General features: G+C 43.6%; 51 protein-coding genes (1 of these 51 running past the window's edge). 20 read left to right on the top strand and 31 right to left on the bottom strand.

Going from position 1 to position 57,671, the window contains the following annotated elements:
• Positions 1-53: the end of a hypothetical protein gene (locus B3763_RS03810; RefSeq protein WP_286743850.1), read on the top strand. It extends 988 nt beyond the left edge of the window; only the last 53 of its 1,041 coding nucleotides appear in the window; its start codon lies beyond the left edge, outside the window; the stop codon is at positions 51-53.
• Here the strand turns inward: B3763_RS03810 and B3763_RS19030 are convergent.
• Positions 30-251, bottom strand: a complete 222-nt coding sequence (locus tag B3763_RS19030; protein ID WP_353884908.1) for an integrase core domain-containing protein — start codon at positions 249-251, stop codon at positions 30-32. The two genes, B3763_RS03810 and B3763_RS19030, sit on opposite strands and share 24 nt — an antisense overlap.
• Positions 252-276: 25 nt before the next feature.
• A complete protein-coding gene (locus B3763_RS03805; RefSeq protein WP_286743848.1) occupies positions 277-630 on the bottom strand; it encodes a hypothetical protein in 354 nt (117 codons plus the stop codon).
• Positions 631-1,521: 891 nt separating this feature from the next.
• On the opposite strand from B3763_RS03805, the gene B3763_RS03800 reads away from it, so the two are divergent.
• The 5 genes from B3763_RS03800 (at position 1,522) to crtD (ending at position 7,697) form a co-directional block, all read left to right on the top strand.
• Entirely contained in the window at positions 1,522-2,580 is a 1,059-nt protein-coding gene (locus B3763_RS03800) for a DUF4221 family protein (RefSeq protein WP_348655135.1), read from the top strand.
• 84 nt (positions 2,581-2,664) lie between these two features.
• On the top strand, positions 2,665-3,579 hold the full coding sequence (locus B3763_RS03795; protein ID WP_286743843.1) for a dihydrodipicolinate synthase family protein: 915 nt from the start codon (positions 2,665-2,667) through the stop codon (positions 3,577-3,579).
• Between the two features lie 251 nt (positions 3,580-3,830).
• Positions 3,831-4,829, top strand: coding sequence for a 4-hydroxyproline epimerase (locus B3763_RS03790; RefSeq protein ID WP_189629114.1), 999 nt, complete (start codon positions 3,831-3,833; stop codon positions 4,827-4,829).
• Positions 4,830-6,083, top strand: coding sequence for an NAD(P)/FAD-dependent oxidoreductase (locus B3763_RS03785; protein ID WP_189629113.1), 1,254 nt, complete (start codon positions 4,830-4,832; stop codon positions 6,081-6,083).
• A 147-nt stretch (positions 6,084-6,230) separates the two neighbouring features.
• Positions 6,231-7,697 carry a 1-hydroxycarotenoid 3,4-desaturase CrtD gene (gene crtD, locus B3763_RS03780; RefSeq protein WP_286743837.1) on the top strand — a complete coding sequence of 489 codons (1,467 nt, stop codon included), beginning with the start codon at positions 6,231-6,233 and terminating at the stop codon, positions 7,695-7,697.
• Here the strand turns inward: crtD and B3763_RS03775 are convergent.
• The 6 genes from B3763_RS03775 to B3763_RS03750 all read right to left on the bottom strand — a co-directional run bounded on the left by B3763_RS03775 (position 7,683) and on the right by B3763_RS03750 (position 18,383).
• The gene (locus tag B3763_RS03775; RefSeq protein ID WP_189629111.1) at positions 7,683-9,077 is read right to left on the bottom strand and encodes a transglycosylase SLT domain-containing protein; all 1,395 of its coding nucleotides are present in this window, start codon (positions 9,075-9,077) and stop codon (positions 7,683-7,685) included. The two genes, crtD and B3763_RS03775, sit on opposite strands and share 15 nt — an antisense overlap.
• Positions 9,078-9,272: 195 nt before the next feature.
• Positions 9,273-10,577 carry a TolC family protein gene (locus tag B3763_RS03770; RefSeq protein ID WP_286743832.1) on the bottom strand — a complete coding sequence of 435 codons (1,305 nt, stop codon included), beginning with the start codon at positions 10,575-10,577 and terminating at the stop codon, positions 9,273-9,275.
• Positions 10,578-10,579: 2 nt separating this feature from the next.
• The gene (locus B3763_RS03765; RefSeq protein ID WP_286743830.1) at positions 10,580-13,651 is read right to left on the bottom strand and encodes an efflux RND transporter permease subunit; all 3,072 of its coding nucleotides are present in this window, start codon (positions 13,649-13,651) and stop codon (positions 10,580-10,582) included.
• 1 nt (position 13,652) lies between these two features.
• The gene (locus B3763_RS03760; RefSeq protein ID WP_286743828.1) at positions 13,653-14,729 is read right to left on the bottom strand and encodes an efflux RND transporter periplasmic adaptor subunit; all 1,077 of its coding nucleotides are present in this window, start codon (positions 14,727-14,729) and stop codon (positions 13,653-13,655) included.
• Positions 14,729-15,529, bottom strand: a complete 801-nt coding sequence (locus B3763_RS03755; protein WP_189629107.1) for an alpha/beta fold hydrolase — start codon at positions 15,527-15,529, stop codon at positions 14,729-14,731. Before B3763_RS03755 ends, B3763_RS03760 begins: the two co-directional genes overlap by 1 nt.
• 127 nt (positions 15,530-15,656) lie before the next feature.
• The gene (locus tag B3763_RS03750; protein ID WP_189629106.1) at positions 15,657-18,383 is read right to left on the bottom strand and encodes a TonB-dependent receptor; all 2,727 of its coding nucleotides are present in this window, start codon (positions 18,381-18,383) and stop codon (positions 15,657-15,659) included.
• A gap of 356 nt (positions 18,384-18,739) precedes the next feature.
• On the opposite strand from B3763_RS03750, the gene B3763_RS03745 reads away from it, so the two are divergent.
• Both B3763_RS03745 and B3763_RS03740 read left to right on the top strand, forming a co-directional pair.
• Positions 18,740-21,301 (top strand): M14 metallopeptidase family protein, encoded by a 2,562-nt coding sequence (locus tag B3763_RS03745; RefSeq protein WP_286743822.1) that lies wholly within the window; start codon positions 18,740-18,742, stop codon positions 21,299-21,301.
• Positions 21,302-21,360: 59 nt separating this feature from the next.
• A complete protein-coding gene (locus B3763_RS03740) occupies positions 21,361-21,870 on the top strand; it encodes a hypothetical protein (protein WP_286743821.1) in 510 nt (169 codons plus the stop codon).
• On the opposite strand, the gene B3763_RS03735 is transcribed toward B3763_RS03740, so the two are convergent.
• Genes B3763_RS03735 through B3763_RS03725 form a run of 3 tightly spaced genes read right to left on the bottom strand, consistent with a single transcriptional unit; the run spans position 21,867 to position 23,995 of the window.
• Positions 21,867-22,136 carry an acylphosphatase gene (locus B3763_RS03735; protein ID WP_229838527.1) on the bottom strand — a complete coding sequence of 90 codons (270 nt, stop codon included), beginning with the start codon at positions 22,134-22,136 and terminating at the stop codon, positions 21,867-21,869. The genes B3763_RS03740 and B3763_RS03735 overlap by 4 nt on opposite strands.
• Positions 22,126-22,785, bottom strand: coding sequence for a deoxyribose-phosphate aldolase (deoC, locus tag B3763_RS03730; RefSeq protein WP_286743819.1), 660 nt, complete (start codon positions 22,783-22,785; stop codon positions 22,126-22,128). The genes B3763_RS03735 and deoC overlap by 11 nt, the downstream gene beginning before the upstream one ends.
• Complete coding sequence (locus B3763_RS03725) at positions 22,775-23,995, bottom strand: NAD(P)-dependent oxidoreductase (RefSeq protein ID WP_286743817.1); 1,221 nt, start codon at positions 23,993-23,995, stop codon at positions 22,775-22,777. Before B3763_RS03725 ends, deoC begins: the two co-directional genes overlap by 11 nt.
• A gap of 68 nt (positions 23,996-24,063) precedes the next feature.
• Between B3763_RS03725 and B3763_RS03720 the strand changes: the two genes are divergently transcribed.
• Positions 24,064-26,310 (top strand): CRTAC1 family protein, encoded by a 2,247-nt coding sequence (locus B3763_RS03720; protein ID WP_286743815.1) that lies wholly within the window; start codon positions 24,064-24,066, stop codon positions 26,308-26,310.
• Here B3763_RS03720 and B3763_RS03715 read toward each other — a convergent pair.
• The 5 genes from B3763_RS03715 to B3763_RS03695 form a co-directional block, all read right to left on the bottom strand.
• Positions 26,307-27,428 carry a glycerate kinase gene (locus B3763_RS03715; protein WP_286743813.1) on the bottom strand — a complete coding sequence of 374 codons (1,122 nt, stop codon included), beginning with the start codon at positions 27,426-27,428 and terminating at the stop codon, positions 26,307-26,309. The two genes, B3763_RS03720 and B3763_RS03715, sit on opposite strands and share 4 nt — an antisense overlap.
• 57 nt (positions 27,429-27,485) lie before the next feature.
• Positions 27,486-28,037, bottom strand: coding sequence for a dihydrofolate reductase family protein (locus B3763_RS03710; protein WP_286743811.1), 552 nt, complete (start codon positions 28,035-28,037; stop codon positions 27,486-27,488).
• On the bottom strand, positions 28,034-28,642 hold the full coding sequence (locus B3763_RS03705) for a GyrI-like domain-containing protein (RefSeq protein WP_286743809.1): 609 nt from the start codon (positions 28,640-28,642) through the stop codon (positions 28,034-28,036). Before B3763_RS03705 ends, B3763_RS03710 begins: the two co-directional genes overlap by 4 nt.
• Positions 28,642-28,953 (bottom strand): antibiotic biosynthesis monooxygenase family protein, encoded by a 312-nt coding sequence (locus B3763_RS03700; protein WP_189629096.1) that lies wholly within the window; start codon positions 28,951-28,953, stop codon positions 28,642-28,644. The genes B3763_RS03705 and B3763_RS03700 overlap by 1 nt, the downstream gene beginning before the upstream one ends.
• A gap of 93 nt (positions 28,954-29,046) precedes the next feature.
• Positions 29,047-29,994, bottom strand: a complete 948-nt coding sequence (locus B3763_RS03695) for a helix-turn-helix transcriptional regulator (RefSeq protein ID WP_286743807.1) — start codon at positions 29,992-29,994, stop codon at positions 29,047-29,049.
• A 43-nt stretch (positions 29,995-30,037) separates the two neighbouring features.
• Here B3763_RS03695 and B3763_RS03690 point away from each other — a divergent pair, with 43 nt between their 5' ends.
• Both B3763_RS03690 and B3763_RS03685 read left to right on the top strand, forming a co-directional pair.
• Complete coding sequence (locus B3763_RS03690) at positions 30,038-30,607, top strand: methyltransferase family protein (RefSeq protein ID WP_286743805.1); 570 nt, start codon at positions 30,038-30,040, stop codon at positions 30,605-30,607.
• Positions 30,608-30,884: 277 nt separating this feature from the next.
• Positions 30,885-34,148, top strand: a complete 3,264-nt coding sequence (locus B3763_RS03685) for an FG-GAP-like repeat-containing protein (RefSeq protein WP_286743803.1) — start codon at positions 30,885-30,887, stop codon at positions 34,146-34,148.
• 18 nt (positions 34,149-34,166) lie between these two features.
• Here the strand turns inward: B3763_RS03685 and B3763_RS03680 are convergent, their stop codons facing one another.
• Genes B3763_RS03680 through B3763_RS03670 form a run of 3 tightly spaced genes read right to left on the bottom strand, consistent with a single transcriptional unit; the run spans position 34,167 to position 36,333 of the window.
• Positions 34,167-34,373 (bottom strand): hypothetical protein, encoded by a 207-nt coding sequence (locus B3763_RS03680; protein WP_189629091.1) that lies wholly within the window; start codon positions 34,371-34,373, stop codon positions 34,167-34,169.
• A 10-nt stretch (positions 34,374-34,383) separates the two neighbouring features.
• Positions 34,384-35,889, bottom strand: a complete 1,506-nt coding sequence (gene gltX, locus B3763_RS03675) for a glutamate--tRNA ligase (RefSeq protein ID WP_286743800.1) — start codon at positions 35,887-35,889, stop codon at positions 34,384-34,386.
• Between the two features lie 60 nt (positions 35,890-35,949).
• On the bottom strand, positions 35,950-36,333 hold the full coding sequence (locus B3763_RS03670; protein WP_189629089.1) for a RidA family protein: 384 nt from the start codon (positions 36,331-36,333) through the stop codon (positions 35,950-35,952).
• A gap of 49 nt (positions 36,334-36,382) precedes the next feature.
• Between B3763_RS03670 and B3763_RS03665 the strand changes: the two genes are divergently transcribed.
• The gene (locus tag B3763_RS03665) at positions 36,383-37,036 is read left to right on the top strand and encodes a 3-hydroxyacyl-CoA dehydrogenase family protein (protein WP_189629088.1); all 654 of its coding nucleotides are present in this window, start codon (positions 36,383-36,385) and stop codon (positions 37,034-37,036) included.
• Here B3763_RS03665 and glmS read toward each other — a convergent pair whose 3' ends face one another.
• The 3 genes from glmS to B3763_RS03650 are packed head-to-tail and all read right to left on the bottom strand — an operon-like array spanning position 37,037 to position 41,005.
• Positions 37,037-38,872, bottom strand: coding sequence for a glutamine--fructose-6-phosphate transaminase (isomerizing) (gene glmS / locus B3763_RS03660; protein ID WP_286743797.1), 1,836 nt, complete (start codon positions 38,870-38,872; stop codon positions 37,037-37,039).
• 35 nt (positions 38,873-38,907) lie between these two features.
• The gene (locus B3763_RS03655; RefSeq protein WP_286743795.1) at positions 38,908-40,200 is read right to left on the bottom strand and encodes a DUF4270 family protein; all 1,293 of its coding nucleotides are present in this window, start codon (positions 40,198-40,200) and stop codon (positions 38,908-38,910) included.
• Complete coding sequence (locus B3763_RS03650; RefSeq protein ID WP_189629085.1) at positions 40,193-41,005, bottom strand: glycogen/starch synthase; 813 nt, start codon at positions 41,003-41,005, stop codon at positions 40,193-40,195. Before B3763_RS03650 ends, B3763_RS03655 begins: the two co-directional genes overlap by 8 nt.
• Positions 41,006-41,141: 136 nt before the next feature.
• Here B3763_RS03650 and panC point away from each other — a divergent pair, with 136 nt between their 5' ends.
• The 7 genes from panC (at position 41,142) to B3763_RS03615 (ending at position 46,787) form a co-directional block, all read left to right on the top strand.
• A complete protein-coding gene (gene panC / locus B3763_RS03645; RefSeq protein WP_286743792.1) occupies positions 41,142-41,987 on the top strand; it encodes a pantoate--beta-alanine ligase in 846 nt (281 codons plus the stop codon).
• A 27-nt stretch (positions 41,988-42,014) separates the two neighbouring features.
• Positions 42,015-42,362 carry an aspartate 1-decarboxylase gene (gene panD / locus B3763_RS03640; protein ID WP_189629083.1) on the top strand — a complete coding sequence of 116 codons (348 nt, stop codon included), beginning with the start codon at positions 42,015-42,017 and terminating at the stop codon, positions 42,360-42,362.
• 5 nt (positions 42,363-42,367) lie between these two features.
• A complete protein-coding gene (locus B3763_RS03635; RefSeq protein WP_286743790.1) occupies positions 42,368-43,360 on the top strand; it encodes a lysylphosphatidylglycerol synthase transmembrane domain-containing protein in 993 nt (330 codons plus the stop codon).
• 32 nt (positions 43,361-43,392) lie between these two features.
• Complete coding sequence (gene rfaE2 / locus B3763_RS03630; RefSeq protein WP_189629081.1) at positions 43,393-43,836, top strand: D-glycero-beta-D-manno-heptose 1-phosphate adenylyltransferase; 444 nt, start codon at positions 43,393-43,395, stop codon at positions 43,834-43,836.
• 1 nt (position 43,837) lies between these two features.
• Positions 43,838-44,533, top strand: coding sequence for a zinc metallopeptidase (locus tag B3763_RS03625; protein ID WP_286743787.1), 696 nt, complete (start codon positions 43,838-43,840; stop codon positions 44,531-44,533).
• 56 nt (positions 44,534-44,589) lie between these two features.
• Complete coding sequence (locus B3763_RS03620; protein ID WP_189629079.1) at positions 44,590-45,729, top strand: acyl-CoA dehydrogenase; 1,140 nt, start codon at positions 44,590-44,592, stop codon at positions 45,727-45,729.
• 134 nt (positions 45,730-45,863) lie between these two features.
• Entirely contained in the window at positions 45,864-46,787 is a 924-nt protein-coding gene (locus B3763_RS03615; RefSeq protein ID WP_189629078.1) for a helix-turn-helix domain-containing protein, read from the top strand.
• On the opposite strand, the gene B3763_RS03610 is transcribed toward B3763_RS03615, so the two are convergent.
• From B3763_RS03610 to B3763_RS03595, 4 genes are read right to left on the bottom strand one after another with little or no spacing between them, the layout of a single operon-like run.
• A complete protein-coding gene (locus tag B3763_RS03610; protein ID WP_308440958.1) occupies positions 46,773-47,540 on the bottom strand; it encodes a geranylgeranylglyceryl/heptaprenylglyceryl phosphate synthase in 768 nt (255 codons plus the stop codon). The two genes, B3763_RS03615 and B3763_RS03610, sit on opposite strands and share 15 nt — an antisense overlap.
• Complete coding sequence (locus B3763_RS03605) at positions 47,518-47,907, bottom strand: hypothetical protein (RefSeq protein WP_286743783.1); 390 nt, start codon at positions 47,905-47,907, stop codon at positions 47,518-47,520. The genes B3763_RS03610 and B3763_RS03605 overlap by 23 nt, the downstream gene beginning before the upstream one ends.
• Positions 47,897-48,253, bottom strand: coding sequence for a phage holin family protein (locus tag B3763_RS03600; protein WP_286743781.1), 357 nt, complete (start codon positions 48,251-48,253; stop codon positions 47,897-47,899). The genes B3763_RS03605 and B3763_RS03600 overlap by 11 nt, the downstream gene beginning before the upstream one ends.
• A 40-nt stretch (positions 48,254-48,293) precedes the next feature.
• Positions 48,294-49,865 carry a Na/Pi symporter gene (locus B3763_RS03595; protein WP_286743779.1) on the bottom strand — a complete coding sequence of 524 codons (1,572 nt, stop codon included), beginning with the start codon at positions 49,863-49,865 and terminating at the stop codon, positions 48,294-48,296.
• 289 nt (positions 49,866-50,154) lie between these two features.
• On the opposite strand from B3763_RS03595, the gene B3763_RS03590 reads away from it, so the two are divergent.
• The gene (locus B3763_RS03590; protein ID WP_189629073.1) at positions 50,155-51,156 is read left to right on the top strand and encodes a hypothetical protein; all 1,002 of its coding nucleotides are present in this window, start codon (positions 50,155-50,157) and stop codon (positions 51,154-51,156) included.
• Here the strand turns inward: B3763_RS03590 and B3763_RS03585 are convergent.
• The 5 genes from B3763_RS03585 to rplS all read right to left on the bottom strand — a co-directional run bounded on the left by B3763_RS03585 (position 51,139) and on the right by rplS (position 57,529).
• Positions 51,139-52,335, bottom strand: coding sequence for a M20 metallopeptidase family protein (locus B3763_RS03585; protein WP_286743776.1), 1,197 nt, complete (start codon positions 52,333-52,335; stop codon positions 51,139-51,141). The two genes, B3763_RS03590 and B3763_RS03585, sit on opposite strands and share 18 nt — an antisense overlap.
• Positions 52,328-52,852: a hypothetical protein gene (locus tag B3763_RS03580; protein WP_286743774.1), complete on the bottom strand. Its 525-nt coding sequence runs from the start codon at positions 52,850-52,852 to the stop codon at positions 52,328-52,330. The genes B3763_RS03585 and B3763_RS03580 overlap by 8 nt, the downstream gene beginning before the upstream one ends.
• Positions 52,845-56,195 (bottom strand): preprotein translocase subunit SecA, encoded by a 3,351-nt coding sequence (gene secA / locus B3763_RS03575; RefSeq protein WP_286743772.1) that lies wholly within the window; start codon positions 56,193-56,195, stop codon positions 52,845-52,847. Before secA ends, B3763_RS03580 begins: the two co-directional genes overlap by 8 nt.
• A gap of 64 nt (positions 56,196-56,259) precedes the next feature.
• A complete protein-coding gene (dapF, locus tag B3763_RS03570; RefSeq protein ID WP_189629069.1) occupies positions 56,260-57,033 on the bottom strand; it encodes a diaminopimelate epimerase in 774 nt (257 codons plus the stop codon).
• 142 nt (positions 57,034-57,175) lie between these two features.
• Positions 57,176-57,529, bottom strand: coding sequence for a 50S ribosomal protein L19 (gene rplS / locus B3763_RS03565; protein WP_189629068.1), 354 nt, complete (start codon positions 57,527-57,529; stop codon positions 57,176-57,178).
• Positions 57,530-57,671 lie beyond the last annotated feature (142 nt).

Here is a 57,671-nt window from a genome sequence, read left to right as displayed (position 1 = left end):
TCAACGAATCTCAGCAAGGAATCTACAAGTCAGCTTTTCAAAAGTGGGAATAGTTTCACCGCTATCGGATGTAAGCTTCCCTTTGGTTCGGTCCATTCAAAATTGGAGTTTTGATTAATTAAGGCAGCATACTCATTAGGTGTTTTATATCCGAGAGATTTGTGTGGTCTGTTTTGGTCGTAATCCAACATCCAATCATGAACGGTTTTACTCGCTTCATCTAAGTTGAAAAAACCATATACATTGAGTATAGAAACAAGTCAGTAAGTCAGGTGGTTAATTTTTTGCATAATCCATACTAATGAAACCCATTTTTGGCATAATTCTGAAAACAATGAGCATATATATTTTATGCTCATTGTTTTCGTTTTCACTGGTTAGTCTATTGGATTTTTTAGAAGAAAGCGCAAGAATTTTAGGATTAATAACCGCACCTTTAACCTTTGCTCTTCTGGCTTTTTTAACACAGAGGTATACAACGAATAAATTTTTGATCTGTTTAAATTTAACAATAGTGCTTCTTCTCCTAAAAAGTGAGCTGCTCATATTATATTTCGAAGCATGCGATATATCTAACAAGCACAACTTCCTTACCGGAACCATATCATTTTCTTGTGTGGCAGCTAGCATTTACTTAATCTTTCGGGTTTTCAAAAGTAAATTATCAAAGATAGATATTGGGCTAGTTGTTACTTCGATACTGTTTTTTGAATTTGCATCTAGGGTAGAATATTTGAGTTTGTTATCCCTTCTTTATTCTCTCTAAATTCAGGCATAAGTACAAAACGGATTTTTAAAATAAATGGGGCTAGCCCTATTTGTTTTATACCATAATATATACTTGTCTTATGTGAAATAATACAAACAGTCAAACCCTGCTCAATGATATCCAATTGAATCATTATCAAAAGCTGAATTCTCCAAGGCATTATTGCCTGTCTTATAGGTGTCCGCAGGGGTGCGACCTGTCGCAAACCTAGAAGGAACACCTACAAGAGGGCGAACAGTCGGTCAATACAGAGGAATACGGATAAAGGGTGATGGCGGAGGCTCTGGCTATTGTAGCCCAGGAAAGGATGGAAGAGGAAAGCAGTGCTTGTCAATTCCTCCGGGTTACGGTTGCACTGGAAATGAGTTCATTTAGGAAATTGAGGCGGAATAAACTTGAACGGATCACCTTATTGGAGCAATTCTATTGCTCCAATAATTATTTTTAAATTATAGAGCTACTCATTGAGCACTATACCCATGGAATGTAAAACACTTACTAACAAGCCATGTCATTGGTTAAACATCCAAAAATGGTTATAAGCTAAGCAAAAAAGGGTTTTCAAATAGGATCTCCTGAGTCTTGCCACTTAATTAAGCAACCCTACCAAACTAATGAAGTTATATTGTCTTTTTATTCTAATAATCTTTTTGATTTTGTTTTCTTGTTCAAAAGAAAACAAAATCAATTCAACAGATTGGAACCATAAAAAAACCAGCACATTAGCACCATCTAGCTCAATTATTCTAACGTTGGATTCCACTCAAGGACTATTTAACAATAACCTCAACCAGTTCGAGTATAAAGGAAAAACATTCTTCACCTTTTTTAATCAACTAACTGGTAACCTGCACTACTATGACGCTGACAGCGGCAAGTCGTTTAAGGTTGTATCATTTCAAAGTGAGGGACCTGATGGTATCGGGAATCGCAAAGACCTTATTGCCCATCTACCCATTGGCATGGACTCGGTATTTATCTACAACGGCTGGGAACTCAGGGCCTTTCTATTTAATGAAAGGGGTGAAAAACTGAGAACATACAACTTTGGTGAATCTGACCTTTTCCGCTCCAATGGTCCATTCAATATTGCGATAACCAACGACAACCGATTATATAGACATGGGAAAAAGATTTACATAAACGCTCAGGGATTACCCGACACCAACTTTGGCAACAAACCCGTTCTACTTGAGTTAAACCTGGCCACTGAAAATTTAACAGGCCTCATTTTCCCTCCTCAATCATACGCAACACACTGCTGGGGCATTAATTACTCCACCAATACCTTCAGCTGCTACGCTGAAAAAAGAAAGGAATTCATTATCAGTTATGGAATAGAACCTCATATATACACTTACTCCCAAGATGGACAGTTGAATAAAAAGCTCACTCTAGGTTCAGAATACTTCAACAACATTAAGCCCTACTCTTCTAACCTCTCCGACTATATGGACATGTCTACTTATGAAGAAAGGAGTAACATCAGCCAAATGAACCCCAAGTATTATAAAATACTCTACTTTCCAAATGCTAAGGAAGAGTACTTTATCCGCGAAACTTTTCTTCCAAGGAGTAAGGAGGAAATTCAATCGGGAGCATCCCACTTAAGAAAAACATTTATCATTGCCGACAGACACCTACAAAAGATTGGTGAGTATAAAGTACCCAAGCAGTATACCACTTCGGTTTTCTTTACCTCTAAGGAAGGAATATACATTGCCGATTTTGAGCATTACATGGAGAATGAGGGAGTAATTAAGTTCGATTTACTCATCCCACAACGAGTGAGCGAAGCGAAGCAGAAATGATTATGCAAATATTTCATCACTATTGATCAATTTCTAAGAAGCAGAGCTCTATTAGCTACAGTAGCTTTGAGAAAAATTTAAGCTATGAAAGTGAATTGGGAAGGGGTGTACCCGGCTGTTACCACCAAATTTACGGCAGACGACCGCCTTGATCATGAAATGTTTGCTAAAAACATCGAAGCCCAGCTAAGCGCAGGAGTTGACGGAATAATACTTGGAGGCACTCTTGGAGAGGCCAGCTCATTGATGGAAGACGAGAAAGATGAACTTGTAAAGTACACTGCAGAGCTGGCTAAAGGTAAGGTGCCGGTAGTAATGAATATTGCCGAGCAAACCACCAAAGGAGCCATAAAAGCAGCAGAAAAGGCCAAAGCCAATGGAGCCAATGGCTTGATGATGTTGCCTCCTATGCGTTATAAAGCCGATGATCACGAAACGGTAACTTACTTTAAAGCAGTGGCCCAATCCACCGACTTGCCCATAATGATCTACAACAATCCGATAGACTATAAGATTGAGGTAACCCTGGATATGTTCGAGTCGCTAATGGAGTGTGAAAATATACAGGCCGTTAAAGAGTCAACCCGAGACATCTCTAACGTTACCCGAATGAGAAACCGCTTTGGCGACCGGTTCAAAATACTTTCAGGAGTAGACACTCTTGCTTTGGAGAGCATGCTCATGGGTGCCGATGGATGGGTTGCGGGGCTGGTATGTGCCTTTCCTGCCGAAACCGTTGCCATATATCGATTGCAAAAAGCGGGGAAAATCAAGGAAGCCAGAGACATATACCGCTGGTTTTTACCGCTTCTTGAACTGGACATTAATTCCAAACTTGTTCAAAACATTAAACTGGCCGAAGTGGCAATCGGTATAGGTACAGAAAATGTGAGAGCACCCAGACTCCCCCTACATGGAGAGGAAAGAAAAAAAGTGCTTCAAATTATTGATGAGGGTTTGAAAAACCGACCGGTTCTGCCAGATTATCTCAATATTTAGAGAAGCTAAGTCAGGATCGTCACCTTGTCCCGAGACTTCGGGATCAGGGTCTTCTCAGAATTAGGTTACAATTTCCTTACGATTCTGAAACAAACTTGCTTGTGGGCAGACCCGTTCGGAATGACATCGGGTTAGAACAGAGGTAAATTAAAGTTTTATCTTTTGACCTCCACCATTCTGAAGGGACAATCCTAAACTTTGAAAGCGAACCTGACGGACAAAAAAATATAAATTAAACTAACCATACGCCCTTGAAAAAGAGGTTCTTTTGTATCGATGCCCATACCTGTGGCAACCCCGTGAGACTCGTTGCCGGTGGGGGGCCTCCTTTGGAAGGCGCAACCATGCGCGAAAAAAGATTGCACTTCATGGAGAAGTATGACTGGATTCGCAGAGGACTCATGTTTGAACCTCGCGGGCACGACATGATGTCCGGATCCATACTTTACCCACCTTCCGACCCACAAAACGATATCGGTGTGTTGTATATCGAAACCAGTGGTTGCCTACCCATGTGCGGGCATGGTACCATCGGCACCGTTACCATAATGCTGGAAGAAGGACTGGTTAGTCCAAAGACACCCGGCATATTGCGCTTAGAGACACCTGCGGGGCTGGTAGTGGCCGAATATGTTCAGGAGGGTTATGAAGTTAAGTCTGTAAAAATCACCAACATTGCCTCCTATTTACACCAAAGCAAAATAGAGGTTGACTGCCCCCAGTTGGGTCGGCTACAGGTAGACGTGGCCTATGGTGGTAACTTCTATGCCATTGTAGAAACACAAGAAAACTATAGCGATTTGGCCGACTATTCGGCTCTCGAACTTGTGCGTTGGAGTCGAGCCATTCGAGCCAGACTCAATGAACAGCACAAATTTATTCATCCCATCGATGAAAAAATTCAGGGTCTTTCTCATGTAATGTGGACCGGCCAACCCACGCAGCCTGGGTCTGACGCCCGCAATGCTGTCTTCTATGGCGAAAAAGCCATAGACCGTTCGCCTTGTGGCACAGGCACTTCTGCACGTATGGCGCAGCTAGCTGCCCATGGAAAACTCAAAAAAGGTGATAAATTCGTTCATGAAAGCATAATCGGGAGTCAGTTTGTGGGTAGGGTAGAAGAACAAACCCAGTGTGGCGATCGGCCAGCCATTATTCCAAGTATTGAAGGCTGGGCCAAAATAACCGGCTACAACACCATATTGATTGACGACTCCGACCCTTATGCTTATGGGTTTAGCGTAATATAAATGAGTACACAACGGGTTTTAGTAGTAGGCGCAGGCATTGTAGGGCTTAGCACCGCGTATTATCTACAAAAGCGAGGGCTACAGGTAGAAATTATTGATGCCGGAGATGGCAATAATAACTGTTCATTTGGCAACGCGGGCTACGTTTCTCCGAGCCATCTTATTCCTTTGGCTTCACCCGGTATCATTAGCCAGGGGCTGCGCTGGATGCTGAATCCGGAAAGCCCATTTTATATTAAACCCAGACTCAACAGCGATCTGCTGCGCTGGGGCTGGTTGTTTAAGAAAGCAGCTACCCATGGCAAAGTACAGGCGGCAGCTCCGGTACTGCGCGACCTGATGGTAAAATCACAGCAGCTTTATGAGCAAATCATTCATGAAGAGCAAATTGATGCAGGCTACAAAAAGCCCGGCTTGCTGATGATCTGTAAAACGGAGCAAACCTTAAAGCATGAAGTAGAACTGGTAGAAATGGCCCAGAAGATGGGACTGGAAGCAGAAGTACTCACACGCGAGGAAACGGAACGCCTGGAACCTGCCGTGAAATACGACATGCATGGGTCTGTCTATTTTGCCTGCGATGCCTGGATGACCCCACACCAGTTTATGAAGTTGTTTCAGCAAAAGGTAGCAGCACTAGGCGTCAAAATTCATTATGGGCAAACACTAACAAAGTTGGTGCGCGACAATGGAAGAATAACCCGCGTAACTACACAAGACAACAGCTTTGAAGCCGATCATGTGGTGATAACAGCCGGCTCCTGGTCTCCCCTTCTGGCCAAGCAAGTGGGGTTGAACATTCCTCTCCAGCCGGGAAAAGGCTATAGCTTTATGCTCAACAATCCACCCAAAATGACTTCGTTGCCGGCCATTTTAGTAGAAGGCAGGTTAGCTACTACGCCCATGCAGGACGGCTTACGTTTTGCAGGAACCATGGAACTTTCCGGTCACAATCATGACATTCGACAAAACCGTATCAACGGAATTGTAAAGAGCATTAAAGAGTTTATGCCCGACTTCCGCGATGTAGACTTCAGCACCGTTAAACCCTGGGCGGGGCTGCGCCCTTGCACGCCTGACGGATTGCCATACATAGGAGGCACCAAAAAAGCCAATAACCTGTACATTGGCACCGGCCACGCCATGTTGGGCTGGACCCTTGGCCCAGTAACCGGACACCTTTTGGCCGAACAAATAACAGAGAAAAAGATGTCTATTCAATCTCCCCTAATTGGGGTAGACCGCTATGCTTAAAATATTTTAGTATTTTGCTCTCAATTAAAGAGCGAATTAGTCCTCTGGTAAACAAAAAAACCCTTCTTTGGTTTTTATCCTTTGGATTCAATTGAATTCGTTCGGATTTTAGGAAGCCTCAACCTCCAATTTTCAGACTACTAATCCATGGCCAAAACTGCTATTGTTATTGGTTCAGGGATAGCCGGTATTGCCGCTGCTATTCGCCTGGCCAAAAGAGGTTATACGGTTTCTGTATTCGAAGCCAACAACTACCCCGGAGGTAAGCTTTCCGAAATCCGGCTTGGAGCTTATCGCTTTGATGCCGGCCCCTCTCTGTTTACCCTTCCTGCTTTGGTAGATGAGCTTTTTGAACTTTGTGGCATGAATCCGGCCGACTCATTTGTTTATGAGCAACTGGATGAAACTTGCCGCTACTTCTTCCCGGATGGCATCAAGCTTACAGCCTGGGCCGACAGAGAAAAGCTAAAACAAGAGTTTCTTGAAAAACTTAACGAGCCCAAAGAAAATGTAGAAGCCGCCTTAAACCAAAGCCAGTGGTTATACAGTCAACTGGCTCCACTCTTTATAGAAAAAAGCCTTCACAAGCCCGGTACATGGTTGAGTACAAAGGCCTTTGCGGCCTACTCCCGGTTACATAAATTCGATTTTAACCGAACCATGCACGAAGCCAATTCCAAGCGGTTCGAAAACGAAAAAACCACACAACTTTTCAACCGATATGCCACATACAATGGTTCTGACCCATACCAAACACCAGCCACACTTAACATCATTCCTCATCTGGAATTTGGTATTGGTGCCTATTTCCCCAAGGGGGGTATGCACAGCATTACCCAGACTTTGTATGAATTAGCAGAAAAGGTTGGCGTTCGGTTTTACTTCAATACTACCGTACAAAAAATTGTGGTGCACAACGGCACGGCTAAGGGAATAGACACCCACATGGGCTTTCATAAGGCCGACAGAATTGTGTGTAATATGGATATGGTTGCGGCTTATAGAACATTGCTGAAAGATCAACATCAACCTAAAAAGTTATTGAACCAACCCAAGTCCAGCTCTGCCCTTATTTTCTACTGGGGCATAAAAAAAAGCTTTCCTCAATTAGGCTTACACAACATCTTCTTTACTTCTGACTACAAGCGCGAATTCGAACATATATTCGATAAAGGCAGCCTTTTTAAAGACCCAACTGTTTATGTGAACATAACTTCCGTTATGAATCCGTCCGATGCTCCAAGCGGTTGCCAGAATTGGTTTACCATGATTAATGTACCCAACAACCAGGGGCAAGATTGGGACTACCTGATACAATATGCCCGAAAGGCTATCATTAATAAGCTTTCTGAAAACCTCGGCACCAACATAGAATCTTTTATTGAAGAGGAGTCGGTGTTAGACCCCAGACTTATTGAGTTAAAAACAAGTAGCGTAGCTGGTGCTCTCTACGGAAATAGCTCTAACAACAAGTTTGCTGCTTTTCTAAGGCATCCCAATTTTTCTTCCAAAATCAGGCATCTCTATTTTTGCGGAGGCAGTGTACACCCTGGCGGAGGGATACCTCTTTGTCTTTCGTCAGCAAAACTGGTGGATGAACTAATGAATCAGTGATGCCTCTACTATCTGTGTACTATCGGCCTCTTGGTTAGAGTAGAAGGCTCTGTACTGAGTGTACCGATGCATAATTTGCTTTACATAGTTTACCGGCTCCGAACCACGACAATAGCCAAACTGAACCACAGGGTCGGTATAATATTCAGACGTTGATTTCTTAATTAAATACTTAGCTACAACCTCCCAACTGGTTGGGTCTTCACCAAATTTCTCGGCCAGCTTCATGGCATCTCTTACGTGTCCCTGCCCTACATTATAGGCTCCCAAGCTAAAGCGCAGTCGCTCTTCTTCGTCTTCGATCTCATTTTCCCAATACGTCATAAGCCACTTCAAATGGTTTACTCCGGCTTCAATGTTTTCTTCCGGATTGTACACATCTTCAACCTCATACTCATCAATTACCTGAGAGGTAAGTTGCATTAACCCCTTAGCCCCAGCCCATGATTCTACCCTGGGATTGAACTTGGATTCCTGATATATTACCGAGGCCAAAAGCAACCAATCTATACCTAAACCGCTGGCGGCATCCATAATTATTTCATCGTAAGGAGATATTTTACCCTGGCTGATAGAAGAGTAATCGCTGGTAGCCCGTATTCTCTGGTTTTTGCTACTTCTAAAATACTTGTCGTAAATCACGTAAAAATCGGGCTCTCGCTTCATGGCCTGAAGCCATTGGTCTGCGGCCTCTTTGAGTTGCAGGCTGTTTTTGCGCAAGGCCCAGGCAATCTGTTGGGGAAAACTCAGTTCGGTGGAAACGTCCAGAATCGGGTTATAACTCACATTAATGAGAGCCACATCCTCATCGGCCACCGTATAGTCTATTTCTCCGGTAGCCACCTGCTTAATGAGTGACTCGGTGTCTACATCGCCTTCAATTTCCACTATATGAATATCTGCTCCTATTTCGTCTGAAAGGTTCTCAAGGCGCTCGGCAAATGAGGAGCCTTTTCTCACATGCACAGTTTCTCCAGCCAAGTCTAAGGGATTACGAATAAGCGAGGCATCAATCTGATGTTGCTTTAACTGGCGCCAGTTGTCCGGTTTCTTTTGCACCAACACTTGCCTTACCGTATTGTGCGGCTCTGTAAAGGCCACTCGCTCTGCTCGTTCACGAGTAATGGCCAGGTGATAGGCCATCAGGTCGGCTTCACCATTGTTCAACATTTCAAAAGCCTTCTCCAAGTTGGGAGTAAGTACAATCTGAAGCTCTACCTTAAGCGATTTAGCAAAACGTGTTAGTAGCTCATATTCATAGCCCATTGGACGGCCCCTGTATATAAAGTAGCTGGTTGTGCTGTTGTCTACTACCGCAATGAGGCTACCCCGCTGTTTGATCTGCTCCAGATCAAAGAAAACGGGCTCTTCTTTAGCCACTTGCTGGCCCCCTTTGCCACCTTGACCATTCGAGCAGGCCAACAAAAAAGAGGAAACTAACAAGCTGAATATCAATGAACTATTCTTGATTCTGAAAAGCATCATGTCCTTCAATAAAACCCGAAAAACCGCAATTGGTTTATTTTCAGGTTGAAAGAAGATAATGAGAACGGCTCAGAAATTCAAACGAATACCCTATTGAAGGTTGTTACCAGCCAGTCTGTTAAGTTCTATTTCCTGTACTTTTACACTAAAAGAAGCCTGGATTTTGCGCAACTCGGCCTGAACGAAGTTAATCTGGGCTTCACGAATTTCAAGCGGTGTAGCATTGCCCAGTTTGTATCGTTCCAAAGCAATATCATAGTTCTCCTCAGCAATGGAAAAGTTCTGCTCTTCCAATGCCCTAAGGGATATGCTGTTTTGGTAATTAATGAAGGCCTTTCTTAAATCCGACTCTAATTGAAGCTTCATGTTTTCAATTTCCAACTCACGGGTTTCAATTTGAATTTGAGCATTCTGCATACGCCTCTTCACATCGAAACCGTTCAGAATATTCCATGAGGCAGTTATCCCATAATTAATCCCTTTTGAGGTATTGCTAATGAGGAAACCGGCATCGGAGTTACGATCGTTAAAGTTGTAACCGAAATTGAGGGATAACTGAGGAAATCTTTCTGCTCCAATTTCTTTGCTCTGCAAATAGGCAATTTCCCGGTTGCGTTGAGCTCTCAAAAGACCGGGGTTATTGAGTTGTGCGCTTGCCAACAGGCTCTCAATTTGCAGGCTTTCATTGGCTGAAAAGTTAGCATCTGTTTCGTATTGTGCATCCAGTCCGGTGCCCATTAGCCTATTCAGATCTACCTGCGCATTAAAGACCACTTCTTTCTGGTTGAGTACGTTAGACTGATCGGCATTATAGTCTACCTGTGCCTGCAGATAGTCCAGCTTAGAGGTTTTTCCTACTTCATATCGGGTTTTGGCCAGTTCTACCCGGTCGGCCGAAAGCTTTAAAGCCTCTTCCAATACCCGAAGTCTCTCTTTTTCTAATACCAGGCGGTAGTAGGCCGTAGAAATTTGCGCTATGGTATTTTCAATCTGAATCTTCAGATCATCTTCGGCCAGGCCCATGGTTTCGGCTATACGGTCTCGGGTATGAAACATCCCCAGGCCATTGAAAATAGTCCACCTCAAATTGGGACTCACATCTAGTGTATTCGATTTGGCCCCATTGATTTCTCTCGGGGAGTCATCATTCACAAACTGCTGTCTCACATTGGTGTTCGAAAAGCTTTTGCCGGCAGTAATGCTCACTTGTGGCAAAAAGGCACCAACACTTTTCTCGTAGTCGTTTGTGGTTTGTTCCACAGCCTTCTCCGAAATTTTAATGTTAAGATTCTTTTCTAGTCCAATGCTCACTGCCTGCTGCAGACTCAGCTTTTCCTGTGCATGCAGCATGGTAGAAACTAAAACTAAGAGGATATAGCTAATAACTTTCTTCATAACTAAACGGTAGTTCTGGCCAATCTACTTTTCTTGCTGGTGAAATAAGAATACATGGCCGGGATCACATAAAGTGTAAGAATGGTAGAAAACACCAACCCACCTATGATGGCCACTCCCATAGACACCCTGCTTTCTGCCCCCGCACCCAAAGCCAGGGCTAAGGGCAAAATGCCAAGGATGGTCGAAAAAGAGGTCATAAGAATTGGGCGGAAGCGAGATTTTGAAGCATCGAGAATTGCCTCAGTTACACTGAGCCCCTGGGCCTTTCGCTGATTGGCGAACTCTACTATCAGTATTCCGTTTTTGGAAACCAAGCCAACCAGCATTATAATACCTATTTGGCTAAAAATGTTGAGTGACTCTTCGTATCTCCACAGCACCAGCAGGGCTCCTGCCAAAGCCAGTGGAACGGTGAACATAATGATAAGCGGGTCGACAAAACTTTCGAACTGAGCCGAGAGCACGAGGTAGATAAGTACGAGAGCAAAGCCAAAAGCAAAATATAAGCTGTTGGTGCTTTCTCTAAACTCACGAGACTGGCCAGCCAGGTCAGTCTGGAAAGACTCATCGAGCACCTCTTCGGCCACACGATCCATAGCCTCTATACCCTGACCTGTAGTTACTTTTGGGGCCAAACTAGCCGAAACGGTAGCTGAAGCAAAACGATTGAACCGGTAAAGTTGTGGGGGAGAGCTACTCTCTGTGAGCGTAACAAGGTTATCTAACTGAATAAGATTACCCTGGCTATTTCTCACATATAGCGTTTTAAGGTCTAGCGGATCGTTTCTGTTTTCTCTATCTACCTGACCAATAATCTGGTATTGCTTTCCGTCTAAAATGAAGAAGCCAAAACGCTGGCCGGAAAGACCCAGTTGCAGTGTTTGTGCAATATCGCGCACCGAGAGTCCAAGCGATCGCGCTTTCTCCCGATCGATTTCTATTTTTATCTCAGGCTTGTTGAATTTGAGGTCGAGGTTTACAAAAGTGAACTCAGGAGCCTGCTGAGCCTTTAGCATAAACTCCGGCAACACTTCTTTTAGCTTTTCCAGATTGGGTGCCTGAATAACGTATTGTATAGGAAAGCCCGAACCTCTCCGGTCACCAATGGTAGCAGGCTGCGAAAGAAAAGCCCGTGCTTCTGTATACTTATTGATTTTAGGGGTAAAATCGTCTACTATTTCCTGTTGCGATCGCTCTCTTTCATCCGGGTCTTTAAGAATTATGAAGAAACGGGCAGAGTTTACGGCACTGTTTCCAAAGCCGGGAGAGGTCACAGTGATGATGGCGCTCTTTTCCGGAACTTCCTTTTCTATGGCCGTAATCACACTGTCAACATAGCGATCCATGTATTCGAAAGTGGCCCCTTCAGGGCCGGTAGCAAAACCCCTGATACTGGAACGATCTTCCAAAGGGGCTATCTCTTCAGGAATTCTGTTGCCTGTCAAAAAGAGGGCAATCATTCCTCCTGATAGAAGCACAACTACAAAGGCCATCCAGCGCACTTTCATAAAAGACTCCAACGAGTTGGCATATAGCTTATTGAGGCTTACGAAGAATGGCTCGGTAACATTGTAGAACCAGTTGTGTGTTTCTCTTTTCTTAAGAATTCGGGTACTCATCATAGGTGTGAGCGTAAGGGCTACGAACGATGAAATAACTACTGCTCCAGCCACCACCACTCCGAATTCGCGGAAAAGCCTACCGGTAAGGCCTTGTAAAAAGATTACCGGCATAAACACAGCTACCAACGCCACTGTAGTGGAAATTACAGCAAAGAATATTTCGCTGGCGCCTTTCACTCCCGCCTCTTGCGGCTCTAGCCCATCTTCTATTTTTGAGTATATGTTTTCCAATACTACAATGGTATCGTCAACCACCAAACCAATGGCTAACACTATACCCAGCAGGGTAAGTACATTGATGGAAAAACCGGAAACATACATGATAAAGAATGCTCCGATTAGCGAAATAGGGATGGTGGCTATAGGAATAACGGTCGTGCGCCAGTCTCTCAGAAAGAGAAAAATAATAACAACCACCAGCGCAAAAGCTACAATAATGGTTTGCTGAACCTCTGTAATGGACTCTCGGATATAGGTTGTATTATCGAATCCAATACCCACCTCAATGTCGGCCGGAAGATCCTTTTTTATTTGCTCTATTCGCTCGTAAAAAGCATCGGCAATTTCTATGTTGTTCGACCCGGGCTGAGTAACAACGGCTATACCCACCATGGGTACTCCATTACGTTTTAGAATGGTTCTCTCATTTTCAGGCGCCAACACAGCCCTTCCAATGTCTCTAAACCTCACAATGACATCTCCCTGCTCTTTCACAATGAGGTTGTTGTACTCTTCGGGAGTATTAATTCGCCCGATGGTTCTCACGGTAAGCTCCGTTTCGGCCCCTTCTACTCTGCCCGAAGGTAGTTCTACATTGTCTCGGTTTACAGCATTAAGAACATCCAGCGGAGTAAGCTCGTAAGCGGCAAGTTTATCAGGATCCATCCACAAACGCATAGAATAACGTTTTGATCCCCAAACCTGCACCGAGCTTACTCCTTGGATGGTTTGCACACGCTCTTTGAATATATTTTCTGCCAGAAGAGTAAGCTCCAGCAGGTCTCTTTCACTACTAAAAATGTTGAGAAAAATAATTGGTCCTGAATCCGCATCAGCCTTCGAAACATTCGGAGGCTCCACATCGGGAGGCAGTCTGCGTACCACACCGGCAACCTTATCGCGCACGTCATTTGCCGCGGCCTCCAGGTCTACTCCCAAATCGAACTCGGCACTTATACTACTCCCACCATCTCTACTTATGGAGGTGAGGGTTTTTATACCGGCTATGCTGTTAAGGGCTTCTTCCAGAGGTTCTGTAATCTGAGACTCAATAATTTCGGCATTAGCCCCGGTGTAGGAGGTAGAAACCGATATAACCGGAGGGTCTACGCTAGGGAATTCTCTTACGCCCAAAAAGAGAAACCCAATGATACCGAAGATAACGATAACAATGTTCATTACCAGTGCTAACACTGGCCTCTTGATGCTTATAGTAGATAAACTGGCCATACTAGTTTTTCACTGAATTGATTTGAATAGCTGCTCCGGGTCTTATTTGCAACAGTCCTGAAGTAATGACAGAGTCTCGGGGTTCAATACCGCTTATGATCTGAACTTCTTCATCAGTTCGGATACCTATCTCTACATTGTTGATCACTGCCTTTCCGCCTTTGGCCAGGTAAATTCTATGGCCATTAAGCTCAGGAATTACTGAGACCGCAGGAACCATGAGCGCATTGTCTATACTTTCCATCACCAACTCTATTTTGGCAAACTGGCCAGGCATTAGCTGGTTGTCTTTGTTATCGGCAAGAGCTCTCAACTTGAGCGTTCGTGTAGTTTCGTCTATTCGTGGTTCTATGGCGTATACTTCACCTTCGAAAATCTTGTTGGAGGCATCGGTTGTAAAGTTGATTTTATCACCTTTCTGAACCTTACCGGCATATTTACCGGGAATAGCAAAGTCCACCTTCATTGGGTTAAGGTTGTAGAGGTTGGTTATTACCGTACCGTTGGTTATATAAGCTCCTTCGCTTATCTGACGAAGCCCCAGCACACCATCAAAAGGTGCACGTATGGATAGTTTTTCCAGCTGGGCTTCTACCAGCTTAATATCTGCAGAGGTTGTGTTCAGGTTGGTTAATGCAATATCATACTCTTCTTGACTTATGGCCTCTTTCTGGAGGAGCTTTTGCTGGCGAGCTTCTGTTTCGCGCGCCAACTGGTTGCTATAACGCAGCTTTTCCAGTTGGGCTCTCAGTTCATCGTCTTTCAGGCTTATGAGCAGATCTCCTTTTTTTACTCGTTGCCCTTCCTGAAAATGAATTTTCATTACCAATCCGGAAACTTCACTCTTCAGTTCAATGGATTCATTCGGTAAAATACTTCCGGTAATCTTTATTTTATTTTCGATGTACTTTGGTTTGGCCACACTAATATTTACGGGTAGTGCGCCACCACCACGAGCGGCTACCGGAGCGACTTGACTTTCAGAACCGGTTATCTCATCCAATCGCGGATATACGGCCCAGGCAGCCACCGCCAGAATAATCACTAGTATGACAGCGATTCTCGATACTTTACTCATTAGTTTAAGGTCGTTTTAAAAGAATTTGAATCGATAAACTCCATCGCCATCCGATTAAATACGTCTGGCTGTTCTACGTTGCACACATGTCCACAGTCGGGGATTACGCGCAGGTAGGCGTTGGAATGTTTTGTTACCAAGTCCATTACCTGGGGCAAAAACATATAGTCTTCATTGCCCATTAAGTAAAGGGTTGGTAATCGGGTATCGTTCTCGTTGAAGTATTTGAGTAGCGGGTTCAGTTTATAGGTGAGTTTGAACCAGCGAATGAATTCTTTCTGACAAAGCTTTTTGGCTTGATTGGCAAAGAGTATGCGCGACTCCTGATTTCGTTTGCGAGGCATAATAATCCAGGCGAAAAGCTTGTAGAGCCACATGTAGGGTATAATTCTTTTGGTAGCATTGCCCACACCTACCAACACTTTGGAGCGAATATTTAGGCGGGTAACGGCTCCTCCCATAACCAGGGAGCTTACTCGTTGGGGGGCAATTTCGCAAAGCGTGCGCATAAGAATTGTTCCCAGCGATATACCTACAAAGTGGGACTTTTTAATTTTAAGATGGTCGAGTACCTCAAGTATGTCTTTGGCTATGTTTTCAAAATTATACTCGTTGGTAAAGTAGCGCCTGAATATTTCCTGCGATTTTCCATGCCCTCTTAAATCGAGTAGCAACACGTTGTAGTGTTTCTTAAATGATTTTATCTGTTTGAACCAGATAGAGGAGCTGCCTCCGGCACCGTGCACAAAGGTGACCCACTCTGCCGAGGTAGAATGTTCGTATGTTTTATAATATAACATAGCCGCTAGATGCAAACTTAACGTCTGGTCTAAGATTTAGTTCGACCGTTCAAAGAACACTTGGTTTAATTTGATGGCAAAAAAAAACCCGGCTTGAGGCCGGGCTTTTAATTCTATAGCTAATGAATTAGAAGTTAATTCTCAAAGTAGCATTCCAAGTAGTTCCGAAACCAAACCAAACTGAGTTTCTGTAGTCGATACCTTTCCAGGCAGGAGCAGACTCATCAACTCTGTGGATGTTAGTTTCAGACTCAGCAATGTAAATGGTGTTGAACAGGTTGTTCACGTTCACTCTGAAAGAAGAAGTGTTACCCATCAAATCGAAACGTACTGTACCACCAAGATCTACAAGACCGTAAGAAGGTAGTTTCAAAGCACCTTGGTTGTCTTCCTGGAAGAAGTCTGAATCTTCGATTGAGTAATCAGCATACAAACCATCAACGAATCTGTAACCAAGATCGAACACGAACTTACCAATTTTGTACTCACCCTCAATGAATGATGTAAACTGAGCGGCATCACCAACCTTAGCATCTTTAACATAAAGAATTTCGTTGGCTCTACCCGGTACAGGCTGGTTGTTATCATCAAATACTGCACCTTCAAAGTTGTCAGTGTATCTCCAGTCACCGGCAGAAACCATACCTCTTACTCTGAACTTGCTGTTGTAACGGTAGTCTACTTCAAGTTCAACTCCCATGTGACGAACATCGATATCATCGAACTGTGCGGTACCTGTTGCACCACCTGTCAAAGGCACGCTTCTGGTCTGGAATCTGTTACCCCAAACGGTGTTGTAAGCGTTAATATTTACTTTCAGGTTGTTGCTTACGAAACCATAACCCAACTCAACTGAAACAATCTCTTCGTTTTGAAGATTTTCGTTGATGTCGTTGGCAAAGCCAGGGAACACCGCATCGAAAAGTGGTTGTCTTGAAATGTAACCAGCGTTGAAGAACACGTTTGAACGAGCATCAAGATTGTAGTTAGCACCACCTTTTAAATATCCACCAGTAATGCTCTTCTTCTCAGAGATAGGGTTATTAGGCTGATCGAAGAAGTCTTCTCTTTTGAACGACTGGTTTGAAATACCTGCCTGAAGAACAGCTGTGAAGCTAGTCTCGTTGTTGTACTCAACAAGACCGTTAAGTCCTTGCCAGCCTACAATACCTGTGTTGAAGTAATCGATCTTTTCTCTTTCAAGACCAGTATTTCTGAATGGAGAAGCATTGATGGTTGTGTTCTGGATTTGACCGGCAGAGTTGCTGTTACCAGTAGAGTAGTAACCGTCAAGACCCATAAGGTTTTCCAAAGATCTGTAGTGGAATCCAGTGTAGCTTCTCAAGTCGATACCAATAGAGTATCTCCAATCTCCTTTGTCAAAATCAAGAGTAGAAATAGCACCTACCCAGTTGTGAGAGTTCATTGAAGCTCTTCTCACCAATACTGCTCTGTTTACACCGTCATTTCTAAAGCCGTTAGAACCGATCAATTGACCTTGGAAGCCTGAAATAGAACCGGTGTAAGGAGATGTTGTAGCTCTGTTTACTGCTACTACATTATCGAAGTTGATTGAACCATCTGCATTTCTTGAAGCAGCACCAAGGTTTCTCTCTAGCAAGTGCTCGGTAAGGTCTCTTCTGAACGGATAAAGATCAATATCAGAGTTACGGAAGTTGTTACCTCTTGGACCTGTTCCTCCACCTCTACCGGCAGAACCGTAAAGAGAAGTAGCCAATTTCACACTCTCGTTAATTTTCCAATCCCAGTTGAATGTAGCCAATGGCTTATTGTAGAAGTTTCTTCTCATATTGAATTCTTCTCCACCAAGTTCACCGGCATCAGTGTTCCATCTTCTGTCCACACCAGACTCACCAAAGTTGATGTAGTCACGGATAGAAACCCATGTGCTTCTTTGGTGATGCCACTGACCTGCGCCCAATAGGGTAAGGTTAAAGTTGTGGGCAGAACCTTCAGGAGCATAACCCAAAGCTGCAAAGTATGTCCAGCCTTCACCGCTGGTACCATTCACATATCCGTTTCCAGACCATCTGCTCAACAAGGCAGAGAAAGCCCATCCTTTGTCGTTTTTACCAGTGTTGTAAGAGAATCCTGTTTTCACGTAACCATCGTTACCAATTCCCTGAGTAAAAGTACCGCCTCTTTCTATTTCGGCAGCTTTAGTGAAAATAGAAACTGTACCACCTACTGATGGAACAGCCAAACGTGAGGCACCAAGACCTCTCTGAATCTGAATACCTGAAGCAACATCGGTAAGACCTTGCCAGTTACTCCAATATACCCAGCCATTTTCCATATCGTTTACAGGCTGTCCGTTGATTAGGAATGAGGTGTTTCTCTGATCGAAACCTCTAAGCGAGATTCTTGAATCACCGTATCCACCACCTTGTTTAGTAGCATACACACCAGGAGTTCTGTTCATAATTTCAGGAAACTCCATGTTACCTACTTTCAAAGAGATTTCAGCCGGGGTAATCGTAGAAATGGCTACCGGAGTCTCTCGCTCCTTGGCAACATCAATCACACTTGAAGAAATCACAATCTCACCAAGCAAATTGGTTTTAGGAACTAGTTCAACTACCATTCCTGCTTTAGCTGCTACTTCTACAGTTTCAAAACCAATGAATGAAACCTGAAGAGTTTGACCTTCCGTTGCATTGAGACGGAAAGAACCATCGAATCCTGTAATTTCTCCTGTTTGAGTTCCTTTCAGAACAACAGTAGCCCCAGGAAGGGGATCTTTTGTTTCTGCGTCAATTACCTTTCCGGTAATCTGAGCCAGTGATACTTGAGATGCTGCTAAGAACATCAGACAAAGTAAAAATTGCTTCATAGTTGTTAATTTAGATAGTATTTCTACATTCAGTTGGCGCAAAATTAAAAAGGTATGCAGTCATGGTTGGTTGACAAATGTTATGATTTCGCTACGAATCAGCCCCTCCTTTAACCTATTCTTAACATTCGAAATTTTTTAGACTCAACATTTCTATTTTGCTGTATATCAGAACTTTTTCTTTCGGTTGGTTTACACTAATCCGGCTTGCACACCGGCTCTCAAAAAATATGTCTTACCAAACCATTAGTAAATTACGTCAATTCTGTATGTAAACCATACTTTACCTGAAGAAACCTAAGAATCTTTCATTAAGTAAAGGTTATCAGTATATTGCTTTTGAGAACAACTATACCATGGGAAAATTCTTTGTAAGGGGGCTGTTCCTGACCCTTTTTTACCTGACAATCTGCACTGCTTTTTCGCAATCATTAGATTACTATCTGCCTCAAAATGTGTCGTTTAACCCCAATATACCAACTCCCGCATCGGTCATCGGGCATGAGGTGGGCGAGTGGCACGTAACCCACGACAAGCTGGTGTACTATATGAAAGAATTGGCCCGGTCTTCAGACCGCGTAACGATTGAAGAAATTGGCAAGACTCACGAAGGCAGACCACAGCTATTGCTTACTATTACTCACCCTTCTAACCATGCAGGGATCGATAAGATTAGAAGTGACCATGTATGGCTTACTTACCCCAACGAGGCCGACAAGTTCGATATCAAAAAAATGCCGGTTGTTACCTATATGGGTTTTAGCATTCATGGCAATGAGCCGAGCGGCTCTAACGCCTCTATGCTAGTGGCATACTATCTGGCAGCAGCACAGGGATCAGAAATAGAGCAAATGCTCAGGAACTCCGTGGTCTTGCTAGACCCAAGCTTTAATCCGGATGGCCTAAACCGATTTGCTACATGGGCCAACATGCACAAAAGCAAAAAAATCAACCCCGACCCTGCCGACAGGGAATATAGTGAAGCCTGGCCGGGGGGAAGAACCAATCATTACTGGTTCGACCTGAACAGGGATTGGCTGCCGGTACAACAACCCGAGTCTAAAAACCGCATAGCTAAGTATCATTTATGGAAACCCAACGTGCTCACCGATCATCATGAAATGGGCACCAACTCTACTTTCTTCTTTCAACCGGGCGTACCCGAACGCACCCACCCTCTTACCCCCGAACTTAATCAGGAGCTAACCGCAAAGATTAGTGAGTTTCATGCTGCTGCCTTAGACAGCTTGGGTTCGCTGTACTTCACTGAAGAAGGCTACGATGACTTCTATTATGGCAAAGGCTCTACTTTTCCTGATATTAATGGAGGCATAGGAATTCTTTTTGAGCAAGCCAGCTCAAGAGGCCATGCTCAGGAAAGCGCCAATGGTATTTTGCGCTTCCCGTTTACGATAAAAAACCAGTTCAACACTGCTCTTTCTACCTGGAAAGCCTCAGTGGCCATGCGCGAGGAGCTTTTGGCCTACCAACGCGATTTTTATAAGCAAGTGCTTAAAGATGCTGACAATGACAACACCAAGGCTTATGTGTTTAAGGCAGAAAAGGACCCTGTGAGAGCCTACCATTTGGCCGAGATACTGAATGCTCAGGAAGTAGATTTTTATCGCCCTTCGCGCAACATAAAAATGGGTGAAGAAACCTATACCCCTGAAAACAGCTACATCATACCACTAAAACAAAGAAACTATAAACTGGTAAAAGCCATGTTCGAACAGCGCACAACATTCAAAGACAGCCTGTTCTACGATATTTCCGGCTGGACCTACCCCATGGCCTTTAACCTGGAATACCACGAGATGAGCAGCCGAGACTACAGCCGTAATCAACTGGGAGAAAAAATAGATAAGCTTAGTTTTCCTGAGGGTAAAGTTTTAGGCGGACAAAGTGCTTATGCCTACCTTTTTGAATGGCACGGATATTATGCCCCAAGAGCTGCCAACAGGCTTTTGGAAAAAGGAGTGCGGATAAAAGTGGCTACCAGCCAGTTTACAGGCCCCGGAGAAAAGCTGTTCGACAGGGGGACAATACTTGTGCCTGTGGTAGGGCAGAGGCTTTCAGAAAGCGATCTCTTTTATGAAATGCAGCGCATAGCGCGTGAAGACGGGCTGGATGTGCATGCCATGAAATCGGGGTTGACCGATGGAGTAGCCCTGGGTAGCAATAGCTTTGTAGCTCTGGAAAAACCAGAAGTAGCTCTGGTTGTAGAGGCTGGTAGTTCTTACGATGCAGGAGAGGTATGGCACCTGCTGGACATACGAATGAACATGCTTGTTACCAAATTACCAGCCGACAGAGTAGGATCTTCGGCCATTGACCGGTACAACACTATAATACTTACCGGTGGACTGAACTTGTCGGAAGGCGAGCTGCAAAACCTGAGAAGCTGGGTAAGCAAAGGGGGAACACTCGTTGGTATGGGCTCGGCCGTTACCTGGATGGCACGAAACAAGTTGACCAACCTGAAAACCGTTGAGGTAGAGTACCCCAAAACGGATAAGGTACCTTACGATAAGATAGATAACTACAGCAGATCCCTCTATATCCCTGGTGGAGTATACATGTCCGAACTTGAATTGTCGCACCCTATGACCTTTGGCTATTACCGAAAAATGTTGCCCACCTTTAAACGAGGCACCATTCTTATTGAGCCTTCAGAAAGTCTATATGCCAACGCTGGCAGGTATACGGAAGAACCGCTTGTTTCCGGGTGGATCAGCCAGGCTAATCTGGAAGCCCTAAAAGGTACTTCTACCATACGAGTTTCTGCACTGGGCAGAGGCCGGGTAGTTTCGCTGGTAGACAATCCTAACTTCAGAGCTTTCTGGTATGGCACCAACAAACTAATGATGAATGCCATATTCTTTGGACGAATTGTTGATGGCTTCGCAGCCAGGTAATTGAGTTATTTAACCCGGTAAAAAAGTTTTTTACCTACTTTTGTCTAAACGACTTTACGGTGAGCAACCGACTATTTTTACTAGATAAGAATTACATTTTAAAGCAAGCGCAAAAAGACCAGCGAGCCTCTTTGCAGCTCCGCCTTATGGAGATCGTTAAAGAAGGCTATTTTCTGGTGTACAATCCGCTGCGCTTACCCGATACCACCAGTGAGCAAGTTAGACTGTTCCAGACCACAGAACTAAACGTGTTTGACGAGTTATATGATATTCTGGCCGGTATTTACCGTTACCAGATTGGCGATAACCAACTGGAATTACTTTTTGATGGCAGCAGCCACTACGACAAATACGTAACCGACTGGACAGAAGCTTTTTGCGCTTATACTCAGGAGCTGTGTACCAAAAAGAACTTTATATTAGCCGCCCTTGAGCTTACCGTTTTCAGGAGTCCTGAAAAACGAATTGAACTCGCTCAGAACAGAATGAAGGTGGCCATTTTTGAGCATTTCGAACTCAAGGTATACAAGCACAAAGGAATTCAGGCCTACAAGAGCAAAAGCGCTTAAGCCCTTCTTATTTCAAAAGTAGAAAAACCCTCTGCTTCTACTTTATGGGTAAAAGTGGCCTCCACCCGTGCTTGTTCCGGCCCATTCTTACACCAGTCTACAAATTGGTTTAATGCCTGGTCACTTCCTTCTGCATGAATTTCAACATCGCCATTGGGCAAATTTCTGCACCAGCCCGTTACACCCAAGGCCTGAGCTTTTTTCTGACAGGAGGCTCTGTAAAAAACTCCCTGCACCTTCCCTTTTACAGTTATACTAATCGCCATTTCCATATTCCTTCGTGATTTTTACACCCGAAGAAGTTCCTATTCTATCTGCACCCGCCTCTATCATACGAAGGGCATCAGCATAGCTTCTAATGCCCCCTGAAGCTTTAACCCCTACATGTGCCGGAGCTGTTTTACGCATAAGGCTTACATGGGCTACCTTTGCCCCGGCCGAAGCAAAGCCCGTAGAAGTTTTTACATAATCGGTCCCGGCATCGGCACAGAGTTTAGTTGCTTTTATAATTTCATCGTCAGAAAGTAAGGCCGTTTCCAGTATGACCTTTAAAACTGCCCCGGCCTGGTGGGCCTGATGGGCACATTTAGCCAACTCTATCTTTGTCCAGGGCATTCCTGTTTTAAAAGCCGAAATATTCATCACCACATCCAGCTCGTTGGCCCCTTGTTCCAGAGCCACCTCCATTTCTCTCAGCTTAGTTTCTGTTTGCTGGTATCCTAGCGGAAACCCAACAACGGTGACTAAACCAATGGAGGTTTCCCGAAGCTCTCGGGCTACTTTTTTCACCCAGAAAGGCGGCACACAAATCCCCGCAAAATTATGTTCAAGGGCCTCTTCGATCAAGCCATCCACCTGTCGGGCGGTCAGTTCGGGGCTTAACAAAGTATGTTCTATGTACCGGTTAATTTCCATCGACATAGTCTTGTAAATAGCTAAACCGATCAGTTAACGATCCCTCATTGGCAATGGTTGCCCGTTCAATGATACCATCTACGTCTTCTCCCACCAAATTGGGCATTATATGAGCAAGAAATTCCTTTCCGAAGTCTTCTGAAGCATTTCTTGGCAACTCGCACGGCAGGTTATCCACGGCCATCACGGTAATATTACCCTCATCTGTAAAGGCCTCTTCCACCCTGTCGTTGCTTGGATTATAGTCATACACCGGGTCTTCAATGGTACTTGGCTTTTTGGTAGAAGGTATAGACCCCTCAATATCACAGGTAATATCGGCTATTACTTTCACCTTAAAATCCTTGGCAGAAATATCTTCTTTGTTGAATAGCACCGGGGCTCTCGGATCCCAGTAAGCTCCGGCTATCAACAAATCGGCCTTTTTAGCATAGGGTAAAAAAGAGGACCTGTAACGATCGGGGTGAGCATAGAATTCATCTCGATCGAAGATTCCTCCGGCAATTCTCTCATTGTAGTCGCGGGAGTTGAGTTGAGTATAAACCGGTTCGTTAAAATGCTCTTCCAGAAATTCAGCCGGACTTACTTTTCTTATTTTCATGCCATCGAGCACCTCCATCGCTCCTTTAGAAACCCTTCCTCCTCCGGTTAAAATAATCTTGATTTTAGGTAAATCTACTTTCCTGAACTCAGTCTTCAGGTCTTCAAGATCGAAACAGGTATGGGCGGGCCTTAGGTGAAAGAGGTTGAACCGCTTTCCATAGGTAAGAATGCCGTTGTAAGCCCCTACGATTCCCGCATAGCGGCCAAAGGCAATTAGACGTTTGCCATTTTTATTGGTAAGACATTCCCAGTCGATCAATCTGATTTGTTTTTCAAGAATGGTCTGGAGCAACTTTCGGTTATACTCCTGCTTTTTAATGGTATGCGAAAAAAAGAAATGGGTTTTACCATTTGCCAGCATAGACAAAGGCACTTCTTTTACTCCCAAAATAATATCGCAGTCCGAAACATCATCGACCAAAAGAGCACCCGCCTGCTCATATTCCTCATCGGAGAAGCACCGAATATCGCTTCTTTGACATTTGACAACAACTTCCGGATAAGTTTCCAACAAGGTCTTAACTTGTTGTGGAATAAGTGGAACCCTCCTATCAATTGGAATTTTACCCTCTTTAATAATGCCCAGTTGCAATGATTGCTTCGCCATACGTGTTGCTCAGTTTTGTGCTTCGATTATTCTGTTTGCCAAATTAATATTTCTCTATCTTTAAGACTATGAGGAGTCTGACCTTATTATTTTCTTTTTCGTTTTGGTTGCTCTTGGCCTGTGATTCCAACCCTACGGAAACAGCCACAGAAAACCAGTACATGCTGGACTTGTTGGAAGAACGCCATGCCGAGGTGAGGGCACTCGATATTACCTACTACTACAATGCCAAGCGGGCAGCAGCCTATGATTCGCTAAGACAACGTTTTAAAAGAAGTTTCGATGATTATGTCTCTTACAGCTATTGGTATGTGCGTGAGACAATGAACAGTGGCAATACGGAAAAAGCCATTCTGGAAATTGAAAAGTTTAGGAACGAGCTGGCTTCAGAAAGTAAAGCACTAACTCCTCAGTGGGATTATTTCTTCAAACGGCTCGAGGCAGTGGCCTATATTCGGTTGGGTGAACAAACCAATTGCCTGATTAACCATACGGCTGCCTCTTGTATTCTGCCCGTAGCCGGTGATGGCGTTCATATCGACCCTTCCGGCTCTCAACGGGCCATAGAAATTATAGAGCCCCTGTTAAAAGATTATCCCGAAGACCTTGAGCTTGTGTGGCTACTCAATTTGTGTTATCAAACCATAGGAGCCTACCCCCATGAAGTACCTAAGTCTTATTTGATTCCTGAAAAAGCATTTGCTTCTAAATCACTCATTGATCGCTTTGAGGATTATGCACCACAATTGAATGTAGCTGTATCGGGCATAGCCGGAGGCTCAATAATGGAAGACTTCACGGGCGATGGCTATCTGGATTTGGTAGTAACCTCAAGCGGGTTTACTCCGGAAGATCAAATGCGCTTTTTTGTGAACGATGGCAAGGGTGGTTTTATAGACAGAACCAAAGAAGCAGGACTTACAGGACTGGTAGGTGGGCTAAACTGCCAACAAACCGACTATAACAACGATGGCTTAATAGACATATTTGTGCTGCGAGGCGGCTGGTTTGGCCCCTGGGGAAAACACCCCAATTCCTTGCTCAGAAACAACGGAGACGGCACCTTTACCGATGTAACCCAGGAGGCAGGGCTGCTTTCTTTCAACCCTACGCAAACCGCGGCCTGGGCCGATTTCAACAAAGACGGCTGGCTCGATGTATTTATTGGCAACGAATCGTTTATTCCTCCGGGCATGCCTAAAACAGCCGACCCCAAAAGGGTACACAGAGCTGAGTTCTATCTGAATCAGGGCGATGGAACTTTCAAAAACGTTGCGGCCGACCTGGGGCTGGACTTTATAGAAATGATTAAAGGTGTTGTGGCTTTTGATGCCAACAACGATCAATTGACTGACTTGTACCTTTCGGTAAATCAGGGAGAAAACATATTTCTGATGAACCGAGGGAACTTAAAGTTTGAAAATGTGGCCAAACCTCTGGGCATGTTAGAGCCCATTGAGAGTTTTCCTGTAGCCGCTTTTGACTACAACAATGATGGGTTTGAAGATTTACTGGTTTGTGGATATACCTCTACCGGCAAGCCCCTTCCTCATGAGTTTCTGACAGAAATGTTGGGCAATGAACCCGTTGCCGCCTTGCCTCGGCTCTATGAAAACAATGGTGACGGTACTTTTACTGATGTGACGGCTCTGCGAAAAATGAAGCACACCATTTACGGCATGGGATTTAACTATGGCGACCTAAACAATGATGGCTATCTGGACATCTATTTTGGAACAGGAGACCCCAACTTTGAAAGCATTATTCCCAACCGCATGTTTCTGAATATGGGCGGGAAATACTTTGAAGAGGTAACCTACGAAGGCGGATTCTCAAATATTCAAAAAGGACATGGGGTAAGCTGGGGAGACATTGATAACGATGGCGATGAGGATGTGTATATAACCATGGGCGGTGCACATGAGGGCGATGTGTATCAAAATCAGCTGCTCATTAATCCTCTAAAAAACACAAATTGGATAAACATTAGTCTGGAAGGAAAAACCTCTAACAAAGTAGCTATAGGTACCAGGGTGCAAATCACCACCTCAACAGGCCAGCAGATTTTTAGGGTGGTATCTAGCGGAGCCAGCTTTGGAGCGAACAGTTACAGACTGGAGGTGGGGCTTGGTACTGCCACAAGTATTAGCGAGCTGAAAGTGACATGGCCTGCCACAGGAGAACAACAGTTATTTAAGAATGTGGGAGTAAATCAGTTCGTGAAAATTATTGAAGGTAAGGCTGAGTTGCAGCCCATAACCATAACTCCGGTACAATGGCCGGGAGCCCTCCCAAATCATTCGGCAAAACATTAATTATCAGCTCCGGAGCGCCATTCTTTAGCAATTTGAGCGGCTGCTTGTTGCACATATCTGGCCGCGTTGGTCATAGAATCCCGAAAACCGCTGGCTTGATCTCTTAGTTGAACCACCCAGTCTGCTCTCAATTCCCTCTTAATTTCCGGCAAGTTTTCGCACATTCCACATATTATACCAATTGGTATATTTCTATTTCCTACTGCCTCTACCACTCCTGCAACCACCTTCCCCGACATGGTCTGGTGATCTAACTTTCCCTCACCCGTCAATATGAGGTTTGCAGAATCGAGTTGCTCCGAAAAATTGAGCATATGCAGGAGTGTATTTACTCCTGATCGAATCTCGGCCCCAAGAAAACTCATTAGGCCATAGCCCAGGCCACCGGCCGCTCCAGCCCCCGGCTGATCTTCCAGGCCATTGCCAAGACAAGCGGCCAGGTTTAGGAATCCTTTCTCCAGATGCTCCATCTCAGCCACACCGGCTCCTTTTTGTGGAGCAAACACATGTGTAGCCCCATTTGGCCCTGTTAATGGATTGCGCACATCTGAAAGCACAACAAAGGTAATGTCCTTATAAGCACTTAATGCCGTGGTATCTATTTGTTTAATGCGTGCAAGATCTTTCCCCCTGATGGCCGTCAGATTCCTTCCTCCATGGCTCAAAAAACGCACTCCGAGAGCCTCAGCCATCCCGCAGCCACCATCGTTGGTAGCACTACCGCCAATGAGCACAAACACCTCCTTGGCTCCTCGGCCAATGGCATGGGCAATAAGTTCGCCCGTGCCATAGGTAGAAGTGTTCATGGCGGAGCGCTCGAAAGTTTTGAGCAGTGGCAGGCCGGAGGCTTCGGCCATTTCTATATAGGCCCTGTTGCCTTTTAGCAGGTAGTGGGCTAATACAGGTCTAAACAGCGGGCCCGACACTTCAACACAGATTCGCTCAGCGTTGAGGTTGGACTCCAAGACACTTAACGTTCCCTCTCCACCATCGGCCAAAGGCATACGCACTATTTCTGCCTGGGGAACAACGGTGCAAACGCCCTTTGCCATGGCCGAGCAAACCTCTTCAGCAGTGAGGGAGCTTTTGAACTTATCGGGACAGAGAATTACCTTCATCTTCAGTTTTCTGAATGCTCAATCTACTGAAGCGGGCAGGCAAAACCTATATGAACTTTAAGATTCCGGGGCTAATTGTGAGCTCACGGTATAGCGCAACTCTACTACACCCGACTGATAACTTTTCGTTTCCTTAAGTTCCAACAGGCGCATATGGCGCTCATCGGAAAACAACGACACACCTTTTCCAACCACAACAGGCATAACAAATACAATAAGCTCATCTAACAACCCAGACTCCAGGCACAAGCTATTTACCTGCCCCCCTCCAATTAACCAAATGTTGTTCCCCGGTTGCGCCTTTATTTGACCTATAGCTGCTACCGGATCTTCATAAATAAAGGTTACGTTTTCATCTCTCTCTTGAGAGCGATCTCTGGTTAGTACATAGTTGGTCTTGCTGGCATAGGGAAATGGCTGCCCAAACCCCAACACCTGTCTGTATGTGCTATTTCCCATGATGGTGGTTTCAATGCCTGCAAAAAAATCAGCATATCCATAGTCTGTATGCTCGGGGTTGGGTACCTGATCAAGCCACTCTACCCCAAAGTCTGAGTCGGCAATTTTACCATCCAGGCTAATGGCTATGTAAGCAACTATTTTTCTCATTGTATTGCGTATCTAATAATGGTTCTCAATTTACTCTCCTCTGTTTTTCTGGGGTCTGAGAGGTATATCTCATGGTGTTTTCCAACCACATCGAACCCCTCCCTTTTAGCAAACTGTATCAGCTTCTCTACCGTTGCCTTTTCGTTTTCATAAGAGCCTGTATGCAGCATCTGTACACAGAGCCCTTCGTGTATTTCCTCCCACAGCAATCGATGATTTTCCGGAATCTTCTGATCGTTGATCAGCATGGCCATGGCCTCTTTTACATCGGAACCACCCACAAAATCGGGCATACGCAGCAACAACTTCCAATGCCATTGGCTCCTTGGTGTATTTTCATAGGAGGTGTGGCCTTCTACCCACCAAACCCCCTCCAATTTGGGCACCACAAAATCCAGATCTTGTTCTTTGCAGATTGACTTGACCCGATAGGCTAGGCTGTATAACTGTCCCATTGCATCTAAAAATATTGGGGACTCGGGGGCCGATTGCCCCTGAATACTGAGATAATGGTATGGTTCTAAGTTGACAATTTTGGGCTTTTGATTGGCCGTATAATACTCAGGATAGGTTTTGGCCAAATTGATTTTCTCTGAAACTAACATTAATGGATGATTTTAAAGTGATTGAAAAATTCGGTTTTCTCGTAGGTATCGATCATGTTCGGAGCCTCTCCCGCCTTCATTTTTGCATCCATTTGTTTGGCGGCTTCTTCTGCATAGTGTAAAGACTCCCACTCCACCACATCGATGAACAACTCAGGTTGTCCAACACATTGGTGGGTTGTGTGGCTAACCATTCCCGTAAAGCCCTTGGCTATTTGCCTAAGCTCGGGCAGGCCTTTCTCCATAAAATCTTTTGATCTTTGGGGCTTAATGCGATAGATGACTATCTCCTTGATGTGTTCTTTGCTCATTTTGTGTTTTTTGAGCAAGTAAGTCCGCACCAGTGACAGCCTTATGTCAGTAGGGTTAAGAAAAATATAAAATCAGAAAGAATTTACTTCGGTTTAGGCAGAGTAGTTGGCCTGTAGCTCTCTTGCTCTTTCTTGCATAATGAGCAATAGCTTATTTGGGCTAATGATACGCACGGCATCGCCCAACGAGACCAACCACCGGGAAAAGAAATCGAGCGATGGTACCAAAAATTTCATTTCAAGCCAGTCTCCTTTGTCCTCTTCGCTCACAAAGCCTTGATAGAATTTTTGGTTGACAATGTACCTGGCTATCTTTCTCTGAACCTGAATGACTACTTCATCCAACTCTGTACCATGCATGAGTTGATTGAGAAACTCGCTGAGTGGAGCTCTCGGTTCAAAACTATCGGGCAGGACTTCAAGTTTCACCAACCGATCGACCCGAAAATCTCTGGGGGCTTCTCTTATTCTGCAATAGGCCAAAAGGTGCCAGCTGTTACCGTAAAACACAAGCCCCATAGGCTCTACCTCGCGTTCGCTCATGGCTCCATTGTAATTGGAATAGTACTTAAATCTGAGCAACTGTTTTCTGGTGAGGGCTTTTTGAATTGTAGCCATGAAGTTGTTAGGAAACGATTCATCGGTTATGGAAGGACTCTGGTTGACCCTAATCTGTTCTTCCAGCCGGGTAAGTTCTTCCTTCTGACCACTTTTCAACACCGATTTTATTTTGAGCATAGCTTCTGAAAAGTGCTGCTTTATAGACAAATCGGTTTGACCTTCGATTAATTTTGCTCCCAAAACCAGAGCATTGGCTTCTTCTGTAGAAAACATAACGGGAGGCAAGTGATAGCCATCCATAATAAAATAGCCTTTGCCTGCCTCTGCCCCAATAGGCACACCGGCCTCTTCTAAGGCCCGCACATCTCTGTAAACCGTGCGCAGGCTAATCTCGAACCTATCGGCTATTTCTTGTGCCGTAATGAGCTTCTTGCTCTGCAACTGTATGAGAATAGCCGTTAGTCTGTCAATCCTATTCATTCCGCATAAACATAAAAAATATACTTATCATTGCCCCATGTGGATGGAGCACCTGACATTATTGCTACTTTGGCTTGGGTATTATGGAATGCACAGTGCCCTGGCCTCTAAGCGGGTAAAGCAGCTTACAAAATTAGGCAACAGAACCTACCGGCTTCTTTACACTTTTATCAGTACGGTTCTTTTTATCATACTGTTGTTCATAAGTGCCATGATTTATACAATGCTCATGTTTGCCCCCGGTGCAGTAAGCAACTACTTGGGTCTGATGCTCGCAGCAACCGGACTCTTTATTATAAAAAGAGCTTTTAGAGCATATAGTTTTCGTGAATTTATTGGCCTTAAAAAAAGTGAGTATTCGCAGCTGGTAACAACAGGCATACAAAGCAAAGTACGCCACCCACTCTATCTGGGGAGCCTCCTAATAGCTATTGGCTATGTCTTGTTCAATCCTTTGTTCAGTAGTTTGGTTGTTCTGGTGGCACTTATTATTTACCTTCCTTTCGGAATTCGGTGGGAAGAAAAAAAGCTGACCGAAGCTTATGGCCACCAATATGAACAATACAAGGAAAAGGTTCCGGCCCTCTTTCCTCGTATAATCAATCCATTTTGAAGCAAAAACTATTTACGTACGTAGCCTTCAGCGGCCTCTTCATTGTTCTTTTAGGAATAGTAAGCAGGCACCTCTCACCGGTGGCTTCCAATTACAGGTCGGGCATGTTTATCGTTGGCTTTTCCCTAATGCTTTTAGGCACAATTTGGCGAGTGGTTACTGAAATGAACGAAAAAGACCACTAGGTTTAACCCTTGGCCAACCACTGATTTAATTACTCTTGGCAATATTGAACCAATTTAGAACCTTTGTTTAATCTACTGCTAAATAGGTATTTATGAGACTGCATTTTTTGAAATGTAACGCACCCATTCTGCTCCTTATATTGCTGGTTTCTTGTGGCCGGCAGTTCGAAAAAGAGCAACCCACATTGTTTGAGCTTTTACCCGCGAATGAAACAGGCATCAACTTCAACAATGTAATGCAGGAGTCCAAAGAGATAAACCTGATGAACTTTGCCCCGATTTATAATGGAGGGGGTGTGGCCGTTGGCGATTTCAACAATGACGGTTTGGAAGATCTGTTCTTTACTGGCAACATGGTTTCGAGCAAGTTGTATCTCAATAAGGGTAATTTTGAGTTTGAAGATATAACGGAAGCCGCGGGACTGACAACCAATGTATGGTGCAATGGAGTTTCGGTGGTAGACATCAACGAAGATGGCTTTCAAGACCTGTATATTGCTGTCTCCGGACCGAACAAGTCCAAGCGCAAAAACCTCCTCTACATAAATCAGGGAGACCTAACCTTTGTAGAAAAAGCCGAAGAGTATGGGCTAGCAGACGATGGTTATTCTACTCACAGCGCCTTCTTCGACTATGATCTGGATGGTGATTTGGACATGTATCTTCTCACTTATGGCAACAATGAAGGCACCGATCTAAAGCTGGTAAACAAAAAAATTGTTGATGGCAGCTCACTTTCTAATGATAAGTTGTTTCGCAACGATGGCAACGGCCGGTTTACAGACGTAACACTGGAGGCCGGAATACTGGTTGAAGGTTATGGCCTGGGATTAGCCATCAATGATTTTAACAATGACCTTTACCCTGATATCTATGTGAGTAATGACTTTTTGTTCGATGACATAGTGTACATTAACAATGGTGACGGCACCTTTACTGACCGTGCCAAAGACTATCTGAAACACACTAGCCAGTTTGGAATGGGGGTCGATGTACAAGACTTTAACAATGACCTGCTACCCGATATAGTTCAGGTGGACATGATGCCCGAAGACAATTACCGGCAGAAGAAGATTCTTGGCCCTATGGCCTTCGATTTTTTTAACCTTTCCATTAAAGAGGGCTATACTCCTCAGTTTATGCGCAATACACTCCAACTTAACAAAGCAGAAACGGGCTTTGCCGAAATTGGTCAGTTTGCCGGAATTCATGAAACCGACTGGAGCTGGGCTCCGGTGTTTGCCGACTATGATGCCAACGGACAGAAGGATCTGATTATAACCAATGGTTTTAGAAGAAATGTAACTGATTTTGATTTCAGGAACTATGTTCGAGAACAACTGGAGTTGGCCAAGGAAAAAGGCAACGACCCGGACGAAGTAGCTCTAGCCATTGTGCAAAAAACCAACGACATAAAGCTGCCCAATTATGCCTATGCTTATAACGGAGACCTCACCTTTACCAAAGCTACCGATACATGGGGGCTGAGCGCACCAACCTGGTCCAATGGTATGATCTATGCCGACCTGGACAATGATGGAGACCTTGACTTAGCTATATCTAACATAGATGACGTGGCTCACATCTATAAGAACACCTTAAATGATACCCCGGAAAAACCAAACTACGTGAAGGTAAAACTGGAAGGCACAGAGAAAAACCCTGAGGGCATTGGTGCCAAAATAGTGATTCGGCAAAGCAATGTGCAACAATCTCATTATCAGTCTAAAACAAGAGGTTACCTTTCTACTCTAAGCCCAATCATTCATTTTGGTCTTGGAAAAAACACAGCTCCAGTTACTATAGAAGTAACGTGGCCCAATGGGCTTAAAGAAAGCCGAGAAGTAGAAACAAACAGCACTGCAACGTTCGATATTACCCAAGCCAAAGCTGGTGACGTCCCAAAGGCAATACAGCTAACAACAGGCAACCAGGCTTTGGAGTTTGGACTTGGACATATAGCCAAAGAAAATGACTATGTAGACTTTTACTATGAACCCCTACTACCCCATAGGCTCTCTCAGCAAGGGCCTGCCATGGCTGTGGGCGATGTAAATGGAGATGGACTGGATGATCTGTTTATTGGTGGCTCGTCTAATCTCCCCAACTATTTGTTCATCCAAAACAATGGCCGATTCGTAACAAAAGAACTTGCCCTTGGCCAACCGTCTGAAGATACGGACGCCCTGTTTTTTGATGCCGATGGCGATGGAGATTTGGACTTATATGTTTGCTCCGGAAGCAATGAATTCAATAAAAATAGCCCTGTATACCAAGACCGGCTCTACCTCAATGATGGCAAAGGTAACTTTAGTTTATCCAACAATTTACCATCTATGCTTACGAGCTCGTCTGTGGTCAGAGCTGCGGACTTTGACAATGATGGAGATCTTGATCTGTTTGTGGGTGGAGCCCTCAGCCCAAGGGAATACCCGCTTCCCGGAACCTCATACCTGCTTAGAAATGAAAAAGGAAGGTTTTTTGATGTAACCGATAGCCTGGCTCCCGAGCTCAGAAACATTGGCATGGTAAGAGATGCTCAATGGGCCGATATTGACGGAAACGGGACGCATGATTTAGTCCTGGTAGGCGAGTTTATGCCTGTGACTATTTTTGAGCAAGAAAACGGAGAGTTCTCCAACAAAACCAGTACATACGGATTAGAAAAATCCACCGGTTGGTGGAATACCGTTTGGGTAGATGATGTTGATGGTAATGGCTACCCTGACATACTAGCCGGAAATCTGGGGCTTAACACTAAATATCAGGTATCGCCCAACGAACCCTTGAGTGTCTATGCCAAAGACTACGATCGCAATGGAATGATTGACGCTATTATGAGTTGCTACATTAACGGTGAGCAGCATCTCTTGCACTCCAAAAGTACGCTGGAGGCTCAGGTGGTTTCCTTTAAAAAGCGCTTCCTTAAACATGAACCTTTTGCTCAGGCCAATTTCAATGAGATTGTACCTGAAAATCTGCGATCTGACGCCTACACGCGTCATGTATATACTTTTAAGCACACTGCTTTTATGGGCAATGGCAAGGGTTTCCGCTCCGTAGAGCTTCCTTTGGCCACTCAAATAGCTCCACTTCAAAAAATAATCAAGAAGGATAATCGATACTATTTGAGTGGAAACAATTACTCCACTGAAGTAACAGTAGGGCAATACGATGCCAGTAGAGGTTTCGAAATACGATATAATGATAACCTAAAGGAATTCGAGCTAGTCAGCAACAGTGAATACCGGGCATTAGGCGACATTAAGAATGCTGTGCTCTTGGAAATTGGCGACAGAAAGGTAGTTGTTCATGGAGTAAACAATGACACCCTTTATGTTAGAGAGCTAAAATAAAAAGAGGAATAGCGCAGGCTATTCCTCTTCATCACTTTTCCCTTTAATTTCGTCCAGGTCATCCCTGTCTCGTAATTTTTTATCGTCTACCTTCTTATTCAGAAACTCATTGATTTTATCAATTGGCAGACTTTTCTGTATTTCGCCAAACGAATCGATGTTTAGTTCTAACCCTTCCAGCTCTTTGGCTACTTTGGGCTTATCTTGTTGTTTCTTTTTAGCCATAACTCTAGTTCTATTTCAATACATCGGCTGCCTTTTTTATACGCTCTGACACCTCATCGGCTCCGAGCAATGCCACTATTTCCATTAAATCAGGGCCTCCGGCCTGTCCGGTAAGAGCCAATCGCAACGCAGGCATTACTTTACCAATGGGTGTTCCGTCTTTCTCCAGTATTTTCTGAAGCGTTTCCTTGGCCACCCCGGCATCTAATGTCTGTTCCTCCTTGAGTGCTTGCACATACTCGGTCAACTTTTCGGCAGCTTCATTACTCCACTTTTTACGGGCCACCTTTTCATCGTAAGTGTTAGGGGCTTCAAAGTAAAAACGACCTGCTTCAGGCATTTCTTGAATGAAGGTAACTCTTTCTTTAAGAGATACCGCAATTGCTTTTGCTCTGTCGGGCTCAACTTCTCGATCTAGCAGTTCAAGAAACCGGGCCGTAAGATCATTCTCATCCATAAACTTAAGGTACTGTTGGTTGAACCACTTGGCCTTTTCGATATCGAACTTTGCCCCGGCCTTATTAATTTTCTCAAGGCTAAAGGCATCAATCAGATCATTCATGCTGAACAATTCTTTCTCTCCACCCGGATTCCAACCCAAAAGGGCCAGGAAATTGATAAACGCATCGGGAAGATAGCCCGCTTCTCTAAAGCCCACAGAAAGTTCTCCGGTATCGGGGTCTTGCCAGTTGAGCGGAAAAATAGGGAAACCTAACTGATCGGCAGCTCTTTTACTCAACTTGCCATTCCCATCAGGCTTTAGCAACAACGGTAAATGGGCAAATTCCGGAGCCTGCCAGCCAAAGTACTGATAGAGCATAATGTGCAATGGAGCAGAAGGTAGCCACTCTTCTCCACGGATAACATGTGAGATTTCCATTAGGTGATCATCGACAATGTTAGCCAAGTGATAGGTTGGCATGCCATCAGACTTCAGCAACACTTTATCATCTAAAGTTGCTGTGTTAACCACTACCCAACCACGCACTATGTCTTTGAAACGAACATCTTCATTTCTCGGCAGCTTTACCCGTATTACATATGGCTCACCTGCATCAATTCTGGCTTGCGTTTCTTCTTCGCTGAGTGTAAGCGAATTGGTCATTTGCATGCGAGTTACAGCATTGTACTGAGGGTTGGCTACGCGAGCTTCTTTTAGGCGTTCGCGCATGGCATCCAACTCCTCTGGTGTATCAAAGGCATAGTAGGCTTTACCTTCTTGCACCAGTCTCTGAGCAAAACTTAGATAGGTCTCTTTTCGCTCCGACTGACGGTAGGGGCCAAAACTACCACCATAGCTTACACCTTCATCGGGCACAATACCGGCCCATTTCAGCGATTCTTCGATGTAGGCCTCTGCTCCCGGTACAAAGCGGGTTTGGTCAGTATCTTCTATTCTCAGAATAAAAGTTCCTTTATGCTTTTTAGCAAAAAGGTAATTGTACAAAGCTGTCCTTACTCCACCAATATGTAGTGCCCCGGTTGGACTAGGGGCAAAACGTACTCTTACACTCATGATCTATTCTTCAATTAGGCCGCAAATATATAAAGTCTTTGGCCAACAACCTTTTAAAGCCTAAAGGTCTACGGCAATGCAGGAGATTTCTACATTAACATCTTTAGGCAACCTGGCCACTTCTACAGTTTCGCGTGCCGGAGGATCGGCCTTAAAATACTGCCCGTAAGCTTCGTTTATAGTCGCAAACTGGTTCATATCTTTAATGAAGATGCTGCACTTTACAACGTTTTTAAATGTCATGCCTGCTTGTGAAAGAATGGCTTCAATATTTTTCATCACCTGATGGGTTTCTTCGGTAATATTTTCGTTTATCATTTCTCCGGTTACCTGATCGAAAGGAATTTGACCTGAAACAAAAAGCATGTTACCTGCTTTTACAGCCTGACTATAAGGGCCAATTGGTGCAGGAGCCTGATCGCTAATAATGATCTTTTTAGACATATTCGTTTAGTTTTAGAGAATCAATAGTTTTGTGCCAAATTAGTTATTTATGAAACTTCTTGTCGTAGGCCAACCCTCTGAATTTGCCGAGTTCAATGAAAAGTTTGGCAATGAACACCAAATAACCCTGAGCGAAACACTACCATCGCATGAATTAATCAGTGCCTCGGACATAATATTCGATTTTTCACTGGATCAGGAACCAGAGAACTTTGAAGTATATGCTGGCATGGAGGGACTCAATTTGTTTGTGAATAGTCCTAAGATTAGCCTTGCTGAAATGGCCTATTTTCAAGAAGAAGTAAAATGCAATCTTTTTGGTTTCAATGGGCTTCCAACCTTTATTAACCGATCGATTTTAGAGGTTTCGTTTCTTGATAATCGTCCAAAGTTAGAGGAACTGTGCGAAGCCTTACATACCGACTATGAGATAGTAGAAGACAGAGTAGGGATGGTTACCCCAAGGGTAGTCTGTATGATCATAAACGAAGCTTTTTATACCGTACAGGAAGGGACTGCCTCTAGAGAAGATATAGACCAAGGGATGAAGCTCGGAACAAACTACCCTTATGGCCCTTTTGAATGGGTGAAACGCATGGGTATAAACCATGTGTATGAGGTGCTGGAAGCTATTTATGAAGACACAAAAGAAGAGAGGTACAAAATATGCCCTCTCCTCAAACGTGAATATCTCTTAAGTTAGTTATTCTACTGTTACCGACTTGGCCAGATTTCTGGGCTGATCTACATTACAGCCTCTCATTACAGCTATGTGATAGCTTAGCAGCTGTAGTGGCACTACAGAAATTAGAGGCATAAGCGCTTCATGAGCAGCCGGCACCTCAATGATGTGATCGGCCATTGATCCTATCTCTGTATCTCCTTCGGTAACCACAGCAATAACCTGCCCCTTTCTGGCTTTTACTTCCTGAATGTTAGAAACAATTTTTTCGTATGAGCCATCTTTGGTCGCAATAAACACCACCGGCATATTTTCATCAATAAGCGCAATAGGTCCGTGTTTCATTTCAGCAGCCGGGTACCCTTCTGCGTGTATGTATGAAATTTCTTTGAGCTTCAACGCCCCTTCCAGAGCCACCGGGAAATTATAGCCTCTACCCAAGTATAAGAAGTTGGTGGCGTTCTTAAATTTCTCTGAAATTATTTCAATCTGTGGGTTAAGATCAAGGCATTTAGCTACCTTATCAGGTATAGCATCGAGCTCCAGCAATAAGTTTCTGTAAACGCTTTCTTTAATAGCCCCTTTTTTGTGCGCAATCATTAAAGCCATCATGGCAAGCACAGAGATTTGGGCCGTAAATGCTTTGGTACTTGCTACACCTATTTCCGGACCTGCATGTGTATAGCTTCCGGCATGTGTAGCTCTTGGAATTGAACTTCCAACAACATTGCAAACTCCCAGAATGGTAGCTCCTTTACTCTTGGCCAGTTCAATTGCCGCCAAAGTGTCGGCAGTTTCACCAGACTGAGATATAGCAATAACCACATCTTTTTCACCCACCACAGGATTTCTATACCTAAACTCTGAGGCATATTCTACCTCTACAGGTATTCTACAAAATTCCTCGAAAATATACTCGGCCACCAAACCGGCATGCCAAGAGGTACCACAAGCAATAATCAGAATGCGATCGGCATTAGTGATTTTATTGATATAATCTTGAATACCTCCCAGGTGAAGATGACCTTCGTTGGCATTTAGTCTTCCCCTTAAACAGTCACCAATAGATCTAGGCTGCTCAAAAATTTCTTTTAGCATGAAGTGCTCATATCCGCCTTTCTCTATAGCCTCAAGCTCCATATCTATTTTTTGGATATAGGGCTTCATTTCAACATCCTCAATATTTTTTATAGTAAGGTTGTTGTTTTCAATAATGGCTATTTCCTGATCATCCAGATAAACTACTTCATTTGTGTACTCAATTATAGGCGTTGCATCAGAAGCAAGGAAGAATTCATTTTTACCTAAACCTACCACCAACGGGCTCCCCTTTCTGGCAGCTATCACCAGGTCAGGATTTTCTGTAGAAAGTATTACAATAGCGTAGGCACCAATTACTTTAGTCAAAGCGAGTCTCACCGCTTCGGCCAAATCTACCTGTGTATTTTGATAGATGTCTTCTATAAAGTTTATAAAAACTTCGGAGTCGGTTTCACTTTTAAAAGTGTAGCCTTTTTTGGTAAGTTCAGTTTTGATTGCGGCATAGTTTTCAATAATACCGTTATGAATCATCACCAGCTTTCCACTGTTAGAAACATGTGGGTGTGCATTATGATCGCTCGGAGCCCCATGAGTAGCCCATCGGGTATGCCCAATACCTACTTTAGCCCCAAGAGGCTTATCCTTAGCAAAATCATGTAGAGTAGCTACTTTACCTTGTTTCTTATATACATTAAGGTCGCCATCTAAAAGGGCAACCCCTGCACTGTCATATCCTCTGTATTCTAATCTCTGAAGCCCCTTAATAATAACAGGATAGGCTTCTCTATGACCTATATATCCAACAATTCCGCACATGAGATTTTTTTTGAAAAGTAATAAAAATCGAGGGCTTACCTCAACTCAGAATAGAAAATCTTGATGCTCAGGTTGTCCTTGTTAAAAGTAAAACCCCTCAGTGTAGAGTTCATGTCTGAAGGGTAAAGGAAGTATTCATCCCTTCGGTAGTCGTCTTGATAATAGACTTTAACAAACGATGTAATAGAGGCAGAGTACTTTTTTGTTTCCTTATTGTATCGAAGCAACACAGGGAAATTACTAATGAGCTGACTCGAACCATCTTGCTGGATAGAGCGGTAGGATGACCCGTCTCTAATCCTGGTATTACGCTCATCGGTTAAATAGAGCAATAGCGAATTGGGCAGTGTTTGCAAGTTGGAGGGTTCTTCTATAGGCCCAATTTCTATGTGAGCCGAGTTAATTATAGCTCCTTGAACCATTTCGCTAAAAGACACCAATTGATTCAAATTAAGCTTTGTAACCAGTCCGGAGCCTGAATGGACCGCAAGGCTATTTGTACCCGAGTACTCTGTATTGGTCTGATCTACCACACCAAATTCCGTAGCACTTCTATCGTAAGCCACGTTAAAAAAGTAGGGCATATTAAAGCCGTTCATTTCGAAGTACCTGCTCACCACATCTGTGTTGTCAGCATTAGGCTCGTTATAATAAACTCTAATTCTAAAGTCTACCCCTGGCGTGAAACCAAATACATTGCCTTGGTCTGCCGCAGCTCTAAACGCTATACCAGGCAAATACTGGCTAAAGTTCTCCTGATTCTCAAAATTTGAGCTTCCGTTCTTTAAGCCATTAAAAAGTTCATTACCCCAAGCATCGTCACCCAACATGGCATAGACCGAGTCAGTGTCCTCAATAACAAAACTACCCGATGCCAACAATCGGTTACTATACTCCAAGCTATTAGAGGCTATGTAAAGTGTGTCTTCAAACTCTTCTGTAATGTCGAAAAGCTCAAGATCTAGATCTCTGTTGGTCGATGAGGTATCGTGCATGTAGTTGATCTTGAACTCAATTCTTACAGAATCGTACTTGGCATCATCGTCAAAACTAGGAATATTCCCTGTTCTGCCATTAATGGCCAAAAATCCTGTAGCCGTATAGTTGCCCAACAAGGTGTTGTTTAGGCTACCTACTAAAAAACGGCCCTGATATGCCGTTATTACTGAGTCCAGCTGAACCAGCGAACTTTCGATAGCCACATTGGTAGTATTAAATTCTACCGGGGCAACATCGTCTGTTGCTAATCCAAAATCTCCCTTCTCCTCACAAGAATATAAAATTGCGAGGCCCAAAAGCAGAGCCCCGCAACTTTTAATCTTAGCCAACAAGTTCATTATATAAGTTGTAGTACGAATCTAAGAAGTTATCGTCCTTCTCTATGGTGTTAACTGTTTTCTGTTTTTCGATCTCCTCGAGCAGTTGATTAAGACTTTCGCTCACCTCTTCTTCTGCTTTAATAACCGCATCGGCATATTGTGCCCCGGTTTTAATAAAGCCTGCAAAGTCGGCCGACTTTAGGTTTTCGAGCATACTGTCGGAGATGTCCATCATCTTCACCTTATCCAACAAGTCTTCGTCAAACTGATGAGCAAAAGAATTATTGTAAATGGTAAATACCGTTTTCGTATCCTGGAAGAGCGGATCGTTCTTGTAAGTAGTTTTTAAGTACAGCGGAATTAGGCTGGTCATCCAATCATTGCAATGCACAATGTCAGGGGTCCAACCCAGTTTTTTTACTGTCTCAAGCACTCCTTTACAGAAGAAAATCGCTCTCTCGTCATTATCCTTGTAGAAGTTGTCGTTCTTATCGAAGAAGACAGACTTTCTATGGAAATAATCTTCGTTGTCAATAAAGTAAACCTGAAGTTTCGCATTAGGAATTGAAGCAACCTTTATTACCAGGGGCTTCTCCTCATCACCAACGGCAATGTTAATGCCAGACAACCTAACCACTTCATGGAGTCTGTTCTTTCTCTCATTTATGAGACCGAAGCGCGGAACCAAAATCCTGATTTCCATACCTCGCTCTTGCATGGCCTGTGGTAATTTGCGCACAAAGTCTGCAACAGCCGAAGTTTGGAGAAAAGGGTTGATCTCACTCGCTACGTAAAGAATCCTTAATTTTGACATATTTAATGGAAATTTAATGAAACCTCTTTGCTAAAAAGAAGCACAAAAGTACGGATTTTTGGTCAAAATTCCTTCAAATCAACGAAAAAGGCTTTGAATCATGATTGAAAGTCGCGTTAATATTGGTTAATCGCTCATGAAAGTTTGTTCTACCGTAAAAAGTCTGCGAAAATCTCTTGAACCTCTAAGAGGCAAATTCAGCATTGGATTTGTACCTACAATGGGAGCCCTACATGCCGGCCACATAAGCCTCATAGAGCAAGCAAAGTCGGCAACAGACATCACTGTTGCCTCCATATTCGTGAACCCCACTCAATTTAACAACCGCGAAGACCTGACCCTCTACCCAAGAACTCTGGAAGCCGACCTTCGCAAGTTAGAGGAAGCCGGATGTGACTACGTATTTACACCTTCTACTGACGAGATGTATCCGCAAAGCTCAGAGGTGACCCTTAAGCTTGGCAGCATTGCCAATGAGTTAGAAGGCAAGTTCAGACCCGGCCACTTTGATGGTGTAGGACTGGTGGTTTCCAAGCTTTTTAACATTGTTCAGCCTCAAAAGGCATTTTTTGGTCAAAAAGACCTCCAACAGTACTTCGTTATTCAAAAACTGATCAGCGAATTTAATTTTCCAGTTCATCTGTTTATGGTACCCACCAAAAGAGAGCCGGGAGGGTTGGCCATGTCATCCAGAAACGAGCGTCTTGCAAGTTCAGACCGGCAAGAAGCCTGTCTGTTGTATCAGGCCCTGCAAAAGGCTCAGCAGTTACTACTTCAGGAACATAGTATTGAACAAGCCAAAAAAGAGGTCAAAGAACTAATTGCAAGTTCCGGGCGTTTACAACTCGAGTATTTTGAGGTGGTTAGCACCGCTGATTTTAAACCTTTAAAAAAGGTAGAAAATAAACAAAGCACCGCGCTGTGCATTGCTGCAGAAATTGGAGGAGTTAGACTAATAGACAACTTACTGTTAATTTCTTAGCTTTGCGCTCGCTTTGGGGGAGAAGAAATGCAGATAGAAGTTTTTAAATCTAAAATACATCGGGCAAAAGTTACTCAGGCAGAGTTGCACTATGTGGGTAGCATAACGTTGGACGAAGCCCTAATGGAAGCTGCCGACCTTATTGAAAATGAAAAGGTTCAGATTGTAAATGTTAATAACGGTGAGCGATTTGAAACCTATGTGATTAAAGGGGAAAGAAACAGCGGAACCGTATGCTTAAATGGCCCCGCAGCCCGAAAAGTACAGGTAGGAGATATAATCATTATTATCTCATACGGAATAATGGATAAAGAAGAAGCCAAAAATCACCGGCCAACAGTTATATTTCCAGACCAAAACAATAGCCTTAATTAATACGGTTGAAAGTAAGTTCAAAAGAGCTGGTTAGGTATGTTATCATTCTACTCCTCACAGGGGTAATCTTTTGGTATCTTTTTCGCCAAATAAACCTTACCGACTTTAAACTAGCCCTTCAGGAATTCAATTTCTGGTGGATTGGCCTAAGTATCTTGCTATCTGTTGTCAGTCATTTTTTAAGGGCCTGGCGCTGGAAAGGAATGCTCGATAGCACAGAACACCCTACAAGTCTCATTAACAGTTATTTTGCGGTTATGATTGGCTACCTGGCCAACTCTGTTTTCCCCCGACTCGGAGAGGTTACCCGCTGTGGTGTTCTTCATCGTACCGACCGCGTGCCGGTGTCCACCGCATTGGGCACGGTAGTTACCGAACGGGTAATAGACCTGTTCATGTTACTGATATTAACCCTCTTTACTTTTCTTTTTCAATACAACTTGCTGGAAAACTATTTCCATGAAGGACTGAATAGCCTGAAGCTGAGCCTGACAGCCAACTGGTGGATACTTGCTCTCCTGTGTTTAGGCGGAATTTCTTCTCTGTATATACTTTTTTACAGCCGTTGGGGCGAAAAACTAGCTCTGATGATCAAGGTTAAAGCTTTTATTAAAGGGCTTTGGGAGGGTATCTTAAGTCTCAAACACCTTAAAAATCCACTAAACTTTTGGTTGGCCACCATTGGAATATGGGTGCTCTATTTTTTAATGCTCTATGTAATTACTTTTGGGTCGCCACTCACCAAAGAACTTGGCATTTTGGCAGGTCTTTCCATACTTGTTATGGGTAGTTTTGGCATGGCATCGCCTGCTCCTAACGGAATTGGCGCATTTCATTCGTTTGTGGCAGGCGTATTGGTACTTTATGGCATAGAGCAGAAGGACGGAATAATATTTGCCACTATCATGCATACCTCGCAGCTTCTAACCGTTCTAGTGGTGGGTTCAGCAAGCCTTATATTGGTAAATGTGAGGAGTAAAAAACATCAAGCAAAGTGAGTACCTCTGAGAAAATTAGATCGCAGGATGCAATGAAGGCTCAGGTTTTAGAATGGCAAAACCAAGGCCTGAAGGTAGTTTTTACCAATGGCTGCTTTGATATTCTGCACCTCGGCCATATCGACTATCTTGAAAAAGCCAGGCAATTGGGCGATCGGTTGGTAGTAGGCCTGAATGCAGACAACTCAGTGAGAAAACTCAAGGGCGAAAACAGACCTGTTAACCCGGAAAATGCACGCTCACGCATGTTGGCAGCCCTGTCGTTTGTCGATGGCGTAACGGTTTTCTCAGAAGACACACCAAAACAACTGATTGAGCAACTGATACCAGATATATTAGTGAAAGGAAGCGACTACTCTATTGAAACTATTGTAGGTGCAGATATCGTTTTAAAGCATGGTGGAAAAGTTGAAACCATCGATTTGGTCAGCGGCTATTCTACCACTAACATTATTGAAAAAATAAAAGACAAATAATATGGCACTTTATTGGATCCTGATTATTGCAATTATGATTGTGAGCCTGGTGGTTCAGCAATCTCTTAAGCGAAAGTTTAACAAGTATTCCAAGGTTGGCCTTCAAATTGGCCTTTCTGGTAAAGAAGTAGCCGAACTGATGCTACGAGATAATAATATTCACGATGTGAGCGTAGTTTCTGTACAAGGAAAGCTTACAGACCATTACAACCCGGTAGACAAAACCGTAAACCTAAGCCCTGAAGTGTATAGTGGCCGCTCCGTTATGGCCGCGGCAGTAGCAGCTCACGAGTGTGGTCATGCCATTCAGCATGCAACCGCTTACAGACCATTAGAAATGAGATCTGCTCTTGTTCCGCTTCAAAACGCAAGTGGTAGGGTAATAAACTTTCTTTTCTTTGCTCTCATATTCGGTTCGTTCATGCTACCTAATATTATTACGTTTGATGCTGCTTTGCCTATTATTATTGGGGCATATACCATCTTTACGCTTTTCGCCTTCATTACCTTACCTGTAGAATATGATGCCACAAAAAGGGCCTTGGCCTGGGTAGAAGAGCGGAATATTACTACCGGTCAGGAACACGGCATGGCTGAAGACGCGCTCAATGCAGCAGCCAGAACCTACGTGGTAGCCGCGCTGAGCTCTCTGGCTATGTTGCTTTACTACGTAAGCCTATTCTTGGGTAGAGACTAGCATATATTAGACATTTATATAACTTTGCCTAACAAACGTTAGTTAAGGCATTACCTATGAATTTCGAATTAACAGAAGAACACTTAGCAGTAAGAGATGCCGCCAGAGAATTTGCTCAGAATGAGTTACTTCCTGGGGTAATCGAACGAGATGAAAAACAACAATTCCCAGCCGAGCAAGTAAAGAAAATGGGCGAGCTCGGCTTTATGGGAATGATGGTTGACCCAAAATATGGCGGGGGTGGCATGGACACCATTTCTTACGTGCTTGCCATGGAAGAAATTTCAAAAATAGATGCCTCTGCCAGCGTTTGCATGTCTGTAAACAACAGCCTTGTTTGTTGGGGTTTAGAAAAGTTTGGTACAGAAGAACAAAAACAAAAGTATCTGAAGCCCTTAGCTTCCGGAGAAAAGATTGGTGCCTTCTGTCTTTCCGAACCCGAAGCCGGCTCAGACGCAACCTCTCAGAGAACTACCGCAGAAGATAAAGGAGATTACTACCTGCTGAATGGTACCAAAAACTGGATTACCAATGGAAACTCTGCTTCTATCTACCTTGTAATTGCTCAAACAGATAGAGAAAAGGGCCACAAAGGAATCAACTGCTTAATCGTTGAAAAAGGAATGGAAGGTTTCGTGGTCGGCAAAAAAGAGGACAAACTGGGCATTAGAGGGTCTGACACGCACTCACTTATGTTTACAGATGTAAAAGTACCCAAGGAAAACAGAATTGGAGAAGATGGCTTTGGGTTTAAGTTTGCCATGTCTACACTCAATGGAGGTAGAATAGGCATTGCCTCACAAGCCCTTGGTATTGCTTCCGGTGCTTATGAATTGGCCCTGGCCTACTCAAAAGAACGCAAAGCTTTTGGCAAACCCATTAGTCAACACCAGGCCATTCAGTTTAAGCTGGCCGACATGGCCACTGAAATTGAGGCCGCACGTTTGCTTTGCTTAAAAGCAGCCCATCTCAAAGATCAGAAAAAAGACTTTGCCAAGGCAAGTGCCATGGCCAAGTTATATGCTTCTAAAGTAGCTATGGATGTGACAGTAGAAGCTGTTCAGGTACACGGTGGTTATGGCTATGTAAAGGAATATCATGTGGAGCGTTTGATGAGAGATGCGAAAATCACACAGATATACGAAGGCACTTCAGAAATTCAGAAAATCGTAATCTCAAGAGAATTACTTAAATAATTGAAATTATTCAATTAATATGACCATTGGAATAGCGATTCTTTCCAATGGTCATTTTTTTTTGAAATTGTTCAATAACAGCCTATTTTTATAGCAGACTCAATCTATAGCTTTTTAATTCATACTAAGAGACCATGGAAGACTACAACAAGATTATTGAATCGCTGGGTGTTCGTTACATTAAAAGTCGAAACATCAAAATTGCTAAGGCTGTTACCATTAACAATTTCTACGATGTAGAAAACACAATTATCGTTGTGAACAATGGCGATATCTACTTTGGACCAGATCAGGAAAAGGTGTCTGAAGGAGACATGCTATTTATTCCGGGAGGCAAATCGCTAAACATTTCGTTTGGTTCTTCAACTGCTCCCGCCATCAACAATGACGAATTTATTTCTAACAAAAAGAAGTATTTGCAGAATGCTTCTGAATCTGACATCAACGACTACGATGTTGATGGATTTAGCCAGGTGATGTTTGAGGCAAAAGTTTTTGACTCGGTGAATTTCTTTTCTTCATTGAACATCACTCCTTTTGCTATCAAGAACTCAAGCCTTATCGCTGACCTTATTCGCCTGATCATTAATGAGGACAACTCGGTGAAACCCGGTAAAAACCGTATCATTAAGGTTAATACGGAATACTTGGTGGTAGAAATTATTCGCTACATACTAGACAATCGCTTATTTGTTGAGCAATTGGTAACCAACAGTACGTACTTCAAAGATCCTAGGCTCATCGATATATTCAGCTACATTAAAGAAAACCTGGGAGGCGATCTTTCAAATAAAGTTTTAGCGCGTGTTGCCAATGTGTCGGAAGACTATGTAGGTCAGTACTTTAAAATGCTTACGGGCATTAACCCTCAAGATTACATTGAGTACCAACGTATGGAAGCTGCCGTAGATCTATTGCGGACTACCAAGAAGAGCATTCGAGATATTGGTAAAGAAGTTGGCTATAAAGACACCGCTTATTTCTGTAGAAGATTTAAAATGATGTTTGGAATACCTGCAGGTAAAATGCGTAGAAGAGAGAGCCTAATTAACGTTTAAGGCCTCGTTAAACATCTGAACAACTTCACAAGCCTCGGTCATCAGATCGAGGTTTTTTTGTACTCCATTGCCTATAACCACCAAGTCGGCCCCGGCTTCAAAAGCTCTTTTAATCTTTTGCCTTGAGTTAAGACCACCTCCAACAATCACGGGAACTGACACGTTGTTGCGAACGGCTCTTATTATTTTTTGATCGATTGGCTCATCTGCTCCGCTTCCGGCATCGAGGTACATAAGCTTCATCCCCAGCATTTCACCAGCCAGAGCTGTACTGGCCGCCAATCCCGGCTTATCATTCGGTAGGGGCTGAGAGTTACTCATGTAAGAGGCACTGGTGGCTTTGCCAGAATTAACGAGCATATAGCCTGTTGGTATAATTTCGAGATTGCTGCGTTTAAGTACGGGTGCCGCCACTACATGCTGACCTATTAGCAGCTCGGGGTTTCTTCCTGAAATAAGAGACAAAAAAAGAATTGCATCGGCCTCTGGCGCAATTTGAATGGCGTTACCCGGAAATAACACACATGGAATTTGGGTATAAGACTTAATAAAGCCGACTACCTCATGAATATCGTTGGAGTTTACCAGGCTACCTCCTACGAATATATAGTCTACAGCGTTTTCAATGCAGCGATTAAGGCATTGTATCAAAGCCGACTCCTCCACTACATCATCTGGATCTATGAGCACGGCCAATGCTTTAGAAGACTTGCTTTTACGCTGGGTAATATCATTCAAAATCTTCTTCTGCATCTTTCGCATTAATGTTTTTCAAAAACGATCTAAGTTGTTCTGCAGCCAAGCCCAATAAAAAAATAATGGCTTGTTCCTTTATGGTGTCAGAAAGAAAATTAGACTTTGATTCAGGCACCAGCGCTTTGGACTTTGGTACCTTCTCTACCAGTAGCACCTCTCTGCTTTCAGGCTCCACTTCTGCCTCTTCCTGTTCATCTTCCGAATCGAAAATTTTAGACAATAAATAAACGGCCACCAAGCCTCCGCCTATCCACAGACCAACCTTACCGTATTTTTCAACACGATCTTTAAAGGTGTTAATTTGCTCATCGATAGCATCTTTCAACTCCTTACTTCTTGCTGTTAACTCTTGTTTATTGCTCATTTTCGTCTGGTGAGTCTATCTCTTCAACTTCCTTGAATTTACTTAGAAATCTATGTTCAATTTTGGCTCGTAATGTATAAGTCGTTAAAGCCAAAACTGTATAGAACGCGCCAACCAACAAGAAGCCGGTGTAACTACTTTCTAAAAGCTGGTTGATCCATACAGAAAGGCCTAAGGAGCCAAAGAATATGGCTGCCAGCACACAGAGCAGAACAAAAGCCCAGGTAAGAGTTTTGGCTATACCTTTGCCCAACTCTTCCTTCATATCGAGCTTGAGCAACTCAATGCGCGTTTCAACATACGCCCCCAGAGTTTCGGACAGTCTATTAAAATCAAAGATTTTCAAGCCTAGTTTGTTTATGGCAAGATAAAAAGAAGCAGGCTAATTATTGTATCGAAATTAACTTTGACGATTTCAGCAACTCACCATTCGACTTTACCACCTCAGATTTCACGGCAATCTTCTGATCTAAATCGAACCAATAATGTCCGATTAGCCCATCTCCTAATTGTACTTTAATATAATTGAGATGTTCAAGCTTCAGGCTCTCAGTCCTATAAGTGGAGGTATCATTAAGGCTTATAATCTTATGATCCTTATTAAACTGAAGGGTAGCATTTTTATAGGTACATACCTGATCTACCGTGGCAAACCTATTGTGCCGCTCTCTAATCATAAATATGGTATCGGGCAAAACACCATCATCCGGCAGGGTACCTTTATATATATAATAGTCCAGCTTATTTTCGGCAACCTCTCTTCGAACTTTAATGGTGGTAAGACTACTTTCTCCGTGGGCCGTAAGGTTCTCAAACAAATAGGTACGCTCTGTCACATGCCCTTTGTTTAAGTAAATAAGGGTAAAAGGCATTAGGAAAAAGGTAAAGAGAATATAGGAGAAACCGATAATCCTGGAATCAAGGGTTAGAGCACCAAAGCGGCTGGCCAACATTACGGGTATATTCCTAAGTGCAGGAAATGGCAAAAACACCAACACACCTATAAGGTTGAACAAAATATGAACGAAAGCCAGGCTAATGGCGGCATCCGATTTATTAAATGCTGCCAAAAGTGCGGTAATAGTTGTACCAATATTTGCTCCCATTATAAAAGGAAAAGCATTGTGAAGCATCACTTTTCCCGAGGCTACCATAGGCACCATCAAAGAGGTGGTAATGGAGCTTGACTGAACTCCTCCTGTAATGAGCACCCCCCAACCAAAAGACTTATAGGGATTGGCGAAAACGTACTTTCTCATCCGGTCTTTGGAGCTACCAATGAGCCTTTTGTAAATAATGGTAGAAAGAAACTTTATGGATGCGAAAAGAAGGGCCAGCGCCAACAATAGGGTAATAAAATTTTGAGGCAGTGCTTCTACCAACCACTGGCTTATTCTGGACAAACCTAAGCCCTTGCTACCCTGAAACAGATCGAAGCCCATAGTAGACTCATCTACCAACGCAGTTAACTGTTGGGCCAGATAACTAAGTGTACCATAGTAGTACTCCAGGGGGAATACTATCAGCACGGTTATGATATTGAAGAAGTCGTGAATAGTTCCTGCCGAAATGGCCTTCCTAAACTGATTTCTTTTGGTAATGAACCCCAGAGAAACCAAGGTGCTAGTTAAGGTGGTACCTACATTGGCTCCCATAACCACGGGTATGGCATTACCGAGAGTTAAATAGCCCGAAGCCACTACGGCCACTGTCATTGATGTAACTGTTGAACTACTTTGAATGAGTGCAGTAGCCAACAGGCCAATGAAGAGACCAATAAACGGGTTGGATGTTGCTAAAAGAATGGATTTTGCTGTTTCCTGACCTAGCATAGTCACAGACTCGCCTACCATATCGATGGCCAGCAAAAACAATAAAATGGCCAAAACGAACAACAAGCTCGTTTTTGCCCACTCTATGGGTTTGTTGATGCTATTTTTTTCTAAATCCTGGCTCATTGAGGCTGGTCTGCGTATACCTGTCCTAAAATATCCTGCAAAAATAGATCAATCGCCCTCGGTTAACGACCCCGTCATGTAAAGGCTATGTTAACAATTCGCAGAATAGTGAAAAAATTGTTAATAGTGTATCTAATTGATTTTGTGGAACTTATGAAAATATTATGTCATAATTCCTTGACAGTCAACCAATAGTACATGGCTCGGTTTTCCGATTATGTAAAAAGAAGTTTTAGCTTTGTGCTTCATTTGAATGCTTAACAACATTTAATTCAGAAGTCCCTCCACAATGTCCCAGCTCGAAATAGTAATGTATGTTGGTTTTGTATTGTCAGCATACTCTGTAATCGGCAATGACGTAATTCAAACACTCGGTACTTTTCTTTCTTCTAATGAACACAGAAAGTGGTGGGTTTTATGGATTTTCGCAGCTTCCATTCTAGGTGTGGTTTTGGTCTACGGCTGGTTTATTAATGGTGGCGATGTGAGTTACGGCCGTCTAATAGGAGATCCCGATAGTCACAGTTTTAGTAATCCGGTATATAAAAATCCGGCCGATATTGTCAACTTCGGATGGCCTTATCTTTTGCCACCAATTGTACTGCTCATTATTACTCGATATGGTATACCGGTTAGTACTTCTTTTCTAATTCTTACCTTCTTTAACCCTAAGAATCTGGAAGACATGGTATACAAATCCATGTCGGGCTATTTAGTAGCTTTTGGCGTGGCAATACTTATTTACCTGGCCATTGCTAAAAGGCTGGAAAAGCACTTTATAGAAAACCCGGCTTCAAAGAAGCAGATTAAACTTTGGACGGTTCTTCAATGGCTTTCTACCGGATTTTTGTGGTCGCAGTGGCTTATTCAAGACTTCGCCAATATATATGTGTACCTGCCACGGCAGGTATCTTCGGCCAATCTCATTTTCTCTCTGGGTATTTTTCTGGTACTACTGGCCTATATATTCTATTCCAAAGGTGGCGCCATACAACGCATTGTGAAGTCAAAAACCAACACAATGGATATCAGATCGGCCACCATCATAGACTTTTCTTATGCGCTGATACTCCTGTTTTTTAAAGAGCTGAACAACATTCCAATGAGTACCACCTGGGTATTCTTAGGCTTATTGGCAGGTAGAGAAATAGGTATCAAGTATTTTGCTTACGGAGCCGTTTCTAACGATACTCTCAAAGATTTGGGCAAAGACCTAGGTAAAGTATTCTTTGGTCTGGCAGTAAGTGTTGGTTTGGTTTTCTTGCTCAGGTTCTTAACCGTTGGTGTTTAACCGATTAAGGGCAATCCAGGCCATAAGACCTATTCCAACTTCAATGGCGTCTTCATCGATATTAAAGTTGGGGGTATGAACACCCTTGGTAGTTCCTTTGTCTTCATTGCCCGTACCCAGCCGGTAAAAGCAAGATGGTACCTGGTGACTGTAGTAGGCAAAATCTTCGGCTCCAAGCCATAAATCCAGATCGACCACATTTTCTTCTCCCAGATAATCTTCAGCTGCTCTTCGAGCCAGTTGAGTGGTAGCTTCATCGTTGCAGAGATACGGATAGCCTACATCAATGTGAACATCGCAACTTCCGCCAAGACCAGTGGCTATACCCTGAGCAATGTTGGTAATAAGCTCATGCGCTTTAAACCTCCATTCCTCATCAAGGGCTCTAAAAGTGCCTGATAATTTCACCTCATCAGGAATAATATTTTGAGCATGGCCTCCATGTATGGTTCCGAAAGTGAGCACTGTGGGTGTTTTGGGGTCTGCACTTCGGCTAACCACTTGTTGCATTGCGGTAATTATCTGTGCAGCAATAACAATAGGGTCTACTGAACGCTCCGGAAGAGCCGCGTGCCCTCCTTTTCCTTTCACGGTCAGGTAAATCTCATCGGCACTGGCCATGTACTTTCCTTCTCTGAAACCCACTTTACCTGTAGGTATAAATGGCATCACATGCTGGCCAAACATGGCCTGAGGGTTTGGGTTTTCTAACACTCCTTCTTTGATCATTAAAGAAGCGCCACCAGGGTTTTTCTCTTCTCCCGGCTGAAAAACAAGTTTAACTGTACCTTCAAAGCTATGGCGCAACTCCTGAAGTATTCTGGCAGCCCCAAGTAAGCAGGCGGTATGGACATCGTGCCCACAGGCATGCATTATTCCCTCATTCTTAGACTTATAGGATACCTCATTAGTCTCTGTGATTGGCAAAGCATCCATATCGCCTCTAAGGGCCACTGTACACTTTTCCGGATTTTTACCATAGATAAGCCCAACTACTCCGGTGCCTGCCACACCTTCTTTATAGGCTATTCCCCATTCTTGAAGGCGCGAGGTTACATACTTAGCGGTTTCGAATTCTTCGTACGACAACTCCGGATTGGCATGAATATGTCTCCTAATATCAATCGTTTCGGCAGCAAAGGCTTGCGCCAGCGCTTTTACCTTTTGCTGATCAATCATTCTTTATTGGGAATTTATCGGGTACTATAGAGGCCGTAGGATAGTAGCTTCTAATCTTTCTGTAGAGAGCCTGAGCTTCTATTTGCTGATAGAACTGTCCTACCTTGACAAAGTAGGTGGGAAGCTTGTAGCTAAACCTGGCTTCGTGTTCCGGCACCAAATCGAACAAGCGGTTTCTTATTCGACCTGCCTGTAGTTCATCGTTACCTGAATAAACCAGCACAGTATAGCCACTAATTACTCCAAGGCTGTCATTCCTGGCCACCATGCTGTCGATAACTGCATTCAATTTGTCTGAAACATCGAAAGAAACACGCATGGGGCTATTGGACTGAACCTCATTGCTCACCTTCTCCTTTGTTTGTTCCGGCTCAAACAAAGGCCGATACTTGGTGATGTCGTCTTCGTACGAATAGTCAATTACGCTGGCTTGTTGTGGTACTGTTTGTGGGCTACAAGCCCAACACACCCAGCCCAAAGTCAGGCACAGCGCAAGGTTCTTTAATGGCTTATTCATCGAGCACAACACATTTATTGTTCTTAATATCTTCCTCTACTACCTTGAATTTAACGTCTTTTTTTACAGTACCGTCTGCGTACTGCACCGAAACCCTGTCGTTTCTTCCATAAATCTTTTCAGACTTTATAGGCGCCACTTTTTCAGCAGGAGGTCGGTTGCGCGTATCTTGTCTTCCGGCCAGCGCACTTTTCGACTCTTCTTTGGATTCGTTGTAGTTTTCTCTTCTGGACGAACGAGCCTCTTGAACCCTATTGGGGTCTTCGCTCGGAATGAAAGACTTGGTAAGGAATGATATAGTCTCTTCGTTCACTTTGGTCAGGAAGGCTTTGAACATCTCAAAGGCCTCGAACTTATAGATTAACAGTGGATCTTTTTGCTCGTACACTGCATTTTGTACCGATTGCTTCAGGTCGTCCATATCCCTTAAGTGTTCCTTCCAGGTAAGGTCGATTACACCAAGGGTAATGGATTTTTCCATGGCTCTAATGAGCTCTGCATTATTCGATTCAATGGTCTTCTCCAGATTGACAGCCACACCAATTTGTCTCTTTCCGTCAGTAAACGGTAAGAGAATGTTGGTTACGGTTGCACCGCGCTCCTTTTGAATGTGTTTCATCAACGGCAGTGTTCGCTCAGCTATTAGCTTATTCTTAGCCTGATAGGCCGAATAAGCTTCTTCATAAAGGTCATTCACCAGATTGTTTTGGCCGGTGGTTGTAAACTGATCTTCAGAAATTTTTGTGTCTAGCCCCAAAATGCTAATGCAGTTGAGCTTAAAGGCATCGTAATCTGAGGCGGGGTTACTGTTATTTACAATTTCCTCGCAGGTATCATACATCATGTTCATGATGTCGAGCTGAAGCCTCTCACCTTGCAGGGCATTTCTACGTCTGTCGTAGATTACCGTGCGTTGCTGATTCATTACATCGTCATACTCCAGCAGTCTTTTTCGAATACCAAAGTTGTTTTCTTCAACCTTCTTTTGAGCTCTTTCAATAGACTTGGTAATCATAGAGTGTTGAATCATTTCACCCTCTTTGAGCCCCATACGGTCCATTAGCTTTGCCACCCGGTCTGAACCAAAGAGTCTCATCAGGTTGTCTTCGAGCGAGACAAAGAACTGTGAAGACCCGGGGTCTCCTTGTCTACCGGCTCTACCCCGAAGCTGTCGGTCTACCCTTCGCGATTCATGGCGTTCGGTACCAATAATGGCCAAACCTCCCGCGGCCTTAGAGTCTGGATGCAACTTAATGTCGGTACCTCTACCCGCCATGTTGGTGGCTATTGTTACAGTACCCGGTTTACCTGCCTCGGCAACAATATCGGCTTCGCGCGCGTGTTGCTTAGCATTGAGCACCTGATGCTGAATTTTCTTGAGATTGAGCATTCGGCTCAGTATCTCCGAAATTTCTACCGAAGTTGTACCGACCAACACAGGCCTGCCTTGTTCGGTAAGCTCCACAATTTCATCGACTACTGCATTGAATTTTTCGCGTACGGTCTTGTATACTTTGTCTTGTCGATCGTCTCTCTGTATAGGGCGGTTGGTTGGAATTACCACCGTATCGAGCTTGTATATTTCCCAAAACTCACCGGCTTCTGTTTCGGCAGTACCCGTCATACCAGCCAATTTGTGGTACATACGGAAGTAGTTCTGAAGTGTAATGGTTGCGTAGGTTTGCGTGGCATCTTCAACCTTTACATTCTCTTTAGCCTCTATGGCCTGGTGGAGACCATCGGAGTATCTTCGGCCTTCCATTACCCTACCGGTTTGCTCGTCAACAATTTTTACCTTGTTGTCTACCACAATGTACTCGGTATCGCGTTCAAACATGGTATAGGCCTTGAGCAACTGGTTTACAGTATGTATACGCTGCGCTTTTACACTATAGTCTTTTATGGCCTCATCTTTCTTTTTGAGCTTTTCTTCATCAGTCAGACCTTCACTTTTCTCCAACTGAGCCACTACATCACCAATATCGGTGAGTATAAAGAAGTTCGGATCTTCACCTTCTCCGGTAATCAATTCTGTTCCTCTTTCGGTGAGATTTACTGCATTGCTCTTCTCATCGATGGTAAAGAATAGAGGCTCATCGGCCTGAGGCATGTTCTTCTGGTTGTCTTGCAGATAAAAGTTTTCTGTCTTCTGCAAAATGGCCTTTACCCCGGTTTCACTCAAGTACTTGATTAGCGGCTTGTATTTAGGCAGTCCTCTATAGGCCCTGAATAGTGCCAGTCCACCTTCTTGTTCATTACCCTCTCCTATGAGCTTCTTGGCATCGTTGAGGTATTGACTACATAGTTTTCTCTGGGCATCTACCAGTTTCTGAATACGAGGTTTTAAATCATAAAATTCGTGCTCATCACCTCTTGGAACGGGGCCTGAAATAATAAGTGGTGTACGGGCTTCATCTATCAAAACGGAATCAACCTCATCGACCATAGCGAAATGATGCTTGCGTTGAACCAGTTCAGTAGACTCTCTGGCCATGTTATCGCGCAAGTAATCGAAGCCAAATTCATTGTTGGTTCCGTAGGTAATGTCGCATCGATAAGCCTCTCTTCTCTCCTGTGAATTAGGCTGGTGTTTGTCTATACAGTCTATGCTCAGGCCATGGAACTGAAAGAGAGGAGCCATCCACTCTGAGTCTCGCTTGGCCAGGTAATCGTTTACGGTTACCACATGAACTCCACGACCAGCCAAAGCATTCAGGTAGGCAGGCAGTGTTGCTACCAGGGTTTTACCCTCACCTGTGGCCATTTCGGCAATTTTACCCTGATGCAATACTATTCCTCCAATTAGCTGCACATCATAATGAAGCATTTCCCATTTCACACGGCTACCTGCTGCCATCCATTCGTTCTTCCAGGTGGCCTTATCGCCATCAATGACAATATGATCACCCTTTGCGGCAAGTTGCCTGTCCCACAAAGTAGCGGTTACCTGTAGCTGTCCGTTTTCTTTGAACCTTCTGGCTGTTTCTTTAACTATGGCAAAGGCCTCAGGCAAAATAGTCATGAGGGTTTTCTCCAGAGCCTCATTGCGATCTTCTTCCAGTTTATCGATGGCTTCGAAGGTGGCTTCCTTTTCCTGAATATCCAGATCTGGTTGATTCTGAATTTTGTCATGCAGCTCAGCAATCTGGTCATCTATAGACTTCAGGTCGGTGGCGATTCGTGTTTTAAGTTCTTCCGTTTTTCCTCTTAGCTCATCGTCCGATAAACCTGCGAGTGAAGTATATATTTTGTTGATTTCTTCAACATAAGGGGTCACTTCCTTTATATCCCTATCTGACTTGCTTCCGAAAAGCTTGGCTAACCCTTTTGTAAGAATACTCATATCTTAAAATTATCTGCTAAAGTTAGTTGCTTGCGCATAAATTATGAAGGTCTGATTTATTTCTTTAGACCTGAATTTGACCTCTGAAAACATGTTGTGCCGGCCCACTTAAAAAGATATCGGTAAAACCACTGTCATGCCGGTTGAACGAAACATTGAGTTGCCCTCCCATGGCCAGCAAATTCACTGAGTTTACCGGTTGTTTAAGCGCCAGTGACAAGGCAGCCGCGGTACAGCCGGTCCCACAGCTCAAGGTTTCGTTTTCCACTCCCCGCTCATAGGTTCGTATTTTCAGTGTGTTGTTATTCACCTGTTGCAGGAAGTTAACGTTCACTCCTTTTTCTGAAAAGCGATCGGAATAACGAACTTTCCTACCTTCCACCACAGGGTCTATGCGGTCTGTATCTTCTACAAAACGTATGTAATGTGGCGAGCCGGTGTCTATCAGGTAATCGGTTCCGATTAATTCGTAGTCTGACACATCGTGCATCTTAAGGTGCACTATTTGATCTTCAATTTTGGCATAGTGCTCTCCATCTATGGCTAAAAAGGTGGTTTCATTATTGATAATACCCAGAAACCTGGCAAACATTACCGCACAACGACTCCCATTTCCACAGAGCGACTGACTTCCATCGGAGTTAAAATAGACCATCTCAAAGTCTGCTGATGTAGATGTTTCAATAAGAATCAATCCATCGGCTCCAATTCCAAAGCGCCTGTCGCACAGTTTAGCTACGGTTTTAAGGTTTTGCTTGTCGAAGGTCAGCTTCCGATTATCAATCATAACAAAATCGTTGCCTGTACCCTGGTATTTATAAAATTCAATCAATGCCATTATTGAAGATTTCGCACTATTCTGCAATTAACGAGCCTTTTTTGGAATAGTGACAAAATGACGCTCTCAATTGCAAAGACCTACTTAAAAGGGCATAAAAAAAGCCCCTAAAAGGGGCTTCTCTATATTCTTTAATGGTGATTTACAGCTTTTCTTTAATTCTTGCTGCTTTACCCTGACGTCCTCTTAAGTAGAACAATCTCGCTCTTCTTACTTTACCTCTTCTCAATACTTCGATTTTGTCGATGTTTGGAGAAAGGATAGGGAAGATTCGCTCAACACCTACACCTCCAGATACCTTTCTTACAGTGAAAGTCTCACCGTTGGTTCCGGGATTCTTTCTTTGTATAACAGTACCTTGGAACTGCTGGATTCTCTCCTTGTTTCCTTCTTTAATTTTAACGTGTACATTGATAGTATCACCAGCATCGAAAGAAGGGAATTCAGCTCTTCTCTCGTTGTTTTCTTCCTCTATAAGTTTGATAAGATCGCTCATGATTTCTTCGTCTAAAAGCTCTTCCCGCAAAACGGACTGCAAATATAGAGATTAGTTTTTGATAATCTGCCTTTTACGGGAAAATTTATTCATTCAATAAATCAGGCCTTCTTGCCTGGGTTCTTTCTAGGGCTTTTTGAGC

It is taken from the genome of Roseivirga sp. UBA1976 (genome assembly GCF_002336325.1).
Classification (GTDB): domain Bacteria; phylum Bacteroidota; class Bacteroidia; order Cytophagales; family Cyclobacteriaceae; genus Roseivirga; species Roseivirga thermotolerans.
This window is presented reverse-complemented; position numbering and strand designations above follow the sequence as displayed.

Coding starts and splice junctions, on each gene's coding strand:
- rplS (WP_189629068.1), bottom strand. CDS start 57,529: ATGAGCGATCTTATCAAACTTATAGAGGAAGAAAACAACGAGAGAAGA.
- secA (WP_286743772.1), bottom strand. CDS start 56,195: ATGAGTATTCTTACAAAAGGGTTAGCCAAGCTTTTCGGAAGCAAGTCA.
- B3763_RS03770 (WP_286743832.1), bottom strand. CDS start 10,577: ATGAAGAAAGTTATTAGCTATATCCTCTTAGTTTTAGTTTCTACCATG.
- B3763_RS03745 (WP_286743822.1), top strand. CDS start 18,740: ATGGGAAAATTCTTTGTAAGGGGGCTGTTCCTGACCCTTTTTTACCTG.
- B3763_RS03795 (WP_286743843.1), top strand. CDS start 2,665: ATGAAAGTGAATTGGGAAGGGGTGTACCCGGCTGTTACCACCAAATTT.
- B3763_RS03705 (WP_286743809.1), bottom strand. CDS start 28,642: ATGTTAGTTTCAGAGAAAATCAATTTGGCCAAAACCTATCCTGAGTAT.
- B3763_RS03700 (WP_189629096.1), bottom strand. CDS start 28,953: ATGAGCAAAGAACACATCAAGGAGATAGTCATCTATCGCATTAAGCCC.
- B3763_RS03750 (WP_189629106.1), bottom strand. CDS start 18,383: ATGAAGCAATTTTTACTTTGTCTGATGTTCTTAGCAGCATCTCAAGTA.
- crtD (WP_286743837.1), top strand. CDS start 6,231: ATGGCCAAAACTGCTATTGTTATTGGTTCAGGGATAGCCGGTATTGCC.
- dapF (WP_189629069.1), bottom strand. CDS start 57,033: ATGGCATTGATTGAATTTTATAAATACCAGGGTACAGGCAACGATTTT.
- B3763_RS03670 (WP_189629089.1), bottom strand. CDS start 36,333: ATGTCTAAAAAGATCATTATTAGCGATCAGGCTCCTGCACCAATTGGC.
- B3763_RS03710 (WP_286743811.1), bottom strand. CDS start 28,037: ATGAGAAAAATAGTTGCTTACATAGCCATTAGCCTGGATGGTAAAATT.
- B3763_RS03580 (WP_286743774.1), bottom strand. CDS start 52,852: ATGAATAAGCCATTAAAGAACCTTGCGCTGTGCCTGACTTTGGGCTGG.
- B3763_RS03585 (WP_286743776.1), bottom strand. CDS start 52,335: ATGATTGATCAGCAAAAGGTAAAAGCGCTGGCGCAAGCCTTTGCTGCC.
- B3763_RS03715 (WP_286743813.1), bottom strand. CDS start 27,428: ATGAAGGTAATTCTCTGTCCCGATAAGTTCAAAAGCTCCCTCACTGCT.
- rfaE2 (WP_189629081.1), top strand. CDS start 43,393: ATGAAGGCTCAGGTTTTAGAATGGCAAAACCAAGGCCTGAAGGTAGTT.
- B3763_RS03725 (WP_286743817.1), bottom strand. CDS start 23,995: ATGGCGAAGCAATCATTGCAACTGGGCATTATTAAAGAGGGTAAAATT.
- B3763_RS03615 (WP_189629078.1), top strand. CDS start 45,864: ATGGAAGACTACAACAAGATTATTGAATCGCTGGGTGTTCGTTACATT.
- B3763_RS03735 (WP_229838527.1), bottom strand. CDS start 22,136: ATGGCGATTAGTATAACTGTAAAAGGGAAGGTGCAGGGAGTTTTTTAC.
- B3763_RS03805 (WP_286743848.1), bottom strand. CDS start 630: ATGCTAGCTGCCACACAAGAAAATGATATGGTTCCGGTAAGGAAGTTG.
- B3763_RS03690 (WP_286743805.1), top strand. CDS start 30,038: ATGGAGCACCTGACATTATTGCTACTTTGGCTTGGGTATTATGGAATG.
- B3763_RS03610 (WP_308440958.1), bottom strand. CDS start 47,540: ATGCAGAAGAAGATTTTGAATGATATTACCCAGCGTAAAAGCAAGTCT.
- B3763_RS03650 (WP_189629085.1), bottom strand. CDS start 41,005: ATGTCAAAATTAAGGATTCTTTACGTAGCGAGTGAGATCAACCCTTTT.
- panC (WP_286743792.1), top strand. CDS start 41,142: ATGAAAGTTTGTTCTACCGTAAAAAGTCTGCGAAAATCTCTTGAACCT.
- deoC (WP_286743819.1), bottom strand. CDS start 22,785: ATGGAAATTAACCGGTACATAGAACATACTTTGTTAAGCCCCGAACTG.
- B3763_RS03755 (WP_189629107.1), bottom strand. CDS start 15,529: ATGTTATATTATAAAACATACGAACATTCTACCTCGGCAGAGTGGGTC.
- B3763_RS03665 (WP_189629088.1), top strand. CDS start 36,383: ATGAAACTTCTTGTCGTAGGCCAACCCTCTGAATTTGCCGAGTTCAAT.
- B3763_RS03760 (WP_286743828.1), bottom strand. CDS start 14,729: ATGAGTAAAGTATCGAGAATCGCTGTCATACTAGTGATTATTCTGGCG.
- B3763_RS03625 (WP_286743787.1), top strand. CDS start 43,838: ATGGCACTTTATTGGATCCTGATTATTGCAATTATGATTGTGAGCCTG.
- B3763_RS03605 (WP_286743783.1), bottom strand. CDS start 47,907: ATGAGCAATAAACAAGAGTTAACAGCAAGAAGTAAGGAGTTGAAAGAT.
- gltX (WP_286743800.1), bottom strand. CDS start 35,889: ATGAGTGTAAGAGTACGTTTTGCCCCTAGTCCAACCGGGGCACTACAT.
- B3763_RS03695 (WP_286743807.1), bottom strand. CDS start 29,994: ATGAATAGGATTGACAGACTAACGGCTATTCTCATACAGTTGCAGAGC.
- glmS (WP_286743797.1), bottom strand. CDS start 38,872: ATGTGCGGAATTGTTGGATATATAGGTCATAGAGAAGCCTATCCTGTT.
- B3763_RS03620 (WP_189629079.1), top strand. CDS start 44,590: ATGAATTTCGAATTAACAGAAGAACACTTAGCAGTAAGAGATGCCGCC.
- B3763_RS03785 (WP_189629113.1), top strand. CDS start 4,830: ATGAGTACACAACGGGTTTTAGTAGTAGGCGCAGGCATTGTAGGGCTT.
- B3763_RS03680 (WP_189629091.1), bottom strand. CDS start 34,373: ATGGCTAAAAAGAAACAACAAGATAAGCCCAAAGTAGCCAAAGAGCTG.
- B3763_RS03685 (WP_286743803.1), top strand. CDS start 30,885: ATGAGACTGCATTTTTTGAAATGTAACGCACCCATTCTGCTCCTTATA.
- panD (WP_189629083.1), top strand. CDS start 42,015: ATGCAGATAGAAGTTTTTAAATCTAAAATACATCGGGCAAAAGTTACT.
- B3763_RS03590 (WP_189629073.1), top strand. CDS start 50,155: ATGTCCCAGCTCGAAATAGTAATGTATGTTGGTTTTGTATTGTCAGCA.
- B3763_RS03765 (WP_286743830.1), bottom strand. CDS start 13,651: ATGGCCAGTTTATCTACTATAAGCATCAAGAGGCCAGTGTTAGCACTG.
- B3763_RS03595 (WP_286743779.1), bottom strand. CDS start 49,865: ATGAGCCAGGATTTAGAAAAAAATAGCATCAACAAACCCATAGAGTGG.
- B3763_RS03720 (WP_286743815.1), top strand. CDS start 24,064: ATGAGGAGTCTGACCTTATTATTTTCTTTTTCGTTTTGGTTGCTCTTG.